Annotated in this window: 34 protein-coding genes and 1 pseudogene; 27 read left to right on the forward strand and 8 right to left on the reverse strand. The window is 40.1% G+C overall.

Annotated features, from left to right (window positions below):
- From DW862_RS21940 to DW862_RS21960, 5 genes are all read left to right on the forward strand, one after another.
- Positions 1–270, forward strand: a 270-nt coding sequence (locus tag DW862_RS21940) for a glycoside hydrolase family 125 protein (protein ID WP_120070404.1), incomplete at its 5' end; no start/stop codon positions are given.
- A 144-nt stretch (positions 271–414) separates the two neighbouring features.
- Complete coding sequence (locus DW862_RS21945) at positions 415–1545, forward strand: aldose epimerase family protein (protein ID WP_004305220.1); 1131 nt, start codon at positions 415–417, stop codon at positions 1543–1545.
- 103 nt (positions 1546–1648) lie between these two features.
- Positions 1649–3070 (forward strand): retropepsin-like aspartic protease, encoded by a 1422-nt coding sequence (locus DW862_RS21950; protein ID WP_120070406.1) that lies wholly within the window; start codon positions 1649–1651, stop codon positions 3068–3070.
- A 37-nt stretch (positions 3071–3107) separates the two neighbouring features.
- On the forward strand, positions 3108–5162 hold the full coding sequence (locus DW862_RS21955; RefSeq protein WP_120070408.1) for a beta-L-arabinofuranosidase domain-containing protein: 2055 nt from the start codon (positions 3108–3110) through the stop codon (positions 5160–5162).
- Positions 5163–5188: 26 nt separating this feature from the next.
- Positions 5189–6277, forward strand: a complete 1089-nt coding sequence (locus tag DW862_RS21960; RefSeq protein ID WP_120070410.1) for an acyltransferase — start codon at positions 5189–5191, stop codon at positions 6275–6277.
- 231 nt (positions 6278–6508) lie between these two features.
- Here DW862_RS21960 and DW862_RS21965 read toward each other — a convergent pair whose 3' ends face one another.
- A complete protein-coding gene (locus tag DW862_RS21965; protein WP_087322825.1) occupies positions 6509–7852 on the reverse strand; it encodes a VapE domain-containing protein in 1344 nt (447 codons plus the stop codon).
- Positions 7853–8185: 333 nt separating this feature from the next.
- On the opposite strand from DW862_RS21965, the gene DW862_RS21970 reads away from it, so the two are divergent.
- The 13 genes from DW862_RS21970 (at position 8186) to DW862_RS22030 (ending at position 31330) form a co-directional block, all read left to right on the forward strand.
- On the forward strand, positions 8186–8821 hold the full coding sequence (locus DW862_RS21970; protein WP_120070412.1) for an HU family DNA-binding protein: 636 nt from the start codon (positions 8186–8188) through the stop codon (positions 8819–8821).
- 304 nt (positions 8822–9125) lie between these two features.
- Positions 9126–9698 carry an RNA polymerase sigma factor gene (locus DW862_RS21975; RefSeq protein WP_241149828.1) on the forward strand — a complete coding sequence of 191 codons (573 nt, stop codon included), beginning with the start codon at positions 9126–9128 and terminating at the stop codon, positions 9696–9698.
- Positions 9699–9794: 96 nt separating this feature from the next.
- Positions 9795–10904 carry a FecR family protein gene (locus DW862_RS21980; RefSeq protein ID WP_087323734.1) on the forward strand — a complete coding sequence of 370 codons (1110 nt, stop codon included), beginning with the start codon at positions 9795–9797 and terminating at the stop codon, positions 10902–10904.
- Between the two features lie 136 nt (positions 10905–11040).
- Positions 11041–14433, forward strand: coding sequence for a TonB-dependent receptor (locus DW862_RS21985; RefSeq protein ID WP_087323732.1), 3393 nt, complete (start codon positions 11041–11043; stop codon positions 14431–14433).
- 18 nt (positions 14434–14451) lie between these two features.
- Entirely contained in the window at positions 14452–16350 is a 1899-nt protein-coding gene (locus tag DW862_RS21990; protein ID WP_120070416.1) for a RagB/SusD family nutrient uptake outer membrane protein, read from the forward strand.
- Positions 16351–16382: 32 nt separating this feature from the next.
- The gene (locus DW862_RS21995; protein ID WP_120070419.1) at positions 16383–17825 is read left to right on the forward strand and encodes a BT_3987 domain-containing protein; all 1443 of its coding nucleotides are present in this window, start codon (positions 16383–16385) and stop codon (positions 17823–17825) included.
- Positions 17826–17836: 11 nt separating this feature from the next.
- Positions 17837–19831 (forward strand): glycoside hydrolase family 97 protein, encoded by a 1995-nt coding sequence (locus DW862_RS22000; RefSeq protein ID WP_165861960.1) that lies wholly within the window; start codon positions 17837–17839, stop codon positions 19829–19831.
- Positions 19832–19838: 7 nt separating this feature from the next.
- Positions 19839–21860: a glycoside hydrolase family 97 protein gene (locus DW862_RS22005; RefSeq protein ID WP_165861961.1), complete on the forward strand. Its 2022-nt coding sequence runs from the start codon at positions 19839–19841 to the stop codon at positions 21858–21860.
- A gap of 23 nt (positions 21861–21883) precedes the next feature.
- Positions 21884–23620 carry a hypothetical protein gene (locus DW862_RS22010; RefSeq protein WP_087323721.1) on the forward strand — a complete coding sequence of 579 codons (1737 nt, stop codon included), beginning with the start codon at positions 21884–21886 and terminating at the stop codon, positions 23618–23620.
- 79 nt (positions 23621–23699) lie between these two features.
- Positions 23700–25802 carry a beta-galactosidase gene (locus tag DW862_RS22015; RefSeq protein WP_120070428.1) on the forward strand — a complete coding sequence of 701 codons (2103 nt, stop codon included), beginning with the start codon at positions 23700–23702 and terminating at the stop codon, positions 25800–25802.
- 19 nt (positions 25803–25821) lie between these two features.
- Positions 25822–28101: a beta-glucosidase BglX gene (gene bglX / locus DW862_RS22020; RefSeq protein WP_087323718.1), complete on the forward strand. Its 2280-nt coding sequence runs from the start codon at positions 25822–25824 to the stop codon at positions 28099–28101.
- Positions 28102–28171: 70 nt separating this feature from the next.
- Positions 28172–30094, forward strand: a complete 1923-nt coding sequence (locus tag DW862_RS22025; protein WP_117685395.1) for a sialate O-acetylesterase — start codon at positions 28172–28174, stop codon at positions 30092–30094.
- Between the two features lie 138 nt (positions 30095–30232).
- Positions 30233–31330 carry a cellulase family glycosylhydrolase gene (locus DW862_RS22030; protein ID WP_087323713.1) on the forward strand — a complete coding sequence of 366 codons (1098 nt, stop codon included), beginning with the start codon at positions 30233–30235 and terminating at the stop codon, positions 31328–31330.
- A gap of 346 nt (positions 31331–31676) precedes the next feature.
- Here DW862_RS22030 and DW862_RS22035 read toward each other — a convergent pair whose 3' ends face one another.
- From DW862_RS22035 to DW862_RS22050, 4 genes are all read right to left on the reverse strand, one after another.
- A complete protein-coding gene (locus DW862_RS22035) occupies positions 31677–32600 on the reverse strand; it encodes a transposase (protein WP_120070431.1) in 924 nt (307 codons plus the stop codon).
- A gap of 110 nt (positions 32601–32710) precedes the next feature.
- Positions 32711–33058, reverse strand: coding sequence for an IS66 family insertion sequence element accessory protein TnpB (gene tnpB, locus DW862_RS22040; protein ID WP_087323712.1), 348 nt, complete (start codon positions 33056–33058; stop codon positions 32711–32713).
- Positions 33042–33620, reverse strand: coding sequence for a hypothetical protein (locus DW862_RS22045; protein WP_133304340.1), 579 nt, complete (start codon positions 33618–33620; stop codon positions 33042–33044). Before DW862_RS22045 ends, tnpB begins: the two co-directional genes overlap by 17 nt.
- Positions 33621–33769: 149 nt before the next feature.
- On the reverse strand, positions 33770–34237 hold the full coding sequence (locus tag DW862_RS22050) for a hypothetical protein (RefSeq protein WP_004299546.1): 468 nt from the start codon (positions 34235–34237) through the stop codon (positions 33770–33772).
- A 337-nt stretch (positions 34238–34574) separates the two neighbouring features.
- Here DW862_RS22050 and DW862_RS22055 point away from each other — a divergent pair, with 337 nt between their 5' ends.
- The gene (locus DW862_RS22055; RefSeq protein WP_087323708.1) at positions 34575–35594 is read left to right on the forward strand and encodes a DUF2059 domain-containing protein; all 1020 of its coding nucleotides are present in this window, start codon (positions 34575–34577) and stop codon (positions 35592–35594) included.
- Positions 35595–35680: 86 nt separating this feature from the next.
- A complete protein-coding gene (locus tag DW862_RS22060; protein WP_120070434.1) occupies positions 35681–36874 on the forward strand; it encodes a TlpA disulfide reductase family protein in 1194 nt (397 codons plus the stop codon).
- A gap of 125 nt (positions 36875–36999) precedes the next feature.
- Here the strand turns inward: DW862_RS22060 and DW862_RS22065 are convergent, their stop codons facing one another.
- On the reverse strand, positions 37000–38067 hold the full coding sequence (locus DW862_RS22065) for a M20 family metallo-hydrolase (protein WP_120070439.1): 1068 nt from the start codon (positions 38065–38067) through the stop codon (positions 37000–37002).
- Between the two features lie 109 nt (positions 38068–38176).
- On the opposite strand from DW862_RS22065, the gene DW862_RS22070 reads away from it, so the two are divergent.
- Positions 38177–39991, forward strand: coding sequence for a long-chain fatty acid--CoA ligase (locus tag DW862_RS22070; protein WP_008024263.1), 1815 nt, complete (start codon positions 38177–38179; stop codon positions 39989–39991).
- Between the two features lie 245 nt (positions 39992–40236).
- On the opposite strand, the pseudogene DW862_RS22075 reads toward DW862_RS22070, so the two are convergent.
- Positions 40237–40563 (reverse strand): annotated as a pseudogene (locus DW862_RS22075) (insulinase family protein); the annotation flags it as partial.
- Positions 40564–40834: 271 nt separating this feature from the next.
- Here DW862_RS22075 and prfB point away from each other — a divergent pair.
- The 6 genes from prfB to DW862_RS22100 all read left to right on the forward strand — a co-directional run bounded on the left by prfB (position 40835) and on the right by DW862_RS22100 (position 46805).
- Positions 40835–41951 (forward strand): peptide chain release factor 2 gene (prfB, locus tag DW862_RS22080; RefSeq protein WP_117683141.1). Its coding sequence is split into 2 segments (ribosomal slippage): positions 40835–40897 and positions 40899–41951, totalling 1116 coding nucleotides; the frame shifts between segments, so codons are not numbered across the junction.
- Positions 41952–42035: 84 nt separating this feature from the next.
- Positions 42036–42170, forward strand: a complete 135-nt coding sequence (locus DW862_RS26645) for a hypothetical protein (protein ID WP_049701693.1) — start codon at positions 42036–42038, stop codon at positions 42168–42170.
- Positions 42171–42405: 235 nt separating this feature from the next.
- Positions 42406–43458 carry a porin gene (locus DW862_RS22085; protein ID WP_120070446.1) on the forward strand — a complete coding sequence of 351 codons (1053 nt, stop codon included), beginning with the start codon at positions 42406–42408 and terminating at the stop codon, positions 43456–43458.
- Positions 43459–43576: 118 nt separating this feature from the next.
- Positions 43577–44044, forward strand: coding sequence for a CYTH domain-containing protein (locus DW862_RS22090; RefSeq protein WP_117683142.1), 468 nt, complete (start codon positions 43577–43579; stop codon positions 44042–44044).
- 58 nt (positions 44045–44102) lie between these two features.
- Positions 44103–45395, forward strand: a complete 1293-nt coding sequence (locus DW862_RS22095; protein ID WP_117683218.1) for a DUF4010 domain-containing protein — start codon at positions 44103–44105, stop codon at positions 45393–45395.
- Between the two features lie 147 nt (positions 45396–45542).
- Positions 45543–46805 carry an ATP-binding protein gene (locus DW862_RS22100; RefSeq protein WP_120070449.1) on the forward strand — a complete coding sequence of 421 codons (1263 nt, stop codon included), beginning with the start codon at positions 45543–45545 and terminating at the stop codon, positions 46803–46805.
- A 160-nt stretch (positions 46806–46965) separates the two neighbouring features.
- On the opposite strand, the gene DW862_RS22105 is transcribed toward DW862_RS22100, so the two are convergent.
- Positions 46966–47295 carry a DNA/RNA non-specific endonuclease gene (locus DW862_RS22105; RefSeq protein WP_243636521.1) on the reverse strand — a complete coding sequence of 110 codons (330 nt, stop codon included), beginning with the start codon at positions 47293–47295 and terminating at the stop codon, positions 46966–46968.
- Positions 47296–47405: the final 110 nt, after the last annotated feature.

The following is a 47405-nucleotide window of genomic DNA, read 5'->3' on the forward strand; positions in this document are numbered from 1 at the left end:
GGCGGACCGCATATCGGTTACGATATGGTGTGGCCGATGAGTATTATGATGAAAGCCTTCACAAGTCAGAATGATGCCGAAATCAAGACCTGTATCAAGATGTTGATGGACACGGATGCCGGTACCGGTTTTATGCACGAATCTTTCCATAAGGATAATCCGAAGAAATTTACTCGTGCATGGTTTGCCTGGCAGAATACTCTTTTCGGTGAGTTGATTTTGAAGCTGGTTAATGAAGGAAAGGTAGATTTATTGAATAGTATACAGTAATATGCTGACATAGTAAATTGAACGCGGATAACGCGGATGATGCGGCTCTTTTTCTGATGCAAAATTAGAAAAAACGCGTTATCCGCGTCGTCTGCATCTAAATATGAATAGCTGAAAACTAATATTAAAAAAAACAATTGTATCATGAAAAAGTTATGTGTATGGGCAGTTGCCGCCCTTTTAATGGCAGCTTGTACTCCGAAAGCTGAAAAGGCTACAGATTCCGGTTTATTGCAGAGTAAATTCCAGACAGAAGTAGATGGAAAGAAGACTGATTTGTTCACTCTCCGTAACAAGAACAACATGGAAGTTTGTATAACGAACTTCGGTGGACGTATTGTTTCAGTGATGGTTCCCGATAAAGACGGACAGATGCGTGATGTTGTTCTCGGTTTCGATTCTATTCAGGACTATATCAGCAAGCCTTCGGATTTCGGTGCGACTATCGGACGTTATGCCAATCGTATCAATCAGGGACAGTTCACCTTGGATGGGGTAGAATATCAGCTTCCCCGCAATAACTACGGTCATTGTCTGCACGGCGGACCGCAAGGATTCCAATACCGGGTGTTTGATGCAGAATTGTTGAATCCGCAGGAATTGCAGTTGACTTACCGTGCAGAAGACGGTGAAGAAGGTTTTCCGGGAAACATCACTTGTAAAGTATTGATGAAACTGACGGACGATAATGCCATCGATATTCAATACGAAGCGGAAACAGACAAACCGACGATTGTAAATATGACCAACCACTCTTATTTTAACCTTGAAGGTGATGCCGGCAACAACTCCGGTCATTTGTTGATGGTGGATGCGGACTATTATACTCCGGTGGACAGTACTTTCATGACGACTGGCGAGATTGTTCCGGTAGAAGGAACTCCGATGGATTTCCGCACCCCGACTCCGGTAGGCGAACGTATCAACGACTATGATTTCGTACAGCTGAAAAATGGCAATGGTTACGATCACAACTGGGTATTAAACACGAAAGGCGACGTAACCCGTAAATGTGCTTCTTTGAAATCACCGAAGACTGGTATCGTACTCGACGTATATACTAACGAACCGGGTATTCAAGTATATGCAGGTAACTTCCTCGATGGTTCGCTGACCGGAAAGAAAGGCATTACTTACAACCAACGCGCTTCCGTATGTCTCGAAACACAGAAATATCCGGATACTCCGAACAAACCGGAATGGCCGTCGGCTGTACTTCGTCCGGGCGAAAAGTATACAAGCCAATGTATCTTCAAATTCTCTGTAGACAAATAATGGATTTATGAATGAGCTCCCTGCTCTCGGTTGCGGGAGTAGCGGAGCTTGATAAGTCTGTTATCAGACTGCTTTTGGCGGAAGGTGAAAATAGAAATAAATTATGAAATATTGGAAAACATATTATATCACCTGTTTTATTTTTGTGCTGATTCCACTTACATTGTACGGGCAGGAGAATGTTGAACAGTTGCAGAAACTGGACAAGTTAATGTTTAGCGGAAGATATTTTGAATCAAAGGAATTGTACGAGAATCTATCAGAGACAACGACAATCCCTTCTGATTTAGAGTTATACTATAAATTTCGAATGGCGCAGTTTTTAAACAAGACAGACAGTGTCGCTTACTATTTAGAGCAGTTTATACCTCACCATTATGCAACTTTTGGGGAGAAAACACTTGTTTTTTATTCTAATTTGTTTGATGCGTACATAGAACTAGGGGATACGGATAAGGCATTGGATACTTATCTGCAGATGAAACGAATTTGGAATGAAAGTCTTACAAAGACAAATATAGGTGGAAAAGAATATGAGGAATGGCGAACTGCTACAGAGAATTTCTTATCCTATGCTGAAAATGCAGTGAATCTGCCTCCTATAAAAATGAAACGGAACGAAACGTCTTCTTTTGTTGATATAGAAGAAGGTGATAAGTCTGTTTTCCAGGCAAAATATAATGGAATATCACAGAACACTATCTTTGATACAGGGGTGGGACCCTACTGTATCCTAAGTAGAAAGTTGGCGGATGGGATGGGCTTTAGATATGACAGCATTGACGAGAATAAAGTAACGATCAATGAGAACTTGATTTCTGTCCGGAGTATCATTGATTCTATTGAAGTTGGAAATATAACTTTTTACAATATTCCAGCCTTCATTTACTCGGACACCGCGAGTGTTCCATTTGTATCCGGTTTATCAATTAAGAGAAGAAAGAAGAGGAAGAAGGCTCATACTGTTGTAGATTCGGTGCGTACATTGTTTACGGATTGTGTGTTTCTTGGACTGCCGGTAATGAAATTGATAGGGAAGATACAGACTGATTACGAACATAACAGAATGTGTTTCCCCGTCTCTGTGCCCAATGCTCACCTTCCTAAAGCCCCCAATGTTTATGCATACAAATACGATTTGTATATGCGTATAAAACTTAATGGAACTGATTTTACGGCTCATCTGGATACGGGTTCTGATGAATATATTACAGTAGATTCTGCATTTTACGAGAAACATCAGAAAGAACTGCTGATTGGTTCTACCAGTAAAAAGAATACATTCGGGGTAGCTATGCTGCATCAGGCACGGGCGATCACATATAAAACGTTAAAAGATCCTGCAATAATATTTGATGATAAATTAATGCAGCCTCCTGGTCCGGAAGCTGTAAAGACATATCCTCTTGGCCAAATAGTTCCCGGTATATTCTTTGATGGAGTTATAGGCAATGGCTTTTATCGGAGAATAGGAAAGAAAGTGCTGCTGGACCTTGACAATATGCGTCTTGAAGCAGTGCAATGAGAGTTGAAATAATCTAAATGAGAATAGAATAGACGAAATGAAGAAAAATAAAACTAAAGGACTTTTTGCTTCGATAGTGCTTGGAGTGGCGGTTACAGCTTGTGCGTCTGCTTCTTCTAGTGGTACGGTGACGGTAGTGGACCGACCGGACATACAGTCCGTCAATACCAATTATATCGGGTATCGCGTTCCGCTTCGACCGTTGAATTTTATAAAGTTGCCGGTAGGTAGTATTCAGCCTGAAGGCTGGGTGAAGAAGTATCTGGAGTTGCAACGCGACGGTCTGACCGGACACTTGGGAGAAATCAGCGCTTGGCTGGAAAAGGATAATAATGCCTGGTTGACAACCGGTGGCGATCACGGTTGGGAGGAAGTTCCTTACTGGCTCAAAGGATATGGCAATCTAGCATATATCCTGAATGACCCGAAGATGATTGAAGAAACCAAATATTGGATTGAAGGTGTATTTGCCAGTCGCCAGCCGGATGGCTATTTCGGTCCGGTCAATGAACGTAACGGCAAACGCGAACTTTGGGCACAGATGATTATGCTCTGGTGTCTGCAATCTTATTATGAGTATTCTCAAGATCAGCGTGTCATTGACCTGATGACGAATTACTTCAAGTGGCAGATGACTGTTCCCGATGACCAACTTCTGGAAGATTATTGGGAGAAAAGCCGTGGCGGTGATAACATCATCAGTATCTACTGGCTTTACAACCATACTGGGGATGCTTTCCTACTCGAATTAGCCGAGAAGATTCACCGTAACACAGCCGACTGGACAAAATCTACCTCTTTACCTAACTGGCACAATGTAAATATCGCCCAATGTTTCCGTGAACCTGCCACTTATTATATGCAGACCGGAGATTCAGCGATGCTGAAAGCCTCTTATAATGTCCATCATCTGATACGGCGTACTTTTGGACAGGTTCCCGGAGGTATGTTCGGTGCAGATGAAAATGCTCGTCTGGGATATATCGATCCCCGACAGGGAGTGGAAACCTGCGGCTTGGTAGAACAAATGGCTTCCGATGAAATCATGCTTTGTATGACAGGAGATCCCATGTGGGCGGAACACTGTGAAGAAGTAGCGTTCAACTCTTATCCGGCTGCCGTGATGCCGGACTTCAAGGCATTGCGTTATATCACTTGTCCGAACCATGCTGTCAGTGATTCGAAGAATCATCATCCGGGCATTGACAATCGTGGCCCGTTCCTTTCGATGAATCCTTTCAGCAGTCGTTGCTGCCAACACAATCATGCACAGGGCTGGCCTTACTTCACCGAACATCTGGTACTGGCAACTCCCGACAACGGAGTAGCAACAGCTATTTATGCAGCTTGCAAAGCTACAGTGAAGGTGGGTGACGGCAAGGAAATCACTCTTCACGAAGAGACAAATTATCCTTTTGAAGAAGACATTGCCTTCACTGTTTCTACCGGTGAAAAGGTTGCTTTCCCATTTTATCTTCGTATTCCTTCATGGACTCAAAAGGCGGAAGCGCGGGTGAATGGCAAGAAGGTAAGTGCAGCTCCTGTAGCGGGAAAATATCTTTGCATCAATCGCGAGTGGGCGAATGGTGATCGTGTGGAATTGACTCTTCCGATGTCTTTGTCTATGCGTACCTGGCAGGTTAATAAAAACAGCGTAAGCGTAGATTACGGACCTTTGACTTTGTCTCTTAAGATTGCAGAGAAATATGTAGAGAAAGACAGTCGCGAGACTGCTATCGGTGATTCAAAATGGCAGAAAGGTGCTGATTCGAAAAAATGGCCTACTACTGAAATCTATCCGGATAGCCCCTGGAATTATTCGTTGGTATTGGATAAGAAAGAACCTTTGAAAAATTTCAAGGTCATCCGTAAATCCTGGCCGGCTGACAACTATCCTTTCACAGTAACCAGTGTACCTTTAGAAGTAAAAGCTATCGGTCGTCCGGTTCCTGAATGGAAGATAGACGAAACAGGACTGTGTGGCGTATTGCCGGAAGAAGATGCGGTGAAAGGTGATAAAGAAGAAATAACATTGATTCCTATGGGTGCGGCACGGTTGAGAATCTCTGCGTTCCCGAACACAAAAGAATAAATTAATAACTAGAAAACTTAGAATAAATGAAACGTATTGTTTTTTTAGATTACATCCGTGTGTTTGCATGCTTTCTCGTCATCCTTGTTCATGCCAGTGAGAATTTCTATGGTGCTCCCGGATCTACTGATATGGCAGGTCCGCAGTCTTTTCTAGCGAATGAAGCAGACCGGCTATGGGTATCAGTATACGATGGCTTTTCACGTATGGCAGTACCTCTGTTCATGATAGTCTCTGCCTTCCTGCTTGCACCGATGAAGGAAGAGCAGTCTATGTGGCAATTCTATCGCCAGCGTTGTCTTCGCATCCTTCCACCGTTTTTCATATTCATGCTACTGTACAGCACTCTACCTATGTTGTGGGGACAGATAGACGGAGAAACATCTATGAAGGACTTGTCGCGGATATTCCTGAATTTCCCGACGCTAGCCGGACACTTGTGGTTTATGTATCCTCTGATAAGCCTTTATTTGTTTATCCCAATTATATCCCCATGGTTGAGAAAAGCCACGGCTAAAGAAGAACGTTTCTTTATAGGGCTGTTCGTGTTGTCAACCTGTATGCCTTATCTCAATCGTTGGTGCGGTGAAGTGTGGGGACAATGTTTCTGGAATGAATACCACATGTTGTGGTACTTCTCCGGTTATCTGGGCTATCTTGTTCTAGCGCATTACATTCGTGTACACCTTACCTGGAACCGTTCCAAACGTTTCATTATAGGAACCATTTTAATGGTGATCGGTGCTGTATGGACTATTTATTCATTCTATGTGCAGGCTATACCCGGCGAACTCCATTCCACACCTGTAATAGAAATAGGATGGGCTTTCTGTACCATTAACTGTGTGCTTCTCACAACGGGTACATTCCTTATGTTTACATGTATCAAACGTCCGCAAGCTCCCAAGTTGGTGACGGAAACATCGAAACTTAGCTATGGCATGTATCTTATGCACATATTCTGGCTCGGACTGTGGGTGACTGTGTTCAAAGATACATTGGCGCTTCCCACTGTTGTCGCTATACCATGTATCGCAGTGGTTACGTTTATCTGTTGTTTTGTAACAACTAAGATCATTTCGTTTATACCGGGCAGTAAATGGATAGTAGGATAAATATCCGGAAACAAAGTAGCATATACTACTGACTTCAAGCAGATGATCCTAGGCTATAAACAGTAAGATTTTGAATAGATAACCAAGTTATTCCTGATTTTCTATTCAAAATCTTACTGTTTATAGCTTATTTTCCTCTTAATATCCTCTTTCTCTTTTCACCTCTTTCACTCCTTTGTAAACACTTCTTTACCAGTTTTTTACGGGTGAACCCTCCCTCTGTTTGGAGCTTTATGCCGCTTTCATCGGTTTCACCAAATATACATTCCCATATTTGGTATGTTTGCGGGTGACCCCTGCCGCAAGCAAAACTTGCGCGAACGTAGCCGGATTACTTCCACGCATGGCAGCGGGGTTATACATCTTCAGTCTCCTGAATATGTCCGAAGCCGAGAGCCGTTCGCTTCCCTCTTCATTATCTTTAGCAATCCGGAAGCAGGCATGAAAGACTTCCTCTGCCGGACACGGATGATAAAAAGCAGCATTGTGGCGTTGCAGTTCCCGTTCCTCTTCTTTTGTGAACCAATAGCGGATGCCGGAGAGTAGTTCAGCTTTCAGTTGGGCATAGATCTGATCGTGCATGATACCTTCGCAATCGATCAGATGTTCTGCTTCAATGCAGATGAATCGCCGGCTACCGGTGGGATCGGTGAGCAAGTCAAAACGGTTGCTTGTACCGATGAAAGAAGCGATGCGCGGCAAGTTGCGGAAATTCTTTTGATAAGCTTTGCAGATATTCAGGTTTGCCATTTGCATCAGATTCTTCAATAATGGCATTTGCTGCGTTCCGTATTTGTCAAATTCATCCATGTTCAGAAGTCCCATTTCGGCAAGTAACCTTTCGGGTTTTCCTTGTGCAGACAGTTTCAGGTTGTCCATGTAATAACGTGACAGTGCCGGCGGCATCAGTGCCTTGCAAAATGTGGATTTTTGTCGTCCCTGCTCGCTGCTGACAAGTATGGGGGCTACGCTGTTGGCATGTATTCCCGTCATGCCTAACCATTGGGCGGTGAGTCCCAGCATCCAGGTATGGAAGCTTTTTATCCAGAGCTGATTGTCAGAGACACGCTGCGCCAAAGCTTCCAGTCTGTCTGTCCCATCCCAGCCGGGCAGTTCCTCCATGTAAAGCCGGAAAGGATGGTATTCAGGAATACAAGTGGAATAAATGTAACGGCTCAAGTCTTTATCCCAGCAGGATATGCCCTGGTCGTGTGCTTCCATGCAGAAAGTGTTCAGTTCCCGCTTACTTACAGGTTCGAAAGGAACGGCACGCTTGTTGGCAGGACGATATTCCGTTTCTTCCGTCAATAGGTTGTAACGAAAATCATACTGTTTTTGCAGGAATGTACGTACCTCTTGGGTTAATCGGACCGGTTGTTTTCGTTCTGTCTCTTTCTCTTTTCCAGTAGGCGGTACAGTGTCCGGCAGGGGAATGGTATATTTATCTTCATGACATTTTAGCGTTTTCTGTAGCTCTTTTTCTGTTTTCTCAACTGCATCTTCTTTGTTTTCCTTCATTTGAAACAATTTTAGTTCCTTCAATACCTGTCTCCATATCAATGTTATTGCATTCATTATTTTTTCTATTTTTAAGTGATTAAAATCGGTTTATTGTTCAGCGCTGATACTGCGAATGTACTATAGGATGATATCGGTTTGCAAGTATTTCTCCGGAAAAAATATAAATTTCTACTTGACTGAAGAAGGCGGCTTCTTATCGTCCTTTTCTCTATTTTTTATCGTATCTTTGACGAAGAGTTATTGTTGATTCACTTTCGTGGTCCAATTAAATGACAAGAGTGATTTAATTGGATAACGAGTGTGATTTAAATGAACCACGGTAGTGGTTTGATAATAAACTTAAAGTTTTTACATGAAATATATTCACTATCAAAACGTTAACGACTAATGGCTATACTTTACGATTGGTATGAGAATCCCGGTGAGTCCGATGATTCGGAAGAGAAAGGTTTGCATCCCCGCATTTTTTTGAATGGTAAGGTGGGAACGGATAAACTGTGCCGGATGATTCACGGACGCAGTTCGCTTTCTGTAGGTGATGTAAAAAATGCGTTCGAGATGCTTGCCCAAATTTGTGGTGAAGAACTACGTGAAGGACGCGAGGTACATATCGAGGGGCTAGGCTATTTTGCCCCTATTTTGAGGAGCACGCAAAAGGTGACCCGCAGTACTAAAAACAAATGGTCGAAGATGGAACTGAAAACAATCGGTTTCCGTCCGGATGCCCGCCTGCGGGGTGAATTAGTAGGTGTCAAAGCCAGCCGGAGTAAGTATGCGCGCCATTCGGAATCTTTGTCGGCAGTGGAGATAGATATGCGGCTGAAGGAATATTTCGCCGATCATGACGTAATGCTTCGTTATGATTTTCAGGAAGTATGCTGCATGACACGGCCTACGGCGAATCGTCATCTCCGGCGATTGCTGGAAGAAGGTAAATTGCGAAATATCGGCAAACGAATGCAGCCGATTTATGTGGCTGCAGCGGGTTATTACGGGGTGTCTCGTGATGTGCTCCGGCGGTAAATGGAAACTTTGAGTAAGCGTCGATTTGAAGTGTGTCGGTGAAAGTGGTGAAAGCGTGATAGAATGGCTTTTGCATGGTCGCTTTCACCCGCTTTCCTGCTCTGGACGGAGGTTTCGGGAAGAAGGTGAAAGTGGTAGGCTGTAGGTATTTCGTATGATAATATAGGGCCTTTTTGTCTTTCAGTAGAAATATAGAGGCAGATTAATGATGTAAATATACTTTTTAATTATATTTGCAGTGAATAATTAATTTGCTAATACTATATCTCTTATTTTTCAGATGCAATATACCTCATATCAAAATGTGAAAGATGCGGCTTTATGGAATCTTGTATTGAAAGGTGATATGAAAGCTTTGTCTTTCTTGTATAAGAAACATTACGAATTATTACTTAACTTTGGCCTTAAATATACTTCAGACGAGGAATTTGTAAAGGATTGCATTCAGGATCTTTTTGTGAAACTTTGTACTAGTAAGCGATTGTCATCGACGGAGTATGTACGTTCTTATCTTTTAACTTCTTTGAAAAATGTTATATCTGATAAATTGTCATCATTGAGACTGACGGAAGATTTGAATGAACATTTCTTTGAACTGAAAATAGAAGATACTGCTTTAGAATCCCTTTTTAAAGGTAATGATGAAGAACTTCAATTAAGCAAAAAATTGATAGACGCTTACAAAAGTCTGCCTGAGAACCAGCGGGTGGCAATCTATCTTCGTTATGTCAAAGGATTGTCCTATAAAGAAATGGCAGCTGTCTTGAACATAAATCCCCAGTCTTCCATGAATTTGGTTTCTCGTGCATTAACCAGTTTACGGTCAAAAATGACTTTAGATGAGTATTTACTATTTATTATTTTATTCTTTTCCTGACTATATTGCTCTTTTTTTATAAATTCTCTATTTTTTTTCGGAAAAAGTGAGTAGACATTTACATTATTGTCGTTTTAAAGATAAAGACGATGAAAAATGGAGAAAAGAAAGTTTAAAGTACACCACCATGTTGCACGAAAATTGATCGAGCACGCCAGAGAGCAGGAGAGACATGTCACTCCTGAAGAACTGGACGACTTGTGGAGACATGTAGAAGAACAAGTATTCATAGAGAAAAGAAAGAACTCACGACGCCATATCCTGTATGTCACCACGGCTTTATCGGCTGCAGTAATCTTCTTCTGCATATTCTGGTTAGGCAAACAATTTATTCCTTTTTATGCAGATGATGATTCGATTGCAGACTTTGCAAAATATGCACAAGTCGAAGAAGCTACCAACAAGGATATTCTATTACTGATACCAGGTAAGACAGATGTAGTAGTAAAAGATACAGATGTAAATATCATTTATTCACATAATGGAACTGTGGTGGTCAATTCTGATACGATTGATCAGAGGAAAACACTGGAGAAAGAAAGAGAATTCAATCAATTGATAATACCAAAAGGAAAGAGAACCCGATTGACTTTGGCTGACGGGACACATTTGTGGGCAAATTCAGGGACACGTGTCGTTTATCCCAGTCATTTTGAGAAGAATCGCCGTGAGATTTATGTTGAAGGAGAAGTCTATCTCGACGTCTTTCGTAATGAGAGTGCTCCTTTTATAGTTAAGACCAAAGATTTTCAGGTACAAGTATTGGGTACAGTGTTTAATGTGTCGGCATATCCGTCGGAAGGAATGTCATCTGTGGTATTAGTTAAAGGAAGTGTGAATGTTAAGAATTATGAGAAAGAACAAGTGAAGCTTGCTCCGGGACAATTAGTCAATATCCACACTGGGCAACTGAATACTCCTAAAAATGTAGATATAGAACCCTATGTATGTTGGGTGAAAAATATGCTGATGTATACGGACGAACCATTGGACAGGGTATTTAAAAAGCTAAATTTGTATTATGGCAGAGAATTTATTCTGGAACTGGAAGTTAAAGAAATGTTGGTTTCTGGTAAATTGGACTTAAAAGAAAAATTGGAAGACGTCTTACATACTATATCATTTTCCGCTCCCATTTATTATGAAAAATTTGATGATAAAATATATGTGAGAAAGGAGCGTATGATAAATAAACTTAATTATTAACCTTATTATTACACCTGTTTTTTATGAGAAATAAAGACCCGTAAAAAATAGCTGAATGATAGTGCACAATCATTCAGCTATAATAAAATCGAAACAATGTTCAAGATTGTTTAATTTTTTAATTCGTTGCTAATATATGAAAAATAACAATACAGACTTTTCTGCGAGGACGAAAATATCTCGCATATTATTTCTTTTTAGTTTTTGCTTTCTTTTTTTGCAATCTTACTCAGCAAATATAGAAACATATAATCAGGAGAAAACTTTTACATTTGAAATGTGGAATAAGCCCGTAAAAGAGGTGCTAAACTATATAGAGAAGAATAGCCAATTTATATTCTTTTACTATAATAATACGATTGACATAAAACGAAATGTAAGTTTATCTGTGAAAGATAAACCTATTACGTTCGTTTTGGATCAATTATTTAAAGGGATGGATGTCCGGTATGAGATAAAAGATCGTCAAATCTCTTTAAAGAAGAATGAAGGCCAACAGTATCCACAGAGTAAAAAACAACAGAAACGTAAATTGATAGGTACAGTTATGGATGCTTCAACTGACGATCTTTTGGTAGGGGTCAGTATCTCTGTTAAAGGAACACCGGGCGTAGGCACAATAACAGATTTGGAAGGTAAGTTTTCGATAGAAGTTTCAAATAATACAGAATTAGAGTTTTCTTATATAGGCTATAAGAAACAAACATTAATGGTAGGTGATTTAGGTGTTTTGAATGTGAAGATGGCATCCGATAATGAAATGTTAAGTGAAGTGGTCGTTGTTGGAGCCGGAACACAAAAGAAAATATCTGTAACGGGTTCCATAACTTCAGTGAAGGGGGAAGGACTACGTAGTCCTTCATCAACTTTAACGAATAACTTTGCAGGAAAACTCGCAGGGGTGGTTGCCGTCACTAAAACCGGAGAACCGGGGGCTGCTTCTGAATTTTATATTCGTGGTGTCAGTACTTTCGGAGGACGTGCTACTCCTCTTATCTTGATGGATGGGGTGGAAATATCTTCCGGTGATTTAAACCGTATACCTTCGGAATCTATTGAAAGTTTTTCGATATTGAAAGATGCTTCAGCCACTGCTATTTATGGAGCACGCGGAGCTAATGGTGTCATGCTTGTCACTACTAAGAACGGTGCGGAAAACTCCAAGGCTACAATTAATGTTTCATTTGAAAATTCATTTATGCAACCAACAAAGATGGTGGATTATGTCGATGGAGCTACTTGGATGGAGATTTATAATGAGGCTTTATTGACGCGTACTCCTGGTGCTAGCCCAAAATACTCCAAAGATGTAATTGATTTAACACGTTCACATACTTCTCCTTATTTGGCACCGGATGTAAATTGGCGTGATGTGATGTTTAAAGATATGACAATGAATCAAAGGGCGAATGTCAATGTTTCCGGCGGTGGATCGCGTGTAACATATTATTTGAGTTTGCAAGCTAATCACGATACAGGTATGTTGGACATACCCAAAACTTATTCTTTTGATAATAATATCAATCGATGGGATTATATATTTCAGAATAATATTGCTTACAAACTGACTTCTACCACTAAAGTAGGGCTAAGGATGAATGCTCAGATTGGGCAACACAAAGGGCCTGGATATTCCGTTTCAGACTTATTTAAATATGCTTATTATGCCAATCCCATAACATTTCCGGCTACTTATCCAAGTCAGGAAGGTGATACGCATATTCGTTTCGGCAATGCTTGGCTTACACAGGGAGAAAGGACGTATCTTAACCCATATGCGAAGATGATGGAGTCGTTCAAGGAAGAAAATTATAGTACCTTAAATACAACCTTGAATATCGAGCAGGATTTGGGATTTGTAACCGAGGGACTCTCTGTTAAAGCATTGATAAATTTTAAAAGTTATGCAGCTTCCGACTACACGCGTACAATGGAGCCGTTTTACTATTTAGCAAAGATGAGTTCAACAGAAGATAATCTGCAGTTGGAGCGTATAGGTAATAGTGGACAGGAATATATTCAGGAAGGCGAAATTCAAAAAGCAAATGACAATACGTTTTATCTGGATGCTAGAATTGATTATTCACGTACTTTTGGACAGAAGCATTCAGTGTCGGGGATGTTGATGTATATGCAGCGTGAATATCGTAATGGAACTATACCCAATCGTAATCAAGGCTTTTCCGGTCGTTTTACCTATGATTATAAACACAAATATTTGGTGGAGGTGAATTTTGGCTATAATGGCACGGAGCGTTTGGGGAAGAATGATCGTTTTGAGTTTTTTCCGGCTATGTCATTAGGATGGGTTGCCAGTGGTGAGGATTTTTGGAAACCAATTGAAAAATATGTCAACTATTTTAAGATTCGCGGTTCGTATGGATTAGTAGGTAGTGATGAAACTGGCCTCCAGGCAAATCCTGCTGCTGCGCACTTTTTGTATTTGGATGAAGTCAATTTGACAGGTAGCGGGGGATACCATACTGGTTATCTCGGTAATATTGGAGGAGATTATAAAGGGCCTGTGATCAACTCGTACGCAGTGACGAATGCAGGATGGGAACGAGTGAAGAAACTGGATATTGGTGTAGATCTGGAACTGTTCAATCAAGTGAATCTGACCTTTGATTATTTTTATGATAAAAGGTATAATATCCTAATGAGACGTGCTTCATGGCCGGTAATTATGGGGTATCAGAATGCTGTTCCTTGGAGTAATATAGGTGCGGTTGATAATATGGGGTGTGAATTTAGTATCAATTGGCGTAAGGAACTTTTTAAGGAATTTATAATTGATATGCGTGGTAATCTTACTTATAATAAAAACAAATATATATATAAAGATGAGCCAAACTATCCTTATGTATGGAAGTCGGATACTGGAAGACCGTTAAGTACGACGAAGGGATATATTGCAGAAGGTTTATTCGCCAGCCAGGAGGAAATTAATGTAAGCCCGACACAGAGTTTGGGCAGTACGGTTATGCCGGGTGATATAAAATATCGTGATGTGAATGGTGATGGACTCATAACTGAAGACGATATGGTGGTATTGTCTGATTATGGAAATATTCCCCGGATCCAATATGGTTTGGGAGTGAACATTACTTATAAAAAGTTTGATTTCGGAGTGTTTTTTAATGGTTCTGCCCAACGTACTATAATGATAAATGGTATTTCTCCATTCTTTTCGGATATGTCATATGGTGAACGCAACTTAATGTCTTTCATCGCTAAAGATTATTGGTCTGAAAGAAACCCAAATCCGAATGCGGCTTATCCGAGACTGGGAATCCAAAACAGTCAGATTGAAAATAATATGAAAGCTAGTTCATATTGGATGCGTAATGGAAATTTTATTCGTTTCAAGACACTGGAATTGGGATATACTTTTCCTCACTGTCGTATCTACTTAAGTGGCGATAATTTGGCCGTATGGAGTCCGTTTAAGTTATGGGATCCGGAGTTGGGCTATGATTCCTATCCTTTGTCCCGTACTTTTAATGTGGGAGTTCAATTGAAATTCTAATATTGTAAAACAAATAATATGAAGAGAATAGCTATTTTAAAATATTTCCTACAAGTCTTTTTATCAATGAGCTTGTTGTCTGCTTGTAATTATCTGGAAGTAATTCCACCTGAACAGGCGAATTTGGATGATACTATGAAAGATGCAAATGCTGTACGTAACTTTTTATATTCTTGTTATAACGGCGTTGAGAATACAATTACTATGGACAATCCTTCTGTAGATGAAACAACTAATTCTATTGAATTGAATAGTGGCTTACAGAGGCTCAGTTATAATCAATTGAGTTCATCTGCAAAAGATTATGGGTGTTGGGATAACGCATATAATGCTATTGGACAATGTCACTTGTTTTTACAACAATTGGAGAAATCTAACCCCCTGGGAGTAGACGAGGCAATGAAAACACAATATAGGGCAGAGGTGAATTTTCTGATAGCCTATTATCATTTCCGTCTATTGGTGGACTATGGTCCTATTCCTATAATTGACCATTTTATGTCAATGGCTACTCCGGTTTCTGAGATTCCAGGACGTTCGCATTTTGATTATGTTGTAGATTTTATTTGTAAAAAGTGCGATGAAGCGGCAACGGATCTTCCTGCTTACCGTACGACATCAGAATGGGGAAGAGCGACTTCTTCCATTTGCTATGCTTTGAAAGCTCGCTTGCTGCTTTATGCTGCTTCTGATTTATGGAATGGCAGTTTTCCATATAAAGACTGGAAAAATAAAAACTATGAAACTCCTGGATATGGGAAGGAGTTAGTGAGTAACTCGTATGAACCGGAAAAATGGAGAAAGGCTTTGGAAGCTTGTGATTATGCTTTAAAATGGGCTGAAGATAATGGTGGTAATAAATTATTGCTTGTAGATAATATGCCCTCAAGAGTGGCGAACCTTAAAGATCCATATATACCAGAGAATTCAGATGAGGATTTTGTGGCGCATGTCAAATTAATGAGTCTCGTATTACAATCAACTCCTGATGAAGGCAATTTTGAGTATTTATGGGGGATTGTACCATATGTTGCGATAGGATTTTGGTCACCTTTACCCTTGAATATTATTGAACGAAATGGTTCATGGGTATCTGGATATAGTCAAATGGCACCGACTTTATATACGATCGAACATTTTTGTACTAAAAATGGGAAATTGCCGGAAAATGATGAAAAGTTTGTGGATAAAAGTGATTGGTTAAAATCTGCAGGAGTAAGCGGAAGATCTGATATTATTAATCTATGTGTAGGTCGTGAACCACGTTTTTATGCATGGATGGCCTTTGATGGAGGAGAATACACGCAACAGTTAGTAAATGGAAGATCCTTACAACTCAACATGAAGAGCTCTAGTAAACAAGGACGCAGCCCACAAGTGAACCGAAACTATTCGCCCACTGGCTTTTTAAGTAAAAAGTTTGTTGAACCTGACTTGAATTTTACTTCAGAGAGTAGTGGTGAAGGCAATAATGTAAATTATCCGATACCATTATTTCGTTTAGCCGAATTATATTTGAATCGTGCGGAATGTTATGCGGCACTGGACATGACAAAGGAAGCGCTGGCTGATATAAATACGATACGTCGTAGGGCGGGGGTGTTTGAGTTGAAAGAAAGTGATTTGGATGTAATGCCTTTAATGGACTGGATTCGTAATGAACGATTTGTAGAATTATGGGGGGAGGGACATCGTCATTATGATGTACGCCGTTGGATGATTGCTCCAGAGAGATTGAAAGCTGGTGCAAGAGAAGGATTGAATGTTTTGGCGAAATATGATCCTTCTTTTGATGAGTTTAATGTACGGACCAGGATAAATCAGCCATTTATGTGGGATAATCGTATGTATATTCTTCCTGTTTATGCAGATGAGGTATATAGTAACCCGCAAATGATTCAGGCACCGGGATATTAATTTCATTTCAACAAACTGTAAATTATACGATTATGAAGAAAAAATATCTTTTTTTGTTATTGGGCGGATGTCTGATGGCGCTGTTTTCTTGTGATAATAATGAATCTGATTATCAGGATTTGTTTCCAGAAGAGTATCATAAAATCTTATATATCAAAGATAGTGGTTCTGTTGAGCTTGAATTATCACAATTGAGTTCAACTCCTACATATAATTATTCATTTATTGTTTGTAAGGCGGGAAGCAATCCTACTTTGGAGGCGAATGCTCATATTGAAGTGATGTCACAAAAAGAATTGGATGAGAAATATAGCATTCCCGAAGCCGTAAATTATAAAGTACTTCCTAAGAAAACATATTCCTTGGAGAATTCAGAGTTATTATTTACGTCTGAAGAGTTACATAAGTATTGTAATGTATCATTGACACCTTCTATTATCAAAGAACTGCTGGAAGAAGGAAACCCCTCTAATTTATGGGTGTTGCCATTGAAGCTAGTCAGTGCATCTGATTCTGTCAATTCAGATAAGAACATCTTGTTTTTAAAGATTGTAGCTGTCAATACTCCGACTGTTAAATTTTCGAATACAAGTAAAAAAGTAAATTTTGGCAATAGTTCATCTTTATCAGTAAATGTGGGTGCGGAAATCGTAAATGTTTCTAACAATCAATGGAATTTTTCGTGTGAGGTTGATTATGCTTCTGATGCCACGGTTTTGCTAGATGAATATAATCAGAATAATCCGGCTTTTAAATGTGTGTTGATGCCTATTCAAAATGTAGCTTTTAGTATAAAAACTTTTGAGTTTGAGCAAGGAGACAGTAAATCTATGAAAGATTTGGTTCTAAATATCACATCCGATGGATTGATATCAGGAACAAACTATTTTGTACCGATAAAATTTGTCAGTTGTACAGAAGAAGGATTTGTGTTGGAAAATCCCTATTATTTAATTGTTACCAATCCCTTTGGAAATAATGCTAAAATAACATTAAATCCGGAACAACTCTCTAGTCCTCATTCAGAACAGAATCATGAGGGAAGATTGGAATGTTTAGTTGACAATAATAGGGACACTTTCTGGCACGCTTGGTATTCTAAATATGTATCCTCTGAGATTGGTTATTATTTTGATGTCAAATTACCCGCTCCTATTTCTGATTTCTCAATAGGCTATACTACACGTAGTGGAGATTATCACGAAGATCCGGTAACTATTTACTTGTATGGCAGTAATATTGGTGATGATAATTTGAGCAATTGGACATTGATTGCTACTCTGAATAGTGAAACTGACGCTTTGCCAACAACTGCAAGTACGGATTATAAATCTAGTGTTTTCACGGCGTCTGCTTCTTTCTCTTATTTAAGGTTTGCCTGTCCGAGAAGTATGAGAATGGGAGAGATCAGATATCCGGGAAGTGGAAGAGATGGTTCGTTAAATTTGGCGGAATTCCGTTTATGGGGCAAATAAAAGTAGAAGAAATGACAAAAAAAATATTTGTTTTGTTTAGCTTGATAATATATGGTGCAGTTTTGTTGGCTGCCCATAATTATCAAGTGAAATCTCCTGATGGTAGATTACTTGTTACAATTTCAACAGATAAGCAAATTACTTATTCTGTAAAGCATGATGGTTTGTTGATGTTGTTGCCCTCACCTATAAGTATGCAATTGGATAATGGACAAATTTGGGGGAAGGAGGCCAAAATAGCTAAAGTGAAAAAAGTCAGCAACAATAATATAATAGAGAGCCCTTTCTATCAACGTAAGGAAGTTGTTGACCGCTATAATGGTTTAATCTTGAATTGTGGTAAAGAATTTGAACTGGAATTTCGTGCGTATGATGAAGGGATGGCTTACCGCTTTATTTCCAAGTATGAAGGAACTTATAAGATCATAAATGAACAAGCTGATTTTAGATTTGATAGAGATTATCGTTCTCATCTTGCTTATGCCCCTCGTGGAGGGGCAGATGGGAATGATAGATTCAATTCCAGCTTTGAAGAAATGTATACAGAGACAAGTTTAAGTGGAATTGCGGAGAATCAGTTGATAATGACGCCGACACTGATTGTTGGAAATGAAGGGAAAAAGCTATGTATAGCAGAGTCTGATGTAATCAGTTATCCAGGGATGTTTTTAACAAGAACGGAAGATTATTCCAATGTATTAAGTGGAACATATGCTAGTTATCCGGAAAAAATGGCACCACGAAGTTGGAATGATTCTTTTTATAAAATGGAAAACTATGCGGATTACATTGCCAAATGCGATGGAGTGCGTACATTTCCATGGAGAATTCTGTGTATTGCTGATAATGATATTGAGTTACTGAGTAATGACATGGTTTATCGGTTGGCTAGCCCATCCCGCATTGCGGACACAGCCTGGATTAAGCCAGGATTGGCTACCTGGGATTATTGGAATAACTGGGAAGGTCAGGGTGAAAGCGGTAAAACGATTGATATGTACAAGAGGTTTATCGATTTTGCAGCATCTCAAAAACTGTCCTATTATGTCATGGATTCTGGTTGGGCTATATATGAAGGTAATGGTGCCTCTATGACTAAACCACGACCGGAGTTACGCTTGAATGAATTGGTGAAATATGGAGAAGAGAGAGGAGTTGGACTTATCTTATGGGGTGGTTCTGCCAACTTTACTGCTGATAACATGGAAGAGATATGCCGTTATTATGCACATATGGGTATTAAGGGATTTAAAATAGATTTTTGGGAATACGATAATCAGCGTATGATGGACCTGTTGTTTAAAGCGGCGGAAATTACCGCTAAGTACAAGCTATTGTTAATTTACCATGGATGCCCGAAACCTGTCGGTTTAAATCGGACTTTTCCAAATATCATGAGTTATGAAGCGATAAAAGGGCTGGAGTATGTTTCAACTGGAATAGTAGGAGCCTATGATATGATTGATTATAATGTAATTTTTCCCTTTATTCGTCAGATAGCCGGAGCATCTGACTATACTCCGGGAGCCATGAAAAATCTGCCGATTGGGAAACTTGGTTGGGCTCCTAAAGCTAGTGAGGGTACCCGTTGTCAACAGATTGCTTTGTTTATTACCACCTTTAGCCCTATTGGTTCGTTGTGTGACAGTCCTACCAATTATTATGCCAATAAAGAATCTGTGGATTTTATTTCTCGAATACCGACAACTTGGGATGAGACAATACCTATGCATGGAATGATCGGACAATATATTGTGATGGCTCGGCAAAAAGGGAATAAGTGGTTTATAGGAGGGGTGAATAATAAACAATCCCGCATTATAACTTTAGATTTTTCTTTTCTTCCTGCTGGAGATTATCAGATGGAGTGGGTTTGTGATGCAAAAGATGCTGACGTGAATCCTGAGAATTACATTAAAGAAATAATAAATATACCATCGAACCGAAAACTTGTCGTTAAAATGGCACAAGGCGGAGGATTTGCTGGGATTATTCAAAAAAAATGATATGGATATGAAAAGCTTTTTGGTGAAAGGGATAGTCTTTTTATTAGTATTGGTTACTGCATGTAAAGATTCTAATGAGGATAATTTATCAAAAGGAGGTTCTGTTGTTGGAAAAGATTTTGCAATAAAGTCTCCTAATGGTTTGCTGGAAGTAAATGTCAGTACAGGAAAAAAACTGACCTTTGATTTGAACTATGGGGGAACTCCCATGCTTGCCAAGTCCACTATAGCATTGCAATTGGGACATGGAATTATCTGGGGTGGTGGAAGAGAATTGAAGGATACCAAAGAAGAGACGATTAATGAATCATTTTCTACATCGTTCTATTTAAAAAAGACAGTTACCGATAAATATAATAGACTGTATCTTGATTTTGGAGATGATTTTGATGTGGAATTTCGAGTGTATGATGAAGGTATGGCTTACCGTTTTATCTCTAAACGTACGGATAATTATAAGATTTATGGTGAGCAGGCTGATTTTACCTTTGCTGAGAATAACCAGATTTATGTAGCTTATGCTCCTCAAAGTAGTTTCTCTTCGAATGATAAGTTCAATTCCAGCTTTGAAGAAATGTATACTTTGACTACGGTTAATGGTGTGATAAAAGATAAACTTATAATGACCCCAATGTTGGCGGTGTGTGGTAATGGAAAGAAGCTTTGTATTGCAGAATCGGATGCGGTCAATTATCCGGGATTGTTCTTGAGTCGTAACTCTAATTCGGATGATGTGCTGAATGCTACTTTTGCAGCTTATCCTACAAGTATGGAGCCTTCTGCGAATTATGGTAGTCATTATCAGGTAGGAGGTTATGCGGAGTATATTGCAGACTGTAACGGTGCTCGTACTTTTCCTTGGCGAGTGTTGTGTGTGGCAGAACGTGATATGGATTTGTTGTCTAATGATATGGTATATAGATTGGCTGCTCCTTCTAAAATAACAAATACTTCATGGATTAAACCGGGTTTGGCAACATGGGATTATTGGAGTTGGTGGGATGGAAGAGGAGAAGGTGCAAAAACTTATGATACTTATAAACATTTTATAGATTTTGCAGCTTCTAAAGGCTTACCGTACTATATCATTGATTCAGGGTGGGCTTTAAACGGAAGTTCTTTGGCTGAAGCGCGTCCGGAAATAAGATTGGAGGAACTAATTGAATATGGAAAGCAAAAAGGAGTCGGGCTTATTTTATGGGGCGGTGCTGCTAACTTTAGTGATGGAGATATGGAAGCAATCTGTCAACAATATTCCAGAATGGGTATTAAAGGTTTTAAAATAGATTTTTGGGAATATGACAACCAACGCATTATGGAACGTTTTTATAAAGCCGCAGAGGTATCCGCCAAATATAATTTATTGATGATTTATCATGGTTGTCCGAAGCCGTCAGGAGTAGAACGTACATATCCTAATATTGTAAGTTATGAGGCGGTGAAAGGAATGGAGTTTGCGTCCACTGGATTTGTAGGGTTGAGGGACATGGTTGATTATGTTGTGACTTTTCCTTTTATTCGTCAATTGGCAGGGCCGTCAGATTACACGCCGGGTGCTATGAAAAATATTCCTATTGGTAGCCAGTGGTCCAGACGCTCATGCGAAGGTACGCGGTGTCAGCAGTTAGCTTTATTTATTTCGATATTTAGTCCATTAGGAACATTATGTGACGGACCTACAAATTACAATAATAATCAGGAGTCAATAGACTTTATTTCTAAGATTCCGACTGTGTGGGAAGAATCAGTTCCTTTGGATGCAAAAATAGGACAGTATATTATTATTGCCCGTAAAGGACATAATGGTGAGTGGTTTGTTGGCGGAGTAAACAACAAAGATGCACGTACCGTAACAGTTCCTTTGTCTTTTTTGACAGCAGGTGAATATACAATGGAGTTAATGAGAGATGCGGATGATGCAGCCTTGAATGCAAAGCATTATGTAAAAGAAGTAAAGAATGTTTCCAATGCGACATCTTTGACTATTAAAATGGCTCCTGGAGGTGGTTTTGCAGCACGTATTTATTAAAAAAAAATCCAAAAATTATTATTATGAAACACTATCAATTTTATATCTTATGGCTATTTGTTTGTGTAATAGCTTTTTATTCATGTTCTAAGGATGAAGATATCTTTTTAGGCAATGACGAGATTGAAAAACCTGAAGGTCCTGGGCAACCGGATAATATCGTTATATCTTTAGTCGCGTCGGGATTACAGGATATCATCGATATTAGGATAAGTCCCTCGTTTCAGTTTGATATTGAAAGAAGTGTGGATGCGGAAGAAACAGTTGCGTTATTTGCGAAATTGACGGAAGAAGAAGTTAATGAAGAATTGAATGATGAACATACCTATAAATACTTCTCGGACGAACAATGGACGATTGATGATAATCCGATTGTTTTTACAACAGGTGAAACGAAGAAATCGGTTACTGTCTCATTCACAGAACCTCCACGCACAGATGTTCCACAGGTATATGTGCTTGGATTATATTTGCGTTCATTTACGGAAGAAGCGAAAATAGAATCTACTAAAAGTAAGATTATATTCAGGGTAGAAATTCCTGCAAAAGAAGGAACTGCAACTAATCCTCATCTTTTGAGTTCTATAGATGATCTGTTGGCGATGAAAGTAAAAGTCGATGCGATTGCTGCCGGAGAGGAAATTTATTTTGAACTTCGGAATGATATTGATTTGGCTGGAGCAAGCTGGATGCCTTTAGTTGATGCAGGTGGAAATTTGGATTGGGGAGAATATCGTATAATTCATTTTAATGGCAATAATCATAAGATAAGTAATTGGTCTTGTGAAGGTACCCCCTATGCTAGTTTCTTTGGTGTGTTAATAGGTTCATGTAAAGATGTCACTTTTGAAAATGCTGTTGTTTCAGGTACAGGAAGACCTGTAGGGATTGTGGCGGGAGCTGTGGGGCATTGGGGATATTTTAATCCTAAAACGGAAATTGTGAATACTCATGTTAGTGGTTCTGTTGACGGTGAAGTGAATTTGAATTGGGATTGGGGAAATCCGGCTTTTGCAATTGGAGGTATTTGTGGAGTGTTGAGGCAGGGTAGTATATTAAACAGTTCTTCTTCTGCCAATGTAAGTGGGACAGCTGCAGGAGGTATTGTCGGAGATTGTAACAATGGTGGCGGCGGAAGTATTTCAGGCTGCTTTTATAAAGGTGGAACTGTAACTGCTATTGGTGGTGCGGATGCTTATGCCGGCGGAATTACGGCTAGAATAGCTAATTGTCGTATTTCTAATTGCTACTCTTCCGGTACAATCAGTTCTGAAAATGGAAAAGCGGCAGGAGGTATTACTGGAGAACTGTCACCAAATACCACAATTTCCAATTGTTATTCGACAGCAAAAGTTATAGCCAATACCAATGCGGGCGGGATTGTAGGTCGAACTGATGGATGCAGTAATAGTACAGTTGAAGGTTGTATTGCTTGGAATTATTCTGTGACATCATTATCTGATTTAGGCTCAGGACTTGTTACAGGATGGATTAATGGTTCTAATTTAACGTTACAGCGTTGTTTCTCTAATTATGATATTCCTCTTGTGGTCAATGGTAACAGTGTAGACGTTAGTGCGGAATTTACTGAAGATAAAATAAATACATATATCAATGATTATCGATATAATGGAGGTCGTGCTGCAACTACTTTGAAGGAAACGGTAGGTAAACTTGAGTTAGGTTGGAGCACAGATATTTGGGACCTTGCTGGCGATGCTCCTAAATTAAAGTGGGAATCAGTGATAGTTGTTGAATAGTTTTCTCTCTATATATTAGATGGAGTGTGAGGAGAGGTGTCGTAGAATGACACTCTCCTTATATCTAAATAAATTACCAATGAAAACAATAACTTTTATTTTAAGCATATTATTTTCTGCAACAGTATTTTCTCAGTCTCTTGTCGAAAAATCCTTCCCTAAGGAAGAACTGTTTTCTTTAGGCTCTTATTATTATCCAGAGCAATGGGATTCTTCTCAATGGGAACGTGATTTGAAAAAAATGTCAGATATGGGAATTAAGTTCACCCATTTTGCCGAATTCTCTTGGTCTATGATGGAACCGGAAGAAGGAAGGTATAATTTTGAGTGGTTGGATCGTGCTGTGTCTTTAGCGGAGAAATATGGTCTGAAAGTAATCATGTGTACACCTACCTCTACGCCTCCAGTTTGGTTGTCGAAAAAACATCCCGATATTTTGATTCGGCGGGATAATGGTGTACAAATTCAGCATGGTCGTCGACAACATGCTTCTTGGAGCAGTGACTGTTATCGTCGCTATGTGGAAAATATCGTCTCTCGTTTAGCAAAACATTATGGTAATAATCCTACCGTTATTGGTTGGCAAATCGATAATGAGCCGGGACACTACGGAGTAGTGGATTACAGCGAAAATGCGCAGGCGAAGTTTCGTATCTGGTTGCAAAAAAAATACGGCATAATTGATAAATTGAATGATACATGGGGAACCTCTTTCTGGAGTGAAACTTATCAGAATTTCGAACAGGTTTGTCTTCCCAATCAGCAGGAGGTTCCTGAAAAACCGAACCCTCACGCCATGCTTGATATGAATCGTTTCATGGCGGACGAATTGGCGGGCTTTGTTAATATGCAGGCAGGCATACTCCGGCGGCATATCAGCAGAGACCAATGGATCACTACCAACCTGATTCCTGTTTTCAATCCGGTTGACCCGGTACGGATCGATCATACGGACTTCCTGACCTACACCCGCTATCTGGTAACCGGACATAATCAAGGAATAGGCAGCCAGGGCTTTCGAATGGGGATTCCCGAAGATCTCGGGTTTTCAAATGACCAGTTTCGTAACCGTGTCGGCAAAACATTCGGAGTGATGGAACTACAACCCGGTCAAGTGAACTGGGGAGTGTATAATCCACAACCCCTACCCGGCGCTGTGCGTATGTGGGTGTATCACGTTTTTGCAGGTGGTGGGAAGTTTGTGTGCAATTACCGTTTCCGTCAACCTCTGAAAGGCAGTGAGCAATACCATTACGGCATGATAATGACCGATGGGGTGACTCTTTCTCCGGGCGGTGAAGAATATGTACGTATCACGCAGGAGATGAAAAAGCTTCGTGCTGCCTACGATAAGAAAAGCCGTATGCCCAAACAGCTGGCTTCCCGACGCATTGGACTGCTTTTCGATATGAACAACTATTGGGAAATGGAGTTCCAGCGTCAAACAGACCAGTGGTGGACGATGCCGCACATACATAAGTATTACAACCTGTTGAAATCCTTTGCCGCTCCCGTCGATGTGATCTCGGAGAAGGAGGATTTTTCGGGTTATCCCTTCCTGATTGCGCCGGCTTATCAGTTGCTTGATAACAATTTGGTAGAACGTTGGACTGAATACGTGAAGAATGGAGGACATCTGATTTTGACCTGCCGTACCGGGCAGAAAGACCGTAATGCCAAACTGTGGGAGGCTCCTTTGGCTGCTCCCATCCACCAACTGGCCGGAATAAACAGCTTGTACTATGACCATCTGCCTCACAGTCTCTACGGAAAAGTAGATTTTGGCGATGAGGAATACGCCTGGAACAATTGGGCGGACGTACTAACTCCGGCTGCCGGAACAGATGTTTGGGCTGTGTATGCGGACCAGTTTTATAAGGGAGCTGCTTCCGTGATACACCGTAGACTGGGTAAAGGAACGGTCACCTATATCGGAACGGATACCGATGACGGGAAATTGGAGAAAGAAGTAGTACGTCGTGTATATGAGGAAGCCGGTGTACCGACTGAAGACTTACCATACGGAGTAGTGAAGGAATGGCGGGACGGTTTTTATATCGCTTTGAACTATACATCGGACATTCAGGAAATAGCCATTCCCGATGAGGCGGAGATATTGATCGGCAGTGCACGCCTCGAACCTGCCGGAGTGGTGGTATGGAAAGAAAAAACAAATAAATAATAAACCAACTGGTAAATATATGAAAATAAGGAATCTTTTATGTTATGTTTTGTGCGGATTTATATTCTTTTCTTGTTCGCAATCTAACGAAAGGAAAGATATAGAGATGGATCATTTTATTACAGATTTGCTGAATCAAATGACTCTCCATGAGAAGCTCGGACAGTTGAATTTGCCTTCCGGTGGTGACCTTGTTACCGGTTCTGTAATGAACGGTGAGCTTGGAGAGATGATTCGTAAACAGGAGATCGGTGGCTTTTTCAATGTAAAGGGAGTCCATAAGATTTACGCCCTGCAACGTTTGGCCGTGGAGGAAAGTCGTCTGAAAATTCCCTTGCTTGTTGGTGCGGATGTTATCCATGGTTATGAAACCATTTTTCCTATTCCTTTAGCGCTTTCCTGTAGTTGGGATACACTGGCAGTGGAACGGATGGCTCGTATTTCTGCCGTTGAAGCCAGTGCCGACGGTATCAGTTGGACTTTCAGTCCCATGGTTGACATTTGTCGCGATAGCCGTTGGGGACGCATTGCCGAAGGTAGTGGTGAAGACCCTTATTTGGGTTCTCTGTTTGCAAAAGCATATGTGCGCGGTTATCAGGGTAACAATATGCAGGGAAAAGATGAGATCTTGTCCTGTGTGAAACATTTTGCACTTTATGGTGCTTCCGAGTCAGGTCAGGATTACAACACGGTGGATATGAGTCGGCAACGTATGTATAATGAATATCTTGCCCCTTATCGGGCAGCAGTTGATGTCGGTGTTGGTAGTGTGATGAGCTCCTTTAATTTGGTGGATGGCATTCCAGCTACAGCGAATAAATGGTTGCTGACTGACCTGTTGCGTGATGAATGGGGCTTCCGCGGGCTATTGGTGACAGACTATAACTCTATTGCCGAAATGTCCACTCATGGTGTGGCCCCTCTGAAAGAGGCTTCCATACGTGCTTTACAGGCGGGAACGGACATGGATATGGTTTCCTGCGGTTTTCTGAACACACTTGCAGAATCTCTGAAAGAGGGTAAGGTTACCGAGGAACAGATTAATACAGCTTGCCGACGTGTGTTGGAAGCAAAGTATAAATTAGGTCTGTTTTCAGATCCGTATAAATACTGTGATACCTTACGTACCAAAGATGTTCTTTATGCGGATGTTCACCGTGCCGCAGCACGTGAGATTGCTGCTGAAACATTTGTCCTGCTGAAGAACACCGATAATCTGCTTCCGCTCGAACAGAAGGGACGAATAGCCCTAATAGGACCTATGGCTGATGCGCGTAACAATATGTGCGGAATGTGGAGTATGACTTGTACTCCTTCCCGTCATGCTACTTTGTTGGAGAGTCTTCGTTCTGCAGTAGGTGATAAGGCTGAAATACTATATGCGAAAGGTAGCAATATCTACTATGACGAGAGGCTTGAGAAGGGTGCTGTCGGCATACGTCCTTTGGAACGTGGCGACAATCGTCAATTACTGGATGATGCACTTGCTACAGCTGCTCGCGCGGATATTATTGTTGCTGCTTTAGGTGAATGTGCGGAAATGAGTGGCGAATCGGCTTCACGTACAAATCTTAATATTCCCGATGCCCAACAGGATTTGTTGAAGGCTTTGGTAAAAACGGGTAAACCTGTTGTGCTGCTTTTGTTTACGGGGCGCCCGTTAGTTTTGAATTGGGAGGAGGCGAATGTCCATTCCATTTTGAATGTCTGGTTTGGTGGTAGTGAAACGGGTGACGCTATTGCTGATGTGTTGTTCGGCAAAATGTCTCCGAGTGGTAAATTGACTACTACTTTTCCCCGTTCGGTCGGTCAGCTTCCTTTATTCTATAATCACTTGAACACAGGACGTCCCGACCCTGATAATAGTACTTTCAATCGTTATTCCAGTAATTATTTGGATACAACCAATGAACCTCTTTATCCTTTCGGATACGGTTTAAGTTATACCCGTTTTACCTATGGAGATATGCATTTGAGTTCGGAAACATTATCTGAGAATGGAGACTTGACGGTATCTGTGACCGTGAGTAATGTAGGGAATTATGATGGATACGAGATAGTACAACTTTATTTGCATGATATATACGCGGAAATAGCCCGGCCGATAAAAGAACTGAAAGGTTTCGAACGAATCTTCCTGAGAAAGGGTGAAAGCCGTGAAGTGAAGTTTATCATTACCGCAGCAGACTTGAAGTTTTATAATTCGGAATTGCAATATCTTTATGAGCCGGGAGAATTTGATGTAATGGTAGGGCCGAACTCTCGCGATGTACAGACTAAACGTTTTAAAGCTGAATAATGTGAACGATAGCTATAGCACAGTTTGATATAAAATAAGTAGAAATAGATGATTATAAAAAGAAATAAAGATGAAAAAACTTCGATACTTTCTCATATTGACATGTATGATTTTATGCGTTGACAATGTCGTTGCCGAGATTGTCTTGCCTCAAATTTACACTGACAATATGGTACTACAACGAAATTCAACCATTACAATGTCAGGGCATGCCAATCCGAAATCGAGAGTTACTCTCTCTGCTGACTGGTTACAGGAAAGTATATCGACACAGGCCAATATCGACGGTTACTTCTCATTGCGTTTTAGCACTCCTGTTGCTGGTGGTCCTTACTCAATGGTAATAAATGATGGTGTAGATAAAAAAGTATTGCAAAATATTCTCATTGGTGAGGTCTGGATATGCTCAGGGCAGTCGAACATGGAATTCCCGATACGTGGAGACTGGGCCAGACTTATGGATGCCGATCAGATTGTCGCTTCAATGCATCATCCGGCTCTGCGTTTAATGCAAATTAAGAATACAACATCGCTCGCTCCACTTGATGATGCTGCCGTAGAATATGGTTGGATAGAATCTTCGCCATCGGCAGCTTCGTTTTCGGCAATAGGTTATTTATATGGCACGATGCTACAGGATTCGCTTAATATACCTATCGGTATTATAGATGCCACATGGGGAGGAACGGATATTGAAGCATGGACTCCTCAAAAATCTCTAAGGAATGTGCCTGAAATAAAAAACATAAACCGGCTGCTCGAAAGTAGCCTTTCGGAAGATGAACTACGGGATAACATATTCAAAAAGCTTTATGATGAATATGATGCACCTCAGAAGATTGAATATCCTATTAATCGGGCGCTTTTTCATCAGGAAATTCCATGGAAGAGCATGAGTGTGCCGTCTCTATGGGAAGACAATGGCCTGCCAGGGCTCGATGGTGTTGTTGTATTTCAATATGAATTGGAACTTCCACAGGAAGCTGCCGGTAGCCCCTTGCAATTGCATATCGGAGCAATAGATGATTATGACTGCACATATTTCAATGGGGTTAAAGTAGGGGTTACATCAGGTTTTGAGAAAGCTCGTCATTACTTTGTCGATGGTCGCTATGTTAATGCTGGAAAAAACGTCATAACTATTGAGGTAGTAGACAATGGTGGAGGTGGTGGTATTTGGAAATCATCATATGCAGATGTCAATGGTGTGTCATATTCATTAGACGGAATGTGGTCGTATATAGTTTTAAGTGATTTTGCGAAGTCGCACATAAAATTCAAAGAGCCTACATCGCCTAATTTCCCGACCGTGCTCTATAATGCAATGATTTATCCACTTACGCAAATGCCTGTTGCCGGTGTTATATGGTATCAAGGTTGCAATAACGTTGGGCGTGACCAAATGTATGAGGTATGTTTCAAGAATATGATAAAAGGATGGCGTGAAGCATTTGGAAAACCTGATATGCCGTTCTATTTTGTGCAGTTGGCTGGTTTTCTGCAGCCTGTTGCGGTGCAGCCGGAGTCTGAATGGGCTCTTCTGCGTCAGGCACAAGCGAAAGCTCTTGAATTACCAAATACCGCAATGGCAAGTGCTGTAGATTTAGGCAATCCAATTGATATCCACCCGACAAATAAGGCTGAAGTCGCACGACGACTATGTCTTTTGGCTTTGGATAAGACGTATGGACAACGACAAATCTGCGAGGCTCCTGTATGTATTGAAACAAAGTTTGAAGGTAACAAAGCCCTGCTGAGATTCGACAAATTAGTAAAATCTCATGGAGGTGTAATTACAGGATTTATTGTTGGTGACAAGGATAATAATTGGGGATATGCAAATGCCCGAATGATTGATGACAAGACGATAGAATTAAAATCTGTTCTTGTAGAGAGACCTTCAGTTGTGCGCTATAATTGGGCTGATTATCCGGACGGTAACCTTTATGGAGACAATAATCTCCCTGTTTTGCCTTTTGCGACTGATAAGTAGAATAAGTGATCTCAGTTAGCGTCTCAGTAAAACATGGAACGTCTCCTTTTTAGTGTTAAAAATCAGACAATAACCATATTTTGTAGGGAGTTCCTTACACATTAATCAATTGAAAATAGTATCATAAATTATTATACAATGAAAAATAAATGGAATGTTAGTGTTGTGTTTTTATTCTTTTTAGCGGGAATATGTGTATGTGCCTGTACACAGAAATCTAGTTCTTCAAATAACAGCCGTTGGCCGGAAGAGAAAATACAGAAATGGTATGACAATCAGCCTTGGCTGGTCGGTTGCAATTATATTCCGGCAACGGCAATCAATCAGATAGAAATGTGGAGTACGGATACTTTCGATCCTGAACAGATTGACAAAGAACTATCATGGGCGCATGAACTGGGCTTTAATACCTTACGCGTTTTCTTGAGCAGTGTCGTATGGCAAAATGATGCGGCAGGAATGAAGAAACGTATGGATGAATTCTTGAATATTTGCAGGAAGTATTCAATCCGCCCTATGTTTGTGTTCTTCGATGATTGTTGGAATCCGGAGTCAACTTATGGTGAACAACCAAAACCGAAGCCGGGTGTTCATAATTCCGGCTGGGTGCAGGACCCTTCGTGTAGCTTGCGCAAAGATACACTGACTTTATATCCTTTTCTACAAGAGTATGTAAAAGATATTGTTCGGACCTATGCTAACGATGACCGGATATTGATGTGGGATTTGTATAATGAACCCGGAAATAGTAAACATGAAGAAACTTCTTTGTCTTTATTGACAAATGTCTTTCGTTGGGTGCGCGATTGTAAACCGTCACAACCGATTACTGCCGGTGTATGGGACTATAATTCGCCCCGGAAGAATGTCCTGAATGCGTTTGTGTTGAATCATTCGGACATCATCTCTTATCATAATTACGATAATGAGGAGCGGCATGGCGAATGTATCAAATTTCTGAAGATGCTTAACCGTCCGTTGATCTGTACTGAATATATGGCGCGTCGCAATGACAGCCGCTTTTGTAATGTTCTTCCTTTGATGAAAAAAGAAAAGGTAGGCGCCATCAATTGGGGATTTGTTGCAGGAAAGACAAATACTATTTTTGCCTGGGATGACGTTATTTCGTCAGGCGAAGAACCGGAATTATGGTTTCATGATATCTATCGTTCTACCGGAGTACCTTATCAACAGGAAGAAGTCGATTGTATTCAATCTCTGACAGGAGAAAGATAGAATCCACATAAAGATTATTATCCGCAAACATCTTCATCAAACCGCTTCTGGCAAATTGGATTTCAGCTTGTTCAATTTGTTTGTCAATGAAGTCCGGATAACCAAATCTTTTATATCGTTCGGACTCCGGCTTTACCCCGTGTGGATATGCAAAGTGCCGTATATCCCTTTTGGAAGATAACTCGGAAGTCCGAACCGCGCAGGTTCAGGCTTTCCGAGCTGGGTGGGGCTACCGAACTTAGCAGGCGAATTGAATTAGTCCACCAAAATCTGCCTGAATCTCACAAATTCTTTTTATATTTGTGATTCAAGAGCACAAGATAAGGAAAATGATGAAACAGTCTATTTATTCTTTTAAACAATTACTGTCAGGAGGCTTGCTTTGTTGCGTAAGCGTCTCTGCGATGCCGTTACTTCTTCCATTTGTCCAAATATATCCTTTGCAGGAATTCTTTCCGGTCTTTGATTGGATTCCTTTTTCCAATATGGTATGATAAGTCTCATCCATATGCAGATAATCATCCTTGTGGACGGCATCGTGCAGAACTTCCTGCAGGACATCAAACACCCGGGCCGCTTTCCGGATCAGCCCGTGTGCGGTGGACTTGTTCATTTTGAAGCCGTTTTCGGCAAAGAGTTTGATGATTCTTTCCACCGACATGGAATAAATATAACGTAATTGCAGGATACCGGTAATGAAAGAGGCATCATAATTGGAGTTCAGCAACGGCGTGGCAGGCAGGCTCCCGGCTATAATATTTCCCATGTACCGGCAATAATACTGGTGGTTAATATGTTTGATGAAACGGGGAGGGATATATTCGTAGCGGATGGAATCCACTATCTTCAAAAACTCCCCAAATTCGGGCTGGAAGCCGGGACAGGACGGATAGATGTCATGTTCTTGTATCTCCAGGTCAAAGTATTCCTTACGCCGGGCATTGTTGTTGCCGCGTTCCTTTGGAGAGGGAGCTTTTTTCTTTCGGTTCCCTACCGGTTCGTCAGCGGATGGAATAGGGATTATTTTCTCTGATTTTTTAGTTATCAGTTTGCTTAATGCCTGGTTAGTCTTCTGCATTTTCTGCATAGACGCTTCCTTTGCAGAAAAGGCTTTTTCAAGCGATTGTAGTGCTTCTGTAAGAGTTTCAACCTGATGGGTAAGAAGGAAGACATTGTTCGACTGGGCAGACAACTGTTCGGGCATACGCTTGTTCTGATCAAGCAGCTGATTGTTTTGTTCTTTGGAAAAACGTAATTGTTCCTCCAGCAAGCTTATTATCCGTTTGTAATTTATGGTGTAAAGATACGGATAATATGTTAGTAAAATAAATTATGTTCATGATTAAATATTTGTATATCAATGTGTTAATCTGTTAAAAGCTAGGTTTTAAAACGTTTTCTCAGAAGTACTGAGCGCGGCGAGATGCCTTTCATTATCATAAAAAAGATCTCCCATTCAAGCTTACACAGCCCTTGAGAAGACTTAAAACGGGGTAATTCAAAAGTACCTTCTTCCAATCGTTTTTGATATAAAATAAATCCATCGGTATCCCAGCGAAGTACTTTGACCATGTCTTTTTTCTTGCCGAAAAACAGGAAAGCGTCTCCGCTTAAGGGGTTGGCATTCATCTGCGAGCGGATTAATTCAGAAAGGCATTCGATTCCTTTATTCATATCAATATAGCGTGGATAAAGGTAGTAACTAATGTATTCATTCAGACTGAACATAGCTTTGGGTACTTAGTTTGTTATAGGATTCGATGAATTTGGTCAATGCCGTGGCATGGGCTTGTCGGATATTGACTGTCACGCCGTCAGGAAATGTAATGGAAACGCCTTTTAAAACTTCAGGGGAGGATACAACCTGCACGGCAGCCGGCTCTTGTTCAGCAGGCGGACGGGAAGTTTTACGCCGTCCGTAAAAGGTCTGGGGGATTTCAAAAGCGGGAGCAGAGGTGGAACGTTTCAACAAGACTTCATAATATAATACGCTGAGATCAATGCCACGACGACGCATCCATTGACGGACACTTTCAACACGGACATTGTAGAGTTCACAAAAAGACTGAAAACTCAAATAACTGTCAGGAAAACTACGAAGATGGTGCTTGTAGTCTTCAACAATCAAAGGATAAGGAAGATTAGGAGGAGCCGTCTTTTTTTTGAGGGCAAAGGTAGAAGACAATGGCAAATAAAACAAGACGGCATCGCGGAGACGCTTACCGATTTGAAGTATGTCGGTGAAAGTGGTGAAAGCGTGATAGAAGGGCTTTTGCATGGTCGCTTTCACCCGTTTTCTTGTTTTGGACGGAGGTTTCAGGAAGAAGGTGAAAGCGGTGAAGGATGTAGTCTTATAGATGATTTACTTTCATTGTTTGATTGAATAGTAAGGCTTTTTTAGTTATCTGTTAAATTGATAATATATCTGCTTAGAGGGGATTATTTAATAGCATCGAACTTCAGTGTCCCGTTTACGTCGATAATTTTCAAAGTACGGTTACCCTTTATTCCCATATCAATGAAATTGACCTTGTATAAACCATTTCCCAATGCAGTTACTGATGTTACTTTAGATATGTCGCTTGGTCCGTCTTGCATACCTGTTCGGAAGTTCCATATCGCATATCCTTCGCCGTCATACTCGTAGTTATCTTTCAGCTGCTTTTGCAATTTGGCTGTACAATGCTTTTTTACTGCCGGAACATAATTCTTTGCTCCAAAAACGTAGTTTGCGTAGAAATCTTTGATGAACTGAATGGTTTTGGTATTGTCCACTTTAGGTGATTGTAGAATAATGGCAGTCCCATTGGCGAGAACAGCCTCATTGTCGAGACAACAAGCTTGAATTTGTATGGGTTGTAGGGCAAATCCTAGATGAATGATATATAAAAATAAAATCTTTTTCATATTCGTATATTATGTATTTTGAAAGTCTTATTTAGATTTAGCGACCTATTGCAAAGATAGCGTTAATTACGAAAAATGAACGAAGTATGTGAGAAAAAGATAATAATATCATATCAAAAGATGAAATGAATTGTCCAAAGCCATTTTGATAAGAGAGGGGAATGAATGTTATAATTAGCGATGAATAGGGGATATTTCGTTTATCTATACATTGCAGGGCAGCCGGATAGTAGCCTCATTGATTGTACTATTCTATTAAATGATATAGATTTAATGTGTATCTTTGTAAAAAATGCAAAATAAAATATGGAATCAAAATAAATGAAATTAGATAATTATGAAAAACATTTTCCTTCCTAAAGTAACGATGTGTATAATTGCACTGTTTACTTTAATTTTACCAGCTTCTGCACAAAATACAAATGCGACAGATGAGTACAAAGAAACGTTGAAGAAAATCATGGATTTTTCTGGTACTTCGACTACTACGGATGACTTTCTCCAGAGATTATCATCTATAATGAAATTGAATGCGCCGAAAAAGGATGAGGCTTATTGGAATGAGTTCTCTAAAAACTGGAAAGAGAAAGTAGAAAATAAGATGTTTGAAATGTATATGCCTGTTTATGAGAAGCATTTAACATTGGAAGAATTAAAAGCTGTTGCTGCATTTTATGAATCTCCCGTAGGTAAAAAATATAAAGAGGCTTCATTGATTGTTATGCGTGAGACAACACCGTTGTTAGTGCAGCAACTCCATACCGAGATGTCCAAAGAGGTAATGCCGGAGAAAAGTGAACGAGTAAAAAGAGGTGAACAGCGGTTGAAAGAATATGAGCAAAAGAAGAAGCGTGATAAAGAATTATATGCACAAGCCTATATGCTTCCAAGCGATAGTATAGTTATAGTTCCTGAAGAAGTGTATGAGAAAGCGTATGAGAATGGGATGTCTACAAGTCCTTCTTTATATTCGATTGAAAGGAGAAAGAATGATACTAAAGTGACATTCATACAACCTATTTATTGGGATTGGCAATGGTTGTATTATAGTCCGGGATTTAAGATTATCGATAAGAAAAGTGGCGATGAGTATAATGTGCGGGGATATGATGGTGGAGCTCCGATGGGGAGGCTGTTGGCTGTCAAAGGATTTAATCATAAATATATTTATATCAGTCTTTTATTCCCGAAACTGAAGAAAAGTGTGAAAGAAATAGATATTCTTGAGTTGCCACACAAAAAAGATAAAGAACAGTTGCCTTCTAATGATGATGGAAAGTTTAAATCATTTTTTAATATAGAGGTGAAGGATTATCAGGTCGTTTCCGATAAGAAAAATAAGAAGATCTATTATTAGTTTAAATGATTATTAGAATTTGAAATGACAATAGCAGGTATTGAACATAAGTGTGAACTGTTTTTTTTGATATAAACTTATTCCGTATGAGAAATCGAATTATGATTTTATGCACGTTTTGTGCTATTGCTATATTTTCTTCTGCACAAGGAAAGTTTTCGATTAGAGGCAATGCTGGTGAGAAATGGAATAATCAGTTGTTGTATTTGTGTCTGATGGATGATGGAGAGAAAGCCAAAGAAGTCATTCTCGACAGTGCAAAAGTGAAAAAGGGAAAGTTCTCTTTTTCTGGTGTACGTCAGACACCGAATATTGCACTTATTAAGGATAGGGATGGAGAAACTTATCCGTTGATTCTCGAAAAAGGAAAGATTGTGATTAATCTTACCACGAGGACCGTAGGAGGTACACCGCTGAACGATACTTTGGATGTGGCTTGGAAAGGAATGCAGTCGGTGATAAATAATAACAAACAAATAGTGAAAAGTAATATTTCACTTGTTATGAGCCAGAAATCCGGAGAGAGTTTTAGAGAAGCACTGAAACGGGATACTGCATTTGCTGCAATATGGCGGAAAAATGTGGAGATAGATTTGGCACAGAGGGATTCGATTCGCGCTTTTGTAGAAGAACACCAAAACAGTTTGGTGGGAGTATTTCTGTTATCTTTAGAAGAAGTGTCTATGTATTACAGTCTATTAGAAGATATGATGAGCGAGGCTTCTCCTGTGTTTTCGCAGCATGTATTGGTGAAAGATAAATTAGAAAAAATGAGGCAAATGGCCCGGCGTTTTGAGGCCGAGCGTGAAAAGAAAATGACTCCGGAGGAGCGTGAAGAACAAAAGAAACGGCAGGCAATGGACGCTAAGATAAAGATTGGCGAACGTTTTCCGAACGCTAAGGTGAAAGACAATGCTGGAGAGATAAAACAGTTGTCCGACTATGTAGGTAAGGGGAAGTATGTGTTAATAGACTTTTGGGCTTCATGGTGCGGTCCGTGCCGGAATGAAATGCCCAATGTGAAAGCTGCTTATGAAAAATATGCTTCTAAGGGATTTGAGGTGATTAGCATCTCTATAGATAAGAAACAGAAACCTTGGAGGACTGCTATTGAAGAACTCGGAATGAACTGGATACAAGTATTGAATGTGGATGCTGCTGATGTATATGGTATTTATGCAATACCCAAAACTTTTCTTGTAGATCCTAAGGGCATTGTTGTTGCAAAAGATTTAAGAAGTAAGAAGCTGGAAAAGACATTGTTTAATCTGTTGGAATGATTGTTGTATTATAGTATCGTGATTTGCTAATCTGGATGAATTTGTTCGTATTGGTGGACAATTCATACTTGCTGTGACAGTTAAGTTATATCGGATTTCTTACAGCAAGTATGAATAGCTATGGCTTAAATCAGAAGCCCGTCCAATAGCTCTAAATAAAGTCCGATAGCTTCTTCTATCTCTTTCAGCATAATATATTCCTCTGCCGTGTGTGAACGTGACGAGCGTCCCGGACCAATTTTTACCGATGGGAAGGACATTAAGGCTTGGTCGGACAATGTTGGAGAACCAAAAGGAACGCGTCCTAACTTCATAGCTTTCTGTACAAATGGGTGTTTCTCGTCAATTCGTGAAGAATTGAGACGGAATGAACGAGCTTGGGCTTCACAGGAAATATGCTTTTTGATTTCAGCAAACAGTTCTTCATTTGAGTAAAGCTCGTTACTCCGGACATCGACGATGAAAGTACATTTGTCGGGAATCACATTGTGTTGTGTACCGGCATTGATAACAGTAACACTCATCTTCACGGGACCCAACAAGGGTGACTCTTTCTCAAAACGATAGTCACGGAACCAGGCAATATCATCTAATACTTTGTAAATAGCATTGTCTCCTTCATTACGCGCTGCGTGTCCCGCCTTACCTGTGGCAGTAACATCCAATACCATTAATCCCTTTTCGGCAATGGCGGGTTGCATCTCTGTCGGTTCGCCCACTATGGCAAATGAGACTGGAGGAAGTCCCGGCAATACGCTCTCAATTCCGTCTTTTCCAGAAACTTCTTCTTCACAAGAGGCCAGATAAATCAGATTATACTTCTGCGAAGTACGACATAGTTGCAGGAACACCTGTAATAACGAAACAACGCTGGCACCGGCATCGTTACTTCCTAATCCATAGATCTTACCGTTTTCTTCACGTGGAGTGAACGGATCTTTCCGCCAACCGTTAACAGGTTTCACTGTGTCTATGTGGGAGTTAAGTAAAATAGTCGGCTTCTTCAGATCAAACATAGGACTAAAGCACCACACATTATTTCCTTTACGTCCCGTCTGCATACCTGCCATTTCAATATAGTTTTGCAGGAAATCCGCAGCTTGGGTTTCTTCCCGGCTGATTGAAGGAATACTAATCAGTGATTTAAGCAGGCTTACAGCCTCTGTTGTCATATACGGAATATCATATTTCATAGTGCAAATCTTTTATCTATACCTTAATATTTGCACAAAGATAGTCGTTTTGAGCAATAGTTTCAAATAAAACTAATACCTTTGTACCATATTTACTAATACAAAGAGTATGACTTATCATCATTTATCTGTCCTGGTCCATCGTCAGGCCGAAAAATATGGCGACAAGGTAGCCTTAAAATACCGTGACTATGAGACAGCTCAATGGATTCCTATTTCATGGAAGCAGTTCTCCGGATCAGTACGGCAAGCAGCTAATGCTTTCGTGGCATTGGGAGTAGAAGAACAAGAGAATATCGGTATATTTTCACAAAATAAACCCGAATGGTTCTATGTCGACTTTGGCGCGTTTGCCAATCGGGCTGTTACTATTCCGTTTTATGCAACGAGTTCACCTGCGCAGGCGCAATATATCATTAATGATGCGCAGATTCGTTTCCTTTTTGTAGGCGAGCAATACCAGTATGATGCTGCTTTCAGCATCTTTGGTTTCTGCACCTCTCTGCAACAACTGATTATTTTTGATCGTTCGGTAGTGAAAGATCCCCGCGACGTATCGTCTATCTATTTTGATGAGTTTATGGCGATGGGAGAGGGATTACCTCACAATGATACGGTAGAAGAGCGTACCGAACGGGCTTCATACGATGACTTGGCAAACATTCTCTATACATCCGGCACAACGGGTGAACCGAAGGGCGTCATGCTTCATCATTCCTGTTATCTGGAACAGTTTCATACACACGATGACCGTTTGACGACCATGTCGGATAAGGATGTATCTATGAACTTCCTCCCCTTGACACACGTGTTTGAGAAAGCATGGTGTTATCTCTGTATTCATAAAGGAGTGCAGATTTGTATCAATCTTCGTCCGGCGGATATTCAGACAACGATTAAGGAAATTCGTCCGACACTGATGTGTAGTGTTCCCCGTTTCTGGGAGAAAGTATATGCAGGTGTACAGGAGAAAATTAACGAAACAACAGGGTTGAAGAAAGCACTGATGCTGGATGCTATCCGGGTAGGTAGAATCCATAATCTGGATTATCTGCGTTTGGGTAAGACTCCTCCGGTGATGAATCAACTGAAATATAAATTCTACGAAAAGACAATCTACTCTCTACTGAAAAAAACAATCGGTATTGAGAACGGTAACTTTTTCCCGACTGCCGGTGCTGCCGTCCCCGATGAAATCAATGAATTTGTCCATTCGGTAGGAATCAATATGGTGGTAGGATATGGTTTGACGGAATCGACGGCCACTGTATCTTGTACATTGCCGGTTGGCTATGATATCGGTTCAGTAGGTGTTGTACTTCCGGGAATTGAAGTGAAAATCGGTGAAGACAATGAAATTCTTCTTCGGGGCAAGACGATTACCAAAGGTTATTATAAGAAAGCAGAAGCTACGGCTGCTGCCATTGAACCGGATGGCTGGTTTCATACAGGTGATGCCGGTTACTTTAAAAATGGCCAGCTTTTCCTGACGGAACGCATTAAAGACCTATTCAAAACATCGAACGGCAAATATGTTGCTCCGCAAGCTTTGGAAACGAAATTGGTTATTGACCGTTATATTGACCAGATTGCCATTATTGCCGATCAGCGTAAGTTTGTTTCCGCTCTGATTGTTCCTGTATATGGGTTTGTGAAAGAGTATGCGGAAGAAAAAGGCATTAAATACAAAGATATGGAGGAACTGTTGAAACATCCGAAGATTGTAGGATTGTTTCGTGCACGGATTGATACACTCCAACAGCAGTTTGCACACTATGAGCAAATCAAACGTTTCACTCTGCTTCCCGAACCGTTCAGTATGGAACGTGGAGAACTGACTAATACGTTGAAATTGAAACGGTCGGTAGTTGCCAAGAATTATAGTGAGCAGATTGAAAAGATGTACGAAGAAAATGAGAAATAAGAGATGGACGGTGACGGTGAACGTTAAATATGAAACGATAAACCGTAAACGATAAGTCGCAAACAATAAAACGGTGAACAAAATCTGTGCAATTGGCAGAGTTGTTCACCGTTTATTATTTATAAGTACATCTCCCTAATTAGTTTGTATTGTTTTCATTTTTACAAATTCCTTATAAAGAAAAACTTCTTGATTTTGATAGTATAAACTTATTTAGAAGACATACTTAGTTTATTCGTTCCTTTTTAGTATCCGAAAATCTGCTCCAGCGTCAATTCTTCAATAAGACCTACAGCTTTCAGCTTATCCAGTTCCAAATCCTTCTTATCTCCCAGAATGCAATAAACATACGTGCGTCCTTTTACCCATTGCTTTTGGAAATCGGCAATGTTTTTCAGCGTCATGTTCTGTATATCATTGTAGAGCTTGATACGTGGGTCTACGTTTTGGCCTAGGTCCTGTGCATTGATATAACTCCAGATGATGTCACCTTTGATGATACGTTCGGTACGCAGGCGGTTCGTTAATCCGTCTTTAGCCAGTTTGAATGCAGCCTCCGATTCCGGCATATTCTCATTCAGTCCGGAGAGTACGACATACGTACGTTCGTTGCCTGGAGATACGTAGAAAGTACAAGCCAAGCGATAGAATTCACTTTTCAGTTCCTCCGGTGTCATGTCCGAAGTACCCAGAGATTATGTCAGGAAGAGTGACAAGCAAGAAAGTTTCAATAGTTTGTTCATAATATGACAACATTTTAATAACAAAAACAAAGGTAGCAGATTTTTGCTTATCTTTGTCCCCCGATATCTGAATTTTGTAAATAATAAAATTGTAAATCAAATGATTACTATTGAACAACTTAAAGACGTGAAAGAGCGCACTGATGCGCTGAGGAGGTATCTTTGACATCGACGGGAAGAAAATTCAAGTCGAAGAAGAGCAATTAAGAACACAAGCTCCGGGATTTTGGGATGACCAGAAGAAGGCCGAAGCTCAAATGAAATTGGTGAAAGACCTGCAAAAGTGGATTGAAGGCTACAACGAACTCAAGACATTGGCAGATGAACTTGAACTGGCATTTGATTTCTATAAAGAAGAACTGGTGACCGAGGAAGATGTGGACGCTGCTTACGCCAAAGCTAGTGAAGCGGTAGAGGCACTCGAACTCAAAAATATGCTTCGTGACGAAGCCGACCAGATGGATTGTGTGTTGAAAATCAATTCAGGTGCCGGTGGTACGGAAAGTCAGGACTGGGCTTCTATGCTGATGCGTATGTATCTGCGTTATGCCGAGACCAACGGTTATAAAGCTACCATTGCCAACCTTCAGGAAGGTGACGAAGCCGGAATCAAAACCTGTACTATCAATATTGAAGGTGATTTTGCATACGGTTATTTGAAGGGAGAGAACGGTGTGCACCGCCTGGTTCGTGTTTCTCCGTACAATGCGCAAGGTAAACGTATGACTTCCTTTGCTTCTGTATTCGTTACTCCGCTGGTGGATGACAGTATCGAGGTAAATATTTTGCCTGCCAACATCTCTTGGGATACATTCCGAAGCGGTGGTGCCGGTGGACAGAATGTAAATAAGGTAGAATCCGGTGTCCGTTTGCGTTATCAATACAAAGATCCTTATACCGGTGAGGAAGAAGAAATTCTGATTGAAAATACCGAAACCCGTGACCAGCCGAAGAACCGTGAGAATGCAATGCGTCAACTACGTTCCATCTTGTATGATAAGGAATTGCAGCATCGTATGGCAGAACAGGCGAAAGTGGAAGCCGGTAAGAAGAAGATCGAGTGGGGTTCCCAGATCCGTAGCTACGTATTTGATGACCGTCGCGTGAAAGATCATCGTACCAACTATCAGACTTCGGATGTGAACGGTGTGATGGATGGCAAAATAGATGGCTTTATCAAAGCTTATCTGATGGAGTTTTCTTCACAAGAATCATAAAAAATAAAATTAGCAAGAATTATTTTTGGAAAGTTAAAAGATTTGTACTTACTTTGTTAGCGTTGAACTTAAAAGCTAACTATTATGAGTAAGGGGAAGAAAAAAGTAGCGATTACCAAAAAAGAAGAAGAACAAGCTCAAAAGGTTGTCAAAATAGTGTTCGTCTCATTAATTATTTTGGCATTGATTATGCTGATTGCATTTTCCTTTTTCGGCTGATAAGTTCACCACAAATTACACGGTCAACCCAGACTGTTTGGCTATTGATAGAATGAATATCAAATCCAATCTGTGTTAATCTGCGTAATCTGTGGTGAACTCTTTGTTTTGTAATGCATTTGTATTCTATGTAATATGAATGTAACTTTTCTGTCATTTTCCTGTATTCGATTTGTCATCTTCGTGTATCCTCACAGTTGTACTTTTGCCGTGAACTTAGTAACATACAACTGAAATGAGTAGAATCACAACGACCGTCGTCATGCTTTTGCTGGCGACAATGGCCTTTGGACAGGCAAAAGAAGATGCCGGGGACGGCAAGAAGCTGGATAAGCAGACAATGGAATTTAAGGATTACCTGCCGGAGATTCACGGAACTATCCGGGGAAAATATGAATACCAGACAGAAACAAGTGAAAGTCGTTTTGAAGTACGTAACGCGCGCTTCAGTGTTTCGGGCAATGTACATCCGATAGTTGCTTATAAAGCGGAAATCGACCTTTCCGACGAAGGTTCCATTAAAATGCTTGATGCGTATGCACGTGTTTTTCCGGTGAAAGACCTGAATTTTACGATCGGTCAGATGCGCGTTCCTTTCACGATAGATGCTCACCGCTCACCACATCAGCAGTATTTTGCCAACCGTTCATTCATTGCCAAGCAAGTAGGAAATGTGCGTGATGTCGGTTTCACAGCTGGTTATACGAATAAAGACGGTTTCCCATTTATTCTTGAAGGGGGATTGTTCAACGGCTCCGGTCTGACAAATCAGAAAGAATGGCATAAAACGCTGAATTACTCCATAAAAGCGCAGTTACTGCCCAATAAGAACTGGAATCTGACACTTAGCACCCAAATGATAAAACCGGAAAATGTGCGGATTAATATGTACGATGCCGGTATCTATTATCAGAATGACCGTTTTCATATTGAGGCGGAATATTTATATAAAATGTACGGCCACGAAGCATTTAAAGATGTTCATGCGGTGAATAGTTTTATTAATTACGATTTACCATTAAAGAAAGTATTCAATAAAATCTCCTTCCTGGCTCGCTATGATATGATGACCGATCATAGTGATGGTAAGATGGATGAAACGACAAAAGCTCTGATTATAAATGATTATGCCCGACATCGTGTGACAGGTGGAATCACACTAAGTCTTTCCAAAGCTTTCATTGCCGACCTCCGATTGAACTTCGAGAAATATTTCTATAAGAACTCCGGCGTTCCAAAAGAATCGGAACGGGACAAAATCGTGATTGAGTTTATGACGAGATTCTGAAATAAATTGAGACTTGAAAATTGAGAATTAAGAATTGTAGTTTTCTGATACATGATGTGAGGTATCAAACTATCATTTTTTAATTCTCAATTTTCAATTTTTAATTTATCTTTGTGCCATGGCACAGGAAATAGAACGTAAATTTTTAGTTATCGGTGAATTCAAGTCTTCGGCTTTTGCGCAGAGTCATATTGTGCAGGGGTATATCAGTAGTGCTCGCGGGCGTACTGTCCGGGTTCGTATTCGGGATGAAAAAGGTTATCTGACAATAAAGGGAGCCTCTAATGCTTCCGGTACCAGTCGTTATGAATGGGAAAAGGAGCTGGCTTTATCAGAAGCAGAAGAATTGATGAGGCTTTGCGAACCGGGGATTATTGACAAGACCCGTTATTTGGTACGTAGTGGCAAACATGTATTTGAGGTCGACGAGTTTTATGATGAGAATGAAGGACTTATTGTGGCAGAAGTAGAGCTGGAATCGGAAGATGAGGCTTTTGTAAAACCCGACTTTATTGGTGAGGAGGTAACGGGCGACATACGCTACTATAACTCACAGCTAATGAAAAAACCGTATAAAACGTGGTGAGCGTTAACAAATAAACCGTATATTTGTTCTTATATAAAAAAGAGAGCAGTGTATGGATATGGAACAGTTGTACAGTTATGTGCCGCGTGAATTGGTTACTTTTGTTTTAGTAACCTTGTTTTCTTTATTAATCGGACTTTCGCAACGTCGAATCAGTCTGAAGCGTGAGGGTGAAACTACTCTTTTCGGAACCGACCGCACCTTTACCTTTATTGGTATACTGGGTTACTTGCTTTATATCTTAGACCCTACGGATATGCGTCTGTTTATGGGAGGTGGAGCGGTATTGGGATTGCTGTTGGGATTAAACTATTATGTAAAGCAATCACAATTTCATGTTTTTGGTGTAACTACCATCATTATTGCCCTGATTACTTATTGTATGGCTCCTATCGTAGCTACCCAACCTTCCTGGTTTTATGTCATGGTAGTTGTGACTGTGCTTCTGCTGACTGAACTCAAACATACTTTTACGGAGTTTGCGCAACGGATGAAGAATGATGAAATGATTACGTTAGCCAAGTTCTTGGCTATCAGTGGTATTATATTACCGATGCTTCCGCATAAGAATCTGATTCCGGATATTAATCTTACTCCTTATTCTATCTGGTTGGCAACGGTAGTAGTATCCGGCATTTCCTATCTCTCTTATCTATTAAAAAGGTATGTATTCCATGAATCCGGAACGTTAGTTTCCGGTATTATTGGTGGATTATACAGCAGTACGGCCACGATCTCGGTACTTGCCCGTAAAAGCCGAAAAGCCTCTGAACAGGAAGCTACTGATTATGTTGCTGCCATGCTGCTGGCTGTCAGCATGATGTTTCTGCGATTTATGATACTGATACTTATTTTCAGTAGAGAAATCTTCCTATCTATTTATCCGTATCTGTTGACTATGGCCGTGGTGGCGGCTATTGTTGCCTGGTTTATCCATTCCCGACAAAAACGACCGGAAGACCAGCCTGCTGAAATAGAAGAAGATGATAGTAGCAACCCGTTGGAATTTAAAGTTGCTTTGATTTTTGCCGTACTCTTTGTGATATTTACTTTCTTAACTCACTATACGTTAGTGTATGCGGGCACAGGCGGATTAAATCTCTTGTCTTTTGTTTCCGGTTTTAGTGATATAACTCCTTTCATATTAAACTTGTTGCAAAATACAGGCAGTGTGGCTGCACTGATAATTACTGCTTGTAGTATGCAGGCTATTATTAGCAATATAATGGTAAACATGTTCTATGCTCTATTCTTTGCAGGGAAGGGGAGTAAACTTCGTCCTTGGATTTTGGGAGGATTCGGTGTGGTAATTGCTTGTAATCTCGTTTTGTTGCTGTTCTTTTATATTTAAGAAAGGGGAGCAATTGATCGTTTTTCATTAGTCCTAGTTCTAGTAATTTACTATTTTGTCGAATATAATCGATGAAATAGATGTGTTTTTGTCGACTATATTCGATAAAAATAATCTATATTTGTCGAATATAATCGATAATGTAAAATGAATAAGGAACTGATAAAAGGATTGATAGCTGAATATCAGCAGTTTGTAAAGAGCGTGTCATTCGTGAAACGTGCGGTGACTCTATCTGATAACTTCAATTATGTCTTTGTAGGTTTACGTCGGGTTGGGAAGTCTTATTTGATGTATCAGCAGATACATCATTTAATAGAGATAGGTATTTCACCGGAAGAGATTCTTTTCTTTAATTTTGAGGATGAGCGAATAGCTGGTATGGATACAGAACATCTTGATATGATAAAGAGATGTTATGAAGAGATGTATTCTCATCGTCCTATATTTTTTTTAGATGAAATACAGATTGTACCGCATTGGGAACAATTTGTCCGACGGCTTGCCGATCAGAAGTACAGGGTTTATGTAACAGGGAGCAATGCTAAGATGTTGAGTAAGGATATAGCTACTACTCTAGGGGGACGTTTTATGATTCAATACGTCTATCCTTTCTCATTCCGTGAGTATTTGTCATCTAACGGTGTTCAATTAGATAAGCTTTGGATTTATAAGAACCGTTCGGAGGTAGTCCGACATTTCGATACTTACTTTCGTTTTGGTGGTTTGCCTGAACTGTTAGTGGCCGAGGGACAAGAGAAGCGACAATGGCTGAGTAGTCTTTTTAATAAGATATTCTTCGGTGATTTAGTGGCTCGTTATTCTATTCGAAATGATATGGCGTTAAAGGTACTCATTCGAAAACTGGCTGAAAGCGTGAAGCAGCCTTCTTCTTTCACTCGTCTGGCTAATTTAGTATCTTCCACAGGCAAGAAGATTACCACTGATACTATTATAGACTATTTGAATTATCTGGAAGATACCTGGATCATGTTTTCTTTAGAAAACTACGCTAGTAAGTTAGCCGATAAAGTGTCCAATAAAAAATATTATTTTATGGATAATGGAATACTTAGTCTGTTTTTAATGGATCCGGAAACTTCTTTATTGGAAAATCTCGTGGCAGTTACATTAAAGAAACGGTATGGTGATGCTTTATATTTCTATCATCGGAATATAGAAGTAGACTTTTATCTGGATGAAGGGCATAAGGCCATACAAGTATCATATAGTTTAAAAGATCCGGAGACTCGAAAACGAGAAGTGAATGCCTTACTGAAACTTGCAGAAAATGTGGCAGTGGATGATCTGTGTATTATTACCAGAGACGAAGAGGAAATGATCGTAGAAGGAGAGAAGACGATTCGGGTTGTGCCGGTGTGGAGGTGGTTGCTGGATGATGAAGGATGAATAAGCTATTCCTGATTTGTAAAGATGCCTGGATAATAAAAATTCAGGACTAAATATTAAAAGAGGGTATGCCAGATTAATGTGCACCCCTCTTTTTTATTATATTTAAAAATCACATGAAATCTTTTATCTAATGATTGCTAGTAACGTGTCTTGTTTTTTACCACTGCCAATCATTTACATTATAAGTTGCTTCTACTGTATTTTCGATATTGTCGGGTAGATTATGGAAGAAATCTATGCCAGTTTCTTGTTCCAAAGCATCAATCGACATGAGATATTTCTTTGGGTCTTTTTTGTCAGGATCATCTTTAAGATTTTCGTGAGGCATATAAAATCCTATTGCTTTATAATTATCTCCGCTACGGAAAAGTACTGCCATAAAGAAATATTTTGGAATAGCTATCTCATTTTTTATATATCCTTTTATCATGCCTTCTCCAATAGTTCCTCCTTTTACAACATATAGTGTATCTGTTGATCTTGAAATGTTATATCCCCATGCTTGTACTTTGTCTTCTCCCGTATTCCAGGCACTTCCACTTTGACCTCAAATCCGCAACTAAGCTCTTCAGCGTCCTTCTTGCGTCTAAACGTCCT

Source organism: Bacteroides sp. AM37-9, assembly GCF_003603455.1.
Classification (GTDB): Bacteria; Bacteroidota; Bacteroidia; order Bacteroidales; family Bacteroidaceae; genus Bacteroides; species Bacteroides xylanisolvens.

Coding starts and splice junctions, on each gene's coding strand:
- DW862_RS21945 (WP_004305220.1), top strand. CDS start 415: ATGAAAAAGTTATGTGTATGGGCAGTTGCCGCCCTTTTAATGGCAGCT.
- DW862_RS21950 (WP_120070406.1), top strand. CDS start 1,649: ATGAAATATTGGAAAACATATTATATCACCTGTTTTATTTTTGTGCTG.
- DW862_RS21955 (WP_120070408.1), top strand. CDS start 3,108: ATGAAGAAAAATAAAACTAAAGGACTTTTTGCTTCGATAGTGCTTGGA.
- DW862_RS21960 (WP_120070410.1), top strand. CDS start 5,189: ATGAAACGTATTGTTTTTTTAGATTACATCCGTGTGTTTGCATGCTTT.
- DW862_RS21965 (WP_087322825.1), bottom strand. CDS start 7,852: ATGAATGCAATAACATTGATATGGAGACAGGTATTGAAGGAACTAAAA.
- DW862_RS21970 (WP_120070412.1), top strand. CDS start 8,186: ATGGCTATACTTTACGATTGGTATGAGAATCCCGGTGAGTCCGATGAT.
- DW862_RS21980 (WP_087323734.1), top strand. CDS start 9,795: ATGGAGAAAAGAAAGTTTAAAGTACACCACCATGTTGCACGAAAATTG.
- DW862_RS21985 (WP_087323732.1), top strand. CDS start 11,041: ATGAAAAATAACAATACAGACTTTTCTGCGAGGACGAAAATATCTCGC.
- DW862_RS21990 (WP_120070416.1), top strand. CDS start 14,452: ATGAAGAGAATAGCTATTTTAAAATATTTCCTACAAGTCTTTTTATCA.
- DW862_RS21995 (WP_120070419.1), top strand. CDS start 16,383: ATGAAGAAAAAATATCTTTTTTTGTTATTGGGCGGATGTCTGATGGCG.
- DW862_RS22000 (WP_165861960.1), top strand. CDS start 17,837: ATGACAAAAAAAATATTTGTTTTGTTTAGCTTGATAATATATGGTGCA.
- DW862_RS22005 (WP_165861961.1), top strand. CDS start 19,839: ATGAAAAGCTTTTTGGTGAAAGGGATAGTCTTTTTATTAGTATTGGTT.
- DW862_RS22010 (WP_087323721.1), top strand. CDS start 21,884: ATGAAACACTATCAATTTTATATCTTATGGCTATTTGTTTGTGTAATA.
- DW862_RS22015 (WP_120070428.1), top strand. CDS start 23,700: ATGAAAACAATAACTTTTATTTTAAGCATATTATTTTCTGCAACAGTA.
- bglX (WP_087323718.1), top strand. CDS start 25,822: ATGAAAATAAGGAATCTTTTATGTTATGTTTTGTGCGGATTTATATTC.
- DW862_RS22025 (WP_117685395.1), top strand. CDS start 28,172: ATGAAAAAACTTCGATACTTTCTCATATTGACATGTATGATTTTATGC.
- DW862_RS22030 (WP_087323713.1), top strand. CDS start 30,233: ATGAAAAATAAATGGAATGTTAGTGTTGTGTTTTTATTCTTTTTAGCG.
- tnpB (WP_087323712.1), bottom strand. CDS start 33,058: ATGTTCAGTCTGAATGAATACATTAGTTACTACCTTTATCCACGCTAT.
- DW862_RS22050 (WP_004299546.1), bottom strand. CDS start 34,237: ATGAAAAAGATTTTATTTTTATATATCATTCATCTAGGATTTGCCCTA.
- DW862_RS22055 (WP_087323708.1), top strand. CDS start 34,575: ATGAAAAACATTTTCCTTCCTAAAGTAACGATGTGTATAATTGCACTG.
- DW862_RS22060 (WP_120070434.1), top strand. CDS start 35,681: ATGAGAAATCGAATTATGATTTTATGCACGTTTTGTGCTATTGCTATA.
- DW862_RS22065 (WP_120070439.1), bottom strand. CDS start 38,067: ATGAAATATGATATTCCGTATATGACAACAGAGGCTGTAAGCCTGCTT.
- DW862_RS22070 (WP_008024263.1), top strand. CDS start 38,177: ATGACTTATCATCATTTATCTGTCCTGGTCCATCGTCAGGCCGAAAAA.
- DW862_RS26645 (WP_049701693.1), top strand. CDS start 42,036: ATGAGTAAGGGGAAGAAAAAAGTAGCGATTACCAAAAAAGAAGAAGAA.
- DW862_RS22085 (WP_120070446.1), top strand. CDS start 42,406: ATGAGTAGAATCACAACGACCGTCGTCATGCTTTTGCTGGCGACAATG.
- DW862_RS22090 (WP_117683142.1), top strand. CDS start 43,577: ATGGCACAGGAAATAGAACGTAAATTTTTAGTTATCGGTGAATTCAAG.
- DW862_RS22095 (WP_117683218.1), top strand. CDS start 44,103: ATGGAACAGTTGTACAGTTATGTGCCGCGTGAATTGGTTACTTTTGTT.
- DW862_RS22100 (WP_120070449.1), top strand. CDS start 45,543: ATGAATAAGGAACTGATAAAAGGATTGATAGCTGAATATCAGCAGTTT.